Below are 56,531 nucleotides of genomic sequence, written 5' to 3'. Positions count from 1 at the left end.
CCCTCTCAGCGCCACACCGGGACGTCCGCGCCCACCCGGCCGGGTGGGGTCGCCCAGGTGTCGGGCGCGCCGTCGAAGGAGACCGGCGGCACGGCGTGGCGCAGCCGGCCGAGCGGGCCGACGGTCTCCCGGAGGTGGTCCGCCGGGTCGTACCCGCGGTCGCCGGGCGCGGCGGCATCGGACGGCGTAGGCCCGGGCCCGTTCATGAGCCCGTCCTTCCGCTTCCCGTCCGACAGGTCGTGCATCAGCCAGTGGGCGGTGCCGGCCAGGGAGACGGTGGCGAGGAAGGAGCCGCCGGTGCGGGTCTGTTCGGTCAGTGCGCGGAGTACCGCGGCGGCCAGCAGATAGCCGGTGCCGTGGTCGAGGGCCTGGGCGGGGAGCGCGCCGGGGGTCCCGCCCGGGCCCGCCTCGACGGCGGCGATGCCGGTGGCCACCTGTACCAGGCTGTCGAAGCCGCGCCGCTCGGCCCAGGGGCCGTCGTGGCCCCACGCGGAGAGGCGGGCCACCACCAGCCCGGGGCGACGGGCGGCCAGCTCCTCGGGGGCCAGGCCGAAGCGGTCGAGGGCGCCCGGACGGTAGCCGGTGACCACGACGTCGGCGCGGGCGAGCAACTCCTCGAAGGTGGCCCGGCCGGCGGCCGGGCCGAGGTCGAGGGCGGTGGACCGCTTGCCGAATCCGGTGTCGCTGTGCGCGTCCTGGCTCTCCGGCAACTGCGGGGCGTCGATGCGCAGCACGTCCGCGCCGAGCAGGGCGAGGGTGCGGGTGGCGACCGGGCCGGCGATCACCCGGGTCAGATCGAGGACCCGCAGACCGGCGGCGGGCCGCACCGGGTGCCCCGCGAGCGGCGGCAGGACGCGCGGCGGTCCGCCGGAGTCGAGCGGGCCCAGGGTCAGCAGCGGACGGGCGGCCACCGCCGCGCCCTGCGGATGCCGCGCCCACTGCCCGGGCGTACGCGCCGCGACGGCCAGTCCACCGGCCGCGTACACGGTCTCCTCGATCTCCTCGGCCGCGCGCCCGGCCAGCTCGGCCTCCACCTCCGGCACCTCGGCACCGTCCGGCAGACCGAGTGCCCGGAGCAACCGGGCGCGGTGGTGCGGGTAGTTGGCGTGGGTCCGCACCCAGCCGTCGGCGGCCCGCCAGAAGCGGGACAGCGGCGCGAACGCCGATACCGGGCGGCCGTCGATCCGGAGGTGCCGTTCACTGACGAAGGCGGTGGCGACCGCTCCCTCGTCGACGCGTACGGCGGGTACCGGGCCGCCGTGGCGGGTCGCCGCCAGCTCGGCCGCGGCGAGCGCACACACGGCCACCGTGCCCCGCGCCAAGGTGCCCACCGCGAGCCGCGCCGGCAGCAGACCGCCCGGCCCGCGGTACCCGACCCGCTCGATCAGCCCCGGCTCACCCCCGAGCGCCGCCCACGCCGACGCGGTGCCGCGCCCGGCCTGGTCCCCCTGTCGTTGCCCCATACAGGCAGTCTGCCACGGTCCCCGCACCGCGCCGGAACGCGCGGTGGCCGGCTCCGGGCCCCGCCGGCGCCGCCCACCCCCGTGTGGCCGCGCCGCCGGTGCCCCCGCCGTCAACTCCGCGCGCGCACGCCCCCCGTGACGTGCGCGTGCGTGCTCAGGTCCCTCCGTAAGCGACCGGCCTTCACCGGTTCACCACCGATCGGCCGAGGCCCGCCTGGTGTCCGTCGTCGTACCAGGACGCCGGCGAGAGGTCGGTGGGCTCCGGTGGTTCGGTGGCCCCACCAAGGTCGGCTGCCGCCGCGAGGGCCCCGTAGCGCAGGTCCCAGTCGTGCGCGGTGCGGGTGTCCGGTGGCACGAGGCGGTCCCCCTCTCGGAGATAGGTCAGCAGCCTCTCGTGCGGAGAGGACTGACGTTCACTCATGGATGCTCCCCATTTCGATGTGAAGACCGGGGCGGGATAGGTCCCACCCTGAAGCCGCGTTTGCCGCACGGCCTCGGGGCGGGATCCAGCCCGGCAGGCGGCGGCCGCCAGAGGCTGCGGCCGCCGGGAGCCCGGGGCCTACGCCGGTTCCAGGTCCTCGTCCTGCCGCCAGAACTTCGCCTTCGCCTCGGCCGCGGCCAGCTGCCGGCTCACCGTCGCCGAGGAGATCTCCAGCAGCTCCGCGATCTCGGTGCCCTTCAGGCCCCAGACGTGGGTGAGCTCCCAGACCGCCGCCTGCCGCTCGTCGGCGATCGCCGCCTTCACCGACTCCAGCAGCTCCAGGTATTCGAGGCCGGCGGCCGGGTCCGGGCCGAACCGCCGCCCGTGCTCGGGCGGTTCGTCGTACGGCCGCTCGCCCGAGGAGCTCTTGCGCCAGTGGTCGCGGAGCTTGTTGCGGGCCACCACGGTCGCGAAGACCAGGACCGGCTTCTCGAACCTCGTGCCCTTGCGGAACTCCTGGAAGATGGCGATGCACACCTCCTGGGTGATGTCCTGGGCCAGGTGGTAGTCGTGGGTGACCCGCGTGACCGAGGCGATCAGCCGCGGCTCGACGGTACGCAGCGCCTCCATCAGCTCGGCCTCGCGCTCCTTGGACAGCCGGCGGGGTGACTCCGCGGAGTCGCTTCCGCCCCCTGAGAGCTGCCTCATGTGTCGTCCCTCTCCGCTGACCGGGTACCGCTCGGGGGTCCCGGGCTCCCTGGAAGGACGGGATGGGGGCCGGAAGTTTTTCATCGGGCCGGGACGAAAATTCCGGCCGCCCCGGCGGGACTTGAGGGTATGGACACTCGCACCGCACTCGCCCTCGTGCTCGGCGGCCTCGCCGTCTACCTCGCCTACGTCGACCCGGTGCTCGGCGCCGCCCTCGGCATCGGCGTCGTGGTGGTCACCTTCCTGCTCACGCTGCTGGAGAAGTAGCCCGGCCGCTCAGGTCCGCACCGCCGCCTCCCGCTCGGCGGCGGTCGGGGCGGCGAGGGCCAGACGGCGGTGGATGCGGCGGAGCATCGTGCGGGCCATGAAGGGGTGGACGCGGCGGACCACGGCGAAGTAGAGCCGGCCGGCCGTGTTGTGGATGCGGACGACCGTGCCGAGGGTGACGGTGCCGTCCGCGACCAGGAGCGAGGCCCGGAAGTCGAGGTGCCGGGCGTCCTCACCGAGCAGCAGCTCCTGGTCCGTCCGGCCGACGACCGGGAAGGGCGCCCCGCGCAGTACGCCCTGCCACGCCTCCGGGGCCTCCGGCAGGCCGGGCCGGAGGTCCAGCTGCCAGGCGTCCTCGAAGTCGGTGCGCGGGAAGGCCCGGCGCGCGAGCCGTGCGGCGGCGGGCAGTTCGACGGCCCGGGCGCGGTCCCACGCCAGGCGGTTGAGCAGGCGGATCCACGGGGAGCGACGGGGTGGCGGTATCCGCCGTCCCGCGGCGGCCCGTTCGATGTTGTCGAAGAGCTCCTGGACGACGGTGCGGTGCATCGCACGGATCGCGAGGGTCCACAACAGTCGCCGAACGGGCGGGAGTTGTGCCTCCAGGAGGTGTTGTACGCGGCAGCGGTCGGGGCCGTCGGGGTGGACGGTGACCTCGTGCCGACCGCGGCTGCCGTCGGTGAAGTCGAAGCGGATGCGGCGGCCGGGCTCGTAGGCGCCGACGCGGTAGCGGACGAAGCCGTGGCCGCCGTCCGCGCCGACGCCCAGCGGGCGGTCGAAGCGCATCGGGGGCCAGGCCGGCGCGGGGAAGAGCGGGTCGTGGTCGCTGCCGAGCCGGTCGAGCAGGTCGCCGACGGTCTCGGCCGGGGCCTGGACGGTGCGGGAATGGACGTCGCGAACGGTACGCACGGAGCACCTCCATACGGTGGCGTATGTTTCACCGTACGGTAGCGTATGGACATGGCACGACAGCAGCGGACGAAGGAATCCGGCGGCGTCCCCCGGCAGCGGCTGACCGCGCAGGACTGGGCCGATGCCGCCCTCGCGGCCATGGGCGAGGGCGGTCTCGCGGCGGTGGCCGTGGAGCCGCTGGCCGCCCGGCTCGGCACGACGAAGGGCAGCTTCTACTGGCACTTCGCCAACCGGGAGGCGCTGGTCGAGGCCGCCCTGGAGCGCTGGGAGCAGCTCGGCACGGAGGCCGTGATCATCGAGGTCGAGACCGAGCCGGACCCCGGCAAGCGGCTGCGCCGGCTGCTGCTGCACGCCACGAACCGGTCCGCCGAGGACCCCCTGGAGGTCTCCCTGCTCGCGACCGCGGCGCAGCCCAGGGTCGCGGCCGCACTGGCCCGGGTCACCGAACGGCGGATCGGCTATGTCGCCTCGCTCTTCGCGGAGCTGGGCTTCCCCGAGGAGGAGGCGCGCCGGCGCGGACTGCTGGCGTACACCGCCTACCTCGGGCACACCCAGCTGGCGCACGCCGTCCCGCGGAGCCTGCCGGACGGGGCCGCGCGGGAGCGCTATCTGGACGGCGTGATCGACATGCTGGTGCGTCCGCTGTGACGGCCGGCAGGAGGAGGTGCGGGTGACCGAACTCGACCGCGGATGAACCAAGTTGGCCGGTCTACGCGTAGACGCGCCATGTGTCCGAGGCATGAAGTGGAGATCAGCGCGGCGAATACGGCGCGCATGTGCGTTGACATCTCACACGCGAGTGGTTCGAGTCCACTCCAACCCCCCTCGCCCGGGAGGCATGTCGTGACCGAAGCCATTTCCTACTTCCAGGACCGCACCTGTCCCTACCACCCGCCCAGTGCCTACCAGCCGCTCCGGGCGGCCGGACCGCTGACGCAGGTGACCTTCTACGACGGCCGCAAGGTATGGGCGGTGACCGGCCACGCCGAGGCGCGGGCGCTGCTGAGCGATCCGCGGCTGTCGGCCGACCGGCAGAACCCGGCCTTTCCGATCCCCTTCGAGCGGTTCGCGGCGATCCGCCGGGTCCGCACCCCGCTGATCGGGGTGGACGACCCGGAGCACAACACCCAGCGCCGGATGCTGATCCCCAGCTTCAGCGTCAAGCGGACCGCCGCGCTGCGGCCGGAGATCCAGCGGATCGTCGACGAGCTGATCGACCGGATGCTGGAACAGGGCCCGCCGGCCGAACTGGTCTCCGCGTTCGCGCTGCCGGTCCCGTCGATGGTGATCTGCTCGCTGCTCGGCGTCCCGTACGCCGACCACGAGTTCTTCGAGGAGGAGTCCCGCCGCATCCTGCGCGGCCGCTCGGCCGAGGAGGCGGAGGACGCCCGGGCCAAGCTGGAGGAGTACTTCGCCGGGCTGATCGCCGACAAGGAGAAGCGCCCGGGCGACGGACTGCTCGACGAGCTGATCGAGGACCGGCTGCGGGCCGGCGCCCTGGAACACGACGAGCTGGTCCGGCTCGCCATGATCCTGCTGGTGGCCGGCCACGAGACCACCGCCAACATGATCTCGCTCGGCGTCTTCACCCTGCTCGAACACCCGGAGCAGCTGGCGCAGTTGAAGTCCGAGGAGAGCCTGATGCCGGCCGCGGTGGAGGAGCTGCTGCGGTTCCTGTCCATCGCCGACGGCCTGCTGCGGGTGGCGAAGGAGGACATCGAGGTCGGCGGTCAGCTGATCCGCGCCGACGACGGCGTGCTGTTCCCGGCATCCCTGATCAACCGCGACGAGAACACCTTCCCGGTGCCCGACCGGCTGGACTTCGGGCGGTCCGCCCGGCACCACGTCGCGTTCGGCTTCGGCATCCACCAGTGCCTGGGTCAGAACCTCGCCCGGGCGGAGCTGGAGATCGCGCTCCGTTCGCTGTTCACCCGGATCCCGGATCTGCGACTCGCCGTACCGGCTGCCGAGATTCCGTTCAAACCGGGAGACACTCTCCAAGGCATGATCGAACTGCCGCTGGCCTGGTAGCGGCCATGACGGCGGACGAACGAAAGGGGTCCGGCATGCGGATCACCATCGACCAGGACGTCTGCATCGGCGCCGGCCAGTGCGCCCTGACCGCCCCCGCGGTGTTCGACCAGGACGACGACGGCTTCGGCCTGGTGCGTTCCGGCCGCGAGGACGGCGCCGGCGACCCGCTGGTGCGGGAGGCCGCCCGGGCCTGCCCCGTGCAGGCCATCACGATCACGGACGACTGAGCCGACACCCCCGCGGACGGCACGGCCGACGCGCGCGGCAGCCGGACGGCTTCCGGCGCCCGCGGCGCGCCCGCACCGTACCGCCCCGATTCTTGTTTCCTACGGCAGCCACCTCATCCGCTACCGCAACACCCCCTGGGTGACCGGCAGTTCGAGGACTCCGGTGTCCTCGGGCGTGCTGGTGACCGTCACCGGCTTCACCCCGCGATTGCCCGCATAGGCGGAGTCGCTCGCGGCGAGGGTGAAGCGCAGTCGGTGCCCCGGCTCGTAACGGTGCACGATGCCCGGCAGTTCCACGGTGAACCGCCGGGTCGCATCGGCCACCCGGGCCGGGGCCACCAACCGGTGCACCAACGTCTGCCTGCCGTCCGGCGCGACGTCGTAGAGCTTCGCGAAGAGCACGAGCTTGTCGGCCGCGTCGGCGGAGTTCTGCACCTGCTCGGTCCGCGGCGAGACCACCTTCAGCGTCACCCTGGGCGCGCCCACCACGTCCACCGGGCGGCCGGTGACCGGCGCGGACGTCCAGTCCAGATGCGTTCCGCGGGCGTCGAACGGTGCCGGGTCGGGCAGCTGGAGCATTCCGGCCAGCGAACTCTCCGAATGGCTGGTGGCGGCCCGCAGATTGCGGTACTCGCGGCTGCCGCGCACCACCTCGGCCCGGTGGTCGACGAGCTTGCCGTCGCCGGACAGATACAGCCGCCGGCGGCCGCCCGCCGGGTAGGTGGCGGAGGTGGCGTAGGTGTTCCCGCCGGTCACCCAGTCCCGGTAGTACGCGAAGGCCGGTCCGGTGCCGGTGTGTGGGCGGTGCCGCAGATAGCGGTCGAACCAGGCGAGGATCCGGCGCCCGACGTAGCTGCCCTCCATGTTGCCCTTGGCCAGGGCGAGTTCGCCCGCGGGCGGGTTCTTGATGCCGCCGCTGTGGCCCCAGTACTGCCAGATCATCTTCGCCGGGGTGCCCTGGGCGGTCAGGGCCCGGTACGTGGCGGCCGCCTCGTTGAGGTTGAAGAGCGTGTCGGCCTGGCCCTGGACCAGCAGCGTCGGCGCCGTGACGGACTTCAGGTACGAGACCGGAGAGACGCTGCGCGCATAGCGGAGCATGGCCTCGGTGCGGGCGGCCGGGTACTTCCCGGAGTCCAGCAGCCGCTTGGTCCCGCAGGCCCGCGCGACGAAGTGCAGACAGCCCGCGCCGCCGGCCCGCGACGGGTCGATGCCGGGGTGCAGCAGGCCCTGCGCCTCGCCGATCAGGAAGAACCCGTTGGTCCACTGCCATTTGTAGGCGCCCGGCACCGGTCCGCCGGCGCCCCGACGGCGGCCGGCGTTGTTGGGGTCGAGGGAGTAGGACAGGTCGTTCCAGGTGATCAGCGGGACCAGGGCGTCCACCCGGTGGTCGACGGCGGCCGTCGCGAGCTGGATCGCCCCGCCGTAGGAGCCGCCGATCATGCCGACCCGCGGATCGCCCCGGCCGTCCTTGGCGACGTAGTCGAGGCGGGTGCCGTTGTCGGCGGTCCGCGATCCGGCCAGCAGATCGACGAGTTGGCCGGCCGCCCGGCCGTCGATCCGGGGGTCGTCCAGGGAGATCGGGCAGCCGGTCCGGCCGAAGCCGAGGCCGGAGTAGGCCAGCGCCACATAGCCGCGGGCGGCGAACGCCTTGGCGAGGGCGTCGGTGGAGCCGTCCGCCTTGCTGCCGCCGAAGCCGTTGGTGGTCAGCACGGCGGGCGCGGGGTGGGCCGCGTCCACGCCGGACGGGCGGTAGACGTCGGTGTCGACGGTGCAACTGCGGCCGCCGGCGCGGACGGTGACCTTCAGCGCGGTGACGGTGTACGGCCCGGCAGCCGCGGCCGGGAGGCCGGTCAGGGCCAGGGGCGCGGCGAGGGTGGTGCCGGCCAGCAGGGCGAGGGATGTGCGGAGCGGCGGACGGGACACGGCTCGGGACTCGCGGGGCACCAGGACCTCCAACGGGGACACGGCGTACCAACCAGTCGGTAGCGGCGCGTTCATGTTGTGACACGAGTAATGACGTGTCAACGCTCCGGACCCGGTTTCCGGTAGGGACGTCAGTTCGCCACCGTCCGCCGCAGACGTCCTGGTTGGGCCTGGTGGGGCCCACGTCCGACGCGGCCACCGGTCACTCGCGGAGCTCCAGCGGCGGGACCTCGTCGCGCGCGAAGCCGAACGTCCGGGCGTAGAGGGCGAGTTCCGCCTCCAGGGTGCGGACCAGGGTCTCCGCGCGGCGGAAGCCGTGTCCCTCGCCGGGAAAGGCCAGGTAGGCGTGGGGTACCCCGCGTCCGGCCACCTCGGCGAGGAAGCGCTCGCACTGCGCGGGCGGGCAGATCACGTCGTCCAGCCCCTGGAGCAGCAGGAACGGCGCGGTGATCCGGTCCGCGCGGTGCAGCGGCGAGCGCTCGCGGTAGCGGTCGGGGACCTCGGCGAGCGGGCCGACCAGCCCCTCCAGGTAGCGGGATTCAAAGTCATGGGTCCCGCCGTTCGCCCAGTCGGTGAGGTCCAGGACGGGGTAGCTGATGGTGCCGCAGGCGTAGAGGTCGGTGGAGGTCAGCGAGGCGGCGGTGGTCCAGCCGCCGGCGCTGCCGCCGCGGATGGCGAGCCGGGCGGGGTCCGCGGTGCCCTCCTCGGCCAGCGCCCGGGCGACCGCCGCGCAGTCCTCGACGTCCACCACGCCCCACTGACCGCGCAGCCGCTCGCGGTAGGCGCGGCCGTAGCCGGTCGAGCCGCCGTAGTTGACCTGGGCGACGCCGATGCCCCGGGAGGTGAAGTAGGCGATCTCCAGGTCGAGCACCAGCGGCGCGCGGCTGGTGGGGCCGCCATGCGCCCAGATCACGTAGGGCGGCAACTCGCCGTCCGGGGCGGTGTGTTCGGGGTGGTGCGGCGGATGGATGTGGGCGTGCACGTCCCGGCCGCCGGGACCGGTGAAGGTGCGGTGCCGCGGCCGGGAGTAGTAGGCCGGGTCCACGACGTCGGTGTGCCGGCAGGCGATCGCCCGGGCGCGCCCGGTGCAGGTGTCCAGCTCGACGACCTCGTACGAGCGGTCCGGGCCGGCCGCGATGCCGACGACCCGGCTGCCGTGCGCGGCGAGCGTGGGCGTCCACTCCGTCCAGGGTCCGGCGGCGTCGACGAGGTCGCCGCTGACCGGGTCGAGGATGCCCAGGGTCAGGGCGCCGCGGCCGTGCAGCACCGCGACGGTGCCGTTCTCCAGCGGCAGGAACCAGCGCTCGCCGACGTTCCACAGCGGGCCGCCGAACTCCTCCTGCCGGGCGGGGCACAGGCCGCGGCTCGGCACCGCGCCGTCGCCCTCCGCACCGGGGTGGAGGCGCCGGAGCTCCCACCAGCCGCCGGGGTCCGAGACGAACAGCAGCGAGCCGTCGGCGTCCCATTCGATCTGCACCACGGACTCACCGGTCGCGCCGCCGCCCGGAGCGGTCGGGCCGAGGTCGCCGGCCACCGGCCGGACGGCGGTGAACTCGCCCTTGCCGGTGACCTCGGCGAGCATGACGAGCGTGCCGTCCCAGGGCATCCGGGGGTGGTCCCAGGCGAGCCAGGCGGCCCGGCCGCCGTCCGGGGAGATCCGCGGACCGGTCACGAACCGGTGCCGGTCGTCGCTCAACTCCCGTACGGACTGCCGGTGTCCGGCCGCCGAGCCGTCGAGCGGGACGGCCGCGATCACCCGCCGCACGTCCGTCGGCCCCTCGCCGGTGAACTCCTCCAGGACGCACCACACCTCGCCCAGCTCCGGGCGCAGCACCGGATCGACCCAGCGCAGCCCCTCCCCCACTTCGGACAGCGGGGTGAGCGGGCGGGGCTCCCGGCCGCTGTCCGGTTCGAAGGCGTACAGCCGCTGGTCGGCGAAGTCGCAGAAGACGATCAGCGGTCCGCGCTCGGTGACGGTCCCGGCCCAGGGCAGGCCGCCGTACTCCAGCACCCGGCTGCGGACGTTCCACGGCGCGGGCAGCACCGTCTGCTCGGTGCCGTCCGGCCGCCGGCGGACCAGCGCCCGGCGGCCGCCCTCGGCGGGGCGCGGCTCGGTCCACCACACCTCGTCGCCGACCACGCCGACGAAGGCCGGCCGGCCGTCGTGCGCGGCGACCGTCCGGGCATCTACCGGGGACGTCCAGCTGCCGTAAGGGGCCGTGGTCACCATGGTGCGGATCCTCTCCTCCACCGGTCGGGCGGGGCGCGGGCCGGTCAGGCCGCGCGCAGGAAGTGGTCGAGGACCCGGACACCGAAGTGCAGTCCCCCGACCGGTACGCGCTCGTCCACGCCGTGGAAGAGCGCCTGGTAGTCGAAGCCCTCGGGGAGCTTCAGCGGCGAGAAACCGTAACCGGTGATGCCCAGCCGGGAGAACTGCTTGGCGTCCGTGCCGCCGGACATGCAGTACGGGACGACGTGGCCGTCCGGGTCGAAGCGCTCGACCGCGGCCCGCATCGCGGCGTACGTCGGCGTGTCCACCGGGGCCTGCAGGGCGACCTCGCGGTGGTGGTACTCCCAGTCCACCTCGGGGCCGGTCAGCTCGTCCAGGGTGGTGCGGAACTCCGCCTCGCCACCGGGGACGACCCGGCCGTCCACATGGGCCACGGCGGAGCCGGGGATCACATTGACCTTGTAACCGGCGGACAGCATCGTGGGGTTGGCGCTGTTGCGGACGGTCGGTTCGACGAGCTTGGCGGACGGGCCGAGCTTGCCGAGGAGTGCGTCGACATCGCAGTCCGGCGCGTCCACGTCGACGTCCAGGCCGTGCAGGGCGGCCAGTTCGCGCAGTGCGGCCCGGACGGTCGGGGTGAGCCGGACCGGCCATTCGTGCTCGCCGATCCGGGCCACCGCGCCGGCCAGCCGGCTGACCGCGTTGTCGTGGTTGACCTTCGAGCCGTGCCCGGCCCGGCCCCGGGCGGTCAGCTTGAGCCAGGCGGTGCCGCGCTCCCCCGCCGCGATCGGGTACAGCTGCATCCCGCCGCCGGCGTGGAAGGTGAACGCCCCGGATTCGCTGATGCCTTCGGTGCAGCCGGCGAACAGCGGGGCGTGCCGGTCGGCGAGGAAGCCCGAGCCGTCCTCGGCGCTGGCCTCCTCGTCGGCGGTGAAGGCCAGCACGATGTCGCGGCGCGGCCGGGCGCCGGTGCGCGCCCAGTGCCGTACGGCGGCGAGCACCATCGCGTCCATGTTCTTCATGTCGATGGCGCCGCGGCCCCAGACCACGTCGTCGACGACCTCGCCGGAGAACGGGTGCACGGTCCAGTCGGCGGGTTCGGCGGGGACCACGTCGAGATGGCCGTGGACCAGCAGGGCGTCGGCCGCGGGGTCGGTGCCCTCGATGCGGGCGATGACGTTGGTGCGGCCCCGGGTGCGTTCCAGCAGGGTCGGTTCGATGCCGGCGTCGGCCAGTCGTTCGGCGACGTACTCGGCGGCCGGGCGCTCGCGGCAGGTGCCGTCACCGGTGTTGGTGGTGTCGATCCGGATCAGGTCGGAGGTGAACCGCACCACCTCGTCCAGCGCCTGCCGGTCCACCCCGGCCCCGTGGCCGGCGGCGCCCTCTTGCCCGTTCTTCTCAGCCATATTCTTCCTCCACGGCGGACGACACGACGGTGGTGACCGCCTTGAAGCACCGGATGGCTTCGTACATGTTCCGACTGGTATACGCGACCCGGCGCTCTGCGCTGCGCTCCACGCCGGGCACACAGGTGGCGGCACCCACCAGATGCTCCGCGTCGAACTCCAACTCGACGTGGAACGGGCCCCGGCGCGCCGCTTCGTGACGGACCGCCAGCGCCGTGCCCTTGGCGGCCGCGGCCCGGATGTCGGCGGCCGTACGGGCCGGTGGCCGGCAGACCGCGGCGTAGCGCGAGACGTAGTCCTTGACCGCCACGGCGGGCGCCTCGGGGGCGTATCCCTGGGCGTCCTGGCAGGTGCGGTCGTCGCCGGTGACCAGGACGACGGGCACGCCGTACTCGGCGACAACGAGGGAGTTGAGGTAGCCCTCGCTGGCGCGGGTGCCGTCGACCCAGACGCCGGTGAGGGAGTTGGCGAGGTAGGTGTGGGCGAGGACGCCCTCGGTGCCCGCGCCGGTGTGGTAGCCGACGAAGGCGATGCCGTCGACGTCGCCGTGCTGCACGCCCTCGACCATGCTGAGCGACTTGTGCCGGCCGGTGAGCATCTGCGCGCGTTCGTCGAGCTTCTCCAGCAGGAGGTTGCGCATCGACCAGTGGGCCTCGTTGACGAGCACCTCGTCGGCCCCGCCGTCGAAGAATCCGGCGATCGCCGCGTTGACGTCGGAGGTGAACAGGTGGCGGCAGCGTTCCCACTGCGGCTTGCCCGGCAGCACGTCCGCCGGCCAGGTCACGCCGGTGGCGCCCTCCATGTCGGCGGAGATGAGGATCTTCACGGTCACCAGTCCTATCGCAGGCGGCAGGCGGTATGCACGATTGTGGACATCACTCGTTCACAACGTTTTCGAGGCGCCGAACGCGCCCGACAGGGCATGACACCTCGTCCGGAACCCTCCAGGACCACCGAGTTGGCCGCAACACCGTGAGCTCTCGCAGCGCCGGCAGGTGACGCGGACACGCTCGTGTGGCACCGTATTCCACACAGTTTCTGTCGCAAAGCGGAAGGGCATCCGCCAGAATTCCGATGGAGTTTCGACGGACTTCTGTCAGCCGCCGACGCCCCCAGCCCGGTGGGATAGAACGTCCCGGACCGGCCTCCCACATGAGGAGACAGAGGCAGAATCATGAGCACAGCACGCAACGCCAGCCCGTTAGCACAACCCGGCGACCCGCAGGACGACGGCGGTGACGAGCAACTGGCCGTCCTCACCGAACTGGTCGTCCGCTCCCTTTGCGAGCGCAATCCAGGCTTCCGGGAACTCCTGGAGCGGAACGACGGGGCGCAGGTCACCCGGCTGATCGCGGACGTCCTGCGGGCCGGCCGGCCGCTGCCGGCCACCGTGCGGGCGGTCCGGCTGGCGACCGCCACCGACCTCCACCTCGTCGCCGCGGCGCTCGGCGACTGCCTGGTCAGCCTGCCGGACGAGGCGCCGGGGCTGCTGATCCCCGGCGCGCTCGCCGAGGGCGACGAGGGACGGGCCCGACTGAAGGGCATCCTGCGGCACCGCGCCGCCGCGGTCGGCCATGCGGTGCCGCCGCAGGACGCCGCCGCCTCGGTCCGTGCCGCCTCCCGCCTGCTGGACCTGGCCGCCCGGTGCGACGGGCCCGCCGCGGGCGTGGCGTTCGTCGACGACCACCTCTCCAGCCTGCTGCTCCTCCAGGACGAGTCGCTCACCCGCACCCTCATCGCCCGCCGGCTCCGGCCGCTCGCTGGCCTGTCACCGGAGCGGTGCGCGCGCCTGGAGGCGACGCTGCTGGCCTGGCTGGGCGGGATGGGCGCGCCGGAGGTGGCCAAGGCGCTCAGCATCCACCCGCAGACCGTGCGGTACCGGATGCGCCAGCTGGAGAAGCTCTTCGGCGCCCGGCTGCGCGATCCGCGGACCCGCTTCGAGATCGAGCTGGCCCTGCGCGGCCGCCGGCTGATGGCGGGCGCCCACCGCCGACGGACCGCCGCGGCCCGCCGGCCACGCCCCAGCCGCCTCCGCCAACCGGTGCCGCGCCCCTAGGGGCACGCCCCGGGGCGCCGCACCACCCGCCCCGCGCGCCGCATCCCTTCCCTCCACCCTTCCCCTCATCCGATCTGCCCGGCCCGCCCCGTCCGTCCCCATTTGGCGAATCTCACACCCGAGCCACACTTCCCAAATCCGGACATAGCACCTCACATTCCCGGGGTGCCCTCCGACCTGCCCCGTATCGTCACCGTGACCCATGAAGGGCGCACCGCCGCCGCACGCGGCTGCGCCGGCCCGACCGCCTCCGGTCACCCCAGGGCCGACCCGCCACCGGCGGGGCCCCGATACAGCGGGACAGGAACCACCCCATGCACGGATCACGCCTCCACGGACGACGCCTCGCAACCGGCACTCGCCGCGGACTGGCCGCGCTGGTGGCCGCCGGATCACTGCTCACGGTGCTCAGCTCGGCGACCCCGGCCGCGGCCGGCACCGCCAGCGCCCCGGTGGCCGGCGCCAAGGTCGTCTGCAGCTCCAAGAAGCCCGGCCTGGCCCCGGCCCTGTCCCACGACATCGCCGACGCCCTGCACGGCCGGCGGAGCGCCTCGGCGCTGGCCTTCTACGACCGCCGCACCGGCACCCGGTGTGCCTTCAAGTCCGGCACCCACTTCGACTCGGCGAGTGTGGTGAAGGTCACCGTGCTCGGTGCACTGCTGCGGCAGGCCGAGGAGGCGCACCGGAAGCTGACCAAGCACGAGGTCAAGCTGACGACCGCCATGATCACCAAGTCGGACAACGACGCGACCAACGCCCTGTGGCACCAGATCGGCCCGGCCGGCGTCCAGCGCTTCCTGGACCTCGCCGGGATGCAGGACACCGTGCCGGGCCACGGCGCGTCCTGGGGCCTCACCCAGGTCACCGCCGCCGACCAGCTCACCCTGATGCAGCTGCTCACCACGGACGGGGCGGTGCTCGGCCCGGCCTCCCGCGGCTACGCACTCGACCTGATGCACCGGGTCGCGGCCGACCAGCGCTGGGGCGTACCGGCCGGCGCCCCGGCCACCGCGACAGTCCACGTCAAGAACGGCTGGCTGCCGCGGGACACCGGCGGCTGGCGGATCAACAGCGTCGGCACCTTCACCGGCCGCGGCCACGACTACGGCATGGCCGTCCTCTCCACCGGCAACGCGACCATGGACTACGGGGTCGCCACGGTCGAGGGCGCCGCCCGCGCCATCCACCGCGACCTGCAGCGCTGAGCCGGCCGCCCACGGGCGGCTACGGCACCTGCCTAGGCGAGCTCGATGGGCCGGCCGTCCCGGCGGCTGATCTCCAGCACCGGACAGCCCAGCTCCCGCACCTGCGCGACGATCCGGGCGCTCAGGCCGGGACTCAGGTCCGGCAGGAACCCGCGGATCCGGCGGGCCAGTTCGGCGGCGCCGGAGAGGGCGGCGTCGGGGAAATCGGTGGCGGGGAGGTCGGTGGCAGGGAGGTCGGCGCCGGGGAGACCAATGGCGAGGAGATCGGTGTCGGTCGAGTCGGTGTCGGTCGGTTCGGTGTCGGTCGAGTCGGTGTCGGGGTGCCGGGCGAAGCCGGGCATCCAGCGCTCCTCTCCGGCGCCCGGCCCGCCCGGCCCGCCTGGCCCGTCGGGCAACAGGGCGGTGTCCGCGGCGAGGACGAGAGTCGCACCGGGGCCGGGGGCGGCGAGCGGGTACGCCCACCACAGCAGGTCCACGGGCCCCGCCCCGCCGGTCGCCATCCGGGCCCGGCCCGCGGTGGGGTAGGACGTCGGACCTCCCGACGAGGCGGGCAGACCGCCCGGCCCGTCGCACCCCTCCGCACCGCTGTCGCCGAGGGCACCCGTGACCGGCATCAGGTCGAGCGCGGGGGTGCCCACCGCCTCCGCACGGCCGGGCCCGAAGAGCCGGCGGGCGCCGCCGCTCCAGTGGGAGATCCGGCCGTCCGCGGCCACCAGCACGACCGCAAGCGGAATCCGTCCCGGCAGTGCGCGACGCGGCTCGGCCACCCGGGCCGCCGCCGTACCGGGCCGGCCGGCGGCGTCCGACGGACCGCGCTCCATGGGCGGTTGCTTTCTCGTACCCCGATCATGCCTCACCGCCACCACGCTACGGCCGCGGGTTGATGCGGCGGGCGGCATTTCCCCAAGAGGCCGAACAGGTGGTATGCCCGCACAACCGGCCCCCGGCCCCCGCCCCTTGGCGCGTGGTCAGTCCTCGTGTCCGAGCTGGAGGTCACGTTCGGTGCGGCCGCCGCCGGCCACCTGGAGGACGGTGGCCACCGGCGGGTATCCGGCGGCGACCACGGTGTACTCGCCGGCCGCGAGGTCCACGAAGCGGAACAGCCCGTCGGGCCCGGTGACGGCGGTGTCGACGACATTGCCCGCGACGTCCAGCAGGGTGACCCGGGCGTCCTCGACGGGGCGCCCGCCACCGGCCCGTACGGTCCCACGCAGCACTGCACCACCCGCGAGTTCGATGTCCTGGCGGGTCTCCCGCGACGCCTGGACGGTGACCGGCAGCGCGGCCGGCCGGTACGCCGGTGCGCTGGAGGCGAGGGTGTACTCGCCGGCCACCAACTCCCCGATGACGTAAGCGCCTTCGCGTCCGCTGCGGGTGGTCGCGACGACCTCGCCGCGCACATCGGTGAGGGTGACCATGGCATCGCGTACGGGCGTGCCGTCGGCGGTGGTGACGGTGCCGGCCAGCCGCCCGGCGCCGCCGAGGACCACGTCGAGTTCGACCGGCCGTTCGCCGACGGTCACGGTCACGGCCTGCGGCTGGTGGCCGCCGGCGGCCGCGATCAGCACGTAGGAGCCGGGGCCGGGGGTGCTCAGGGCGTACCGCCCGTCCTCGCCGGAGGCGCCGCGGCCGATCTGCCGCCCGGTGACGTCGATGAGGGTGAGCGCGGCCCGCGGCACGATGGAGCCGTCGTGGTGCCGTACCGCCCCGCACACCGGGATGCCCGGATGCCCGCCACCGGAGAAACGGGAACCACGGCGGTAACCACTCCCGGGGAACGTCGAGTTGAGAGCCTCCGGGTCCACTGCGGAACGGGCCTGCGGCACGGCGGTCGGCCCGGTCTGTCCGGTCGGTTCGGCAGGTACGGAAGGCCCGGCAGGTCCCGCGGGTTCGGTCGGCTCGCCGTAGGAGGTGGGCCGGTCCGGGGTCGGGGAGGTCTGCGGGGCGTGAGAGGCGTGGGACACCAGTGTTTTCTCTTTCAGGAAGAAGGCGAGCACGAGGCCCAGGACGAGCACCGGCACGAGGAAGAAGAAGACCCTCGGCATGGCGTGGGCGTAGGCGGCGACGGAGCCGTCGCGCAGGGAGGCGGGCAGCGCGCGCAGCAGTTGCGGGGGGATCGACTCCGGGTCGGGCAGCCGCCGCGCCACCGGCAGCCGGCCGGCGAGCCGGCGGGCCGGCCGGGTGGCGAGGAGGATGCCGAAGAGGGACACGCCGACGCTGCCGCCGAGGTGCCGGAAACCGTGGTGGGCGCTGGTCGCGGTGGCGAGGTCGCGGGCGCGTACGGAGTTCCGGGCGGCGAGCACCAGCACCGGCAGCACGAGGCCGAGGCCCAGGCCCAGGACGGCCGCCAAGAGGCTGTTGGTCTCCCTGGCGGTGCCCGGCGCCGTCCGCGTCAGCAGCCACATCCCCCCGGCGGCCAGCGCACAGCCCAGCACGGGGAAGACCTTGTGGTGGCCGGTGCGGCCGATGAGGCGGCCGGAGACGACGTACGCGAGGACGATGCCGCCCATCAGCGGCAGCATCAGCAGGCCGGACCTGGTGGCCGAGGCGCCGTCGGCCCCCTGCAGGAAGGTCGGCACATAGCCGGCGGCGCCGAAGAGGGCGATGCCTACGGCGGCGCCGATCAGGCCGGTGCGGGTGAAGAGCGAGTCGCGGAACAGCCGCAGCGGGACGATCGGTTCGGCGGCGAAGTGCTCGACGGCGAGGAAGAGCAGCGCGCTGCCGAGCGCCCCGGCCGCCAGCCCGAGGACGACCCGCGAGGTCCAGGCGTACTCCGTGCCGCCCCAACTCATCAGCAGCGCAAGGCAGGTGGAGAACGCGGCGAGCAGCAGGGCGCCGGCGAGGTCGGGCCTGGACCGGCGGGGCGGCCGGGGCAGCTTCAGGGCGAAGGCGATGACGAGGAACGTCAGCGCACCGAACGGGACGTTGAGATAGAAGCACCAGCGCCAGGAGGCGTGGTCGGCGCAGAGGCCGCCGATCAGCGGTCCGGCCGCGACCGCGAGGCCGAAGGCGGCGCCGATCAGTCCCCGGGAACGGCCACCGGCCCGGGGCGGTACGACGTCGGCGACGAGGGCATGGACGCCGATCAGCAGCCCGCCGCCGCCGACGCCCTGGACGGCCCGGAAGGCGACCAGTTCGTCCATGGTGTGCGACCAGCCGGCCAGCGCCGAGCCGGCGGTGAAGACCAGGAGGGCGAAGAGGAGGACCGGTTTGCGGCCGAAGAGGTCGCCGAGTCTGCCGTGGAGGGGCAGACCGAGGGCGGAGGCGAGGAGGTAGGACGTCACCACCCAGGACATCGCGCCCCGGCCGTGCAGCTCACCGACGATCTTCGGGAGTGCGGTGGCGACGATGGTCTGGCCGAGGGCCGCGAGCAGCAGGGCCAACAGCAGGCCGGCGAAGACCGGACGGGCCCGGCGGGGGCCGAGCGGCACCGGCGCGGCGCCGTCCGGTGCACCGGGCCGGTCCCCGGCGGGCGGTGCCGTGGCCGTGCCCGGTGCCGGTGGGCCGGTCCGCCCGGCCGGGTCGCTCAGGGTGGTCCCGCCCACGTGCTGCTCCCCTCGTCACGCCTGTTGCCGCCCAATTTCTCGCATTGGGCGACAACAGCGTTCAAGCGCGACGAAAGGGGTCGGGCGCGGCCGGAAGGGACGTCAAGTGCCTTGTCGGACAGGCTCCTTGGGCTCCCATCAGGGCTTTCCGCGCGGAACGGGTCCGACGGCCGGGGCACCTGGGCGCGGCCGAAACCACCCGAACCGGTGAGCGTGACGCAACGTGCCCAGGGTGACGCATGTGACGTCCGCGCTCAGCACAGGAAGCACCCGACGCCGGCAGCGAGCTGCGCGCGCATGACACACAGGGGAGCTACGACGCAGGGACGCGCGACACACAGGGGACGTATGACGTCCGCTCACTTCTCCAGGCGCGCAGCGAGGTTGGCGAGGATGGTGTCGTAGATCCGGCCGAGACCCTTGGGGGCGAAGGTCCGCTCGAAGAAGCCGCCGATACCGCCCGCGCCCTGCCAGGTGGTCGTGACGACGACCCTGGCGCGCTTCTCACCGGCCGGCGTGACGACCCAGGTGGTCACCATGGAGGAGTTGCGGTCCTTCTCCACGAGCTGGCCGTCGGTGGGCTCGTCGACCTCCAGCAGACAGTCGCGCACCCGCTTGCTCGTGGCCTGGAGCTTCCAGTGGACGAGGGTGCCCTTGCCGTCACCGCCCTCGCGGACCTCGTACTCCGAGAAGTGCTCGGGCAGCAGCTGCCGGCGCGTGCCGCTGTAGTCGGCGAGCGCGTCGAACACGTCCTCCGGGTCCGCCGCGATCTCGCGCTGCGTGGTGGCCTCGACCTGACCCATGTGTGTCTTCCTCCAGTAGTCGGCTGCCGGTCCTGCGATGCGCCGCCAAGCCAACCACCACTGGGGTGCGCGCCCAAAATCCGCCGCGGGCCCGCCCCGTCGGACGAGAAGAGAACGCGATGGGAACATGTGTTCTATTATGGCGCCGGGGGGCTCGACGGCATGCAGCATGCAGAAGGAGGCCCGATGCGCTGGGACAACCTGGGTGACGGTCCGGCCGCACTGTTCGGTGCGGACGTGGTCAGCCGGACGTTCGACACCCCCGAATTCCGCGGGATCACGTTCCACGAGGTGCGCGCCCGTTCCCTCGTCAACCGCGTCCCGGGCGCCTCCCGGATGCCGTTCGAATGGACGGTCAACCCCTACCGCGGCTGCAGCCACGCCTGCGTCTACTGTTTCGCGCGCAAGACCCACAGCTATCTGGACCTGGACACCGGCCTCGGCTTCGACTCCCAGATCGTGGTGAAGATCAACGCCCCGGAACTACTGCGCCGCGAACTGGCCGGGCGCCGCTGGCGCGGCGACCACATCGCGATGGGCACCAACGTCGACTGCTACCAGCGCGCGGAGGGCCGCTACCGCCTCATGCCCGGCATCCTCACGGCCCTGCGCGATCACGCCAACCCGTTCTCGATCCTCACCAAGGGCACGCTCATCCTGCGCGACCTGGAACTGCTGCGGCAGGCCGCCGAGATCACCGACGTCGGCATCTCGGTCTCGGTCGGCTTCCTGGACCACGAGCTGTGGCGCACGGTCGAGCCCGGCACGCCCTCCCCCGAACGCCGGCTGGACGTGGTGCGCACCCTCACCGCGCACGGCATTCCCTGCAGCGTGCTGATGGCACCCGTCATCCCGTTCCTCGGCGACGCGCCGGAGCAGCTGCGCGGCACGGTCCGCGCCATCGCGGAGGCCGGCGCGGGATCGGTCACGCCGCTGGTGCTGCACCTGCGCCCCGGCGCCCGCGAGTGGTTCCTGTCCTGGCTGGACCGCCACCATCCGCATCTCGTACGGCGCTACGCGACGATGTACGCGGACGGCGCCTATGCGCCCACGTGGTACCAGCGCCGGATCACCCGACAGGTCCACGAACTCGCCGCCGAATACGGCATCGGCCCCGCCCGCTCCGGGGAGGCCCGCCGCATCCGCCCGCCGTCCGGGGACGCCGGGGATTCCACCCCTGCGGCCGATTCCACGTCTGCCCCCGCACCCGCACCTACGCCCACGCCCACGACGCCGGGGCCGACCCAGCTGACCCTCATCTGAACCAGCCGGACCGGCCGCTCACGCAGAGGCGGCCGGGACGGCCTCCAGGGCCCGCGCCAGGCGGTCGCGGGCCTCGGTCTGGGCGGCGATCCGCTCGTCGATGACGGCGAGCCGCTCACGGGCGATCCGCAGCCCTTCCGCGGACGGCGGAGCGGTGGTCATGTCGCCGTCCAGGCAGGAGGTGAAACAGCGGACGTCGGCGAGCGTGAGCCCGGCCCCCAGCAAGTGACGTATGTTGCGCACCCGTACGACCGAGCGGGCGTCGTAGACCCGGTAGCCGTTCGCCTCCCGGACGGAGGCGATCAGCCCCTCCCGCTCGTAGTTCCGCAACGCCCGCGGCGTCGCCCCCGTGGCCTCTGCCAACTCCCCGATCCGCACGGGTCGCCCCTCCCTCGACTCCGACCTCGACTCCCACTTCGCAGCCGATTCCAGCACGGACACGAGTGCGGTGGTGGCGCGGCCGCGGATCCGGGGCGGGCCGGGCCGGCGGCGGCAAAGCCGGGCGGGGCCGGTCTCATGACGGCAGGGGGCGAGGTGGGCTCAGCCGACCACCGCTCCGCCGTCGACCGGGAGGACCACCCCGGTGACGAACGAGGCGGACGGGGCGGCCAGGTGGGTGATGGCCCAGGCCACCTCCTCGGGGCGGCCGATCCGTCCCATCGGGGTGTGCGCGATCTGCCAGGCGCGGTGCGCCGCCCGCTGCTCCTCGGACAGGCCCTGGTGGAGCGCGATCGGGGTCTCGATCGCGCCCGGGGCGACCGCCACCACCCGCACCCCGCGCGGTGCGAGCTCCACCGCCCAGCTGCGGGTGAGCAGTTCGAGCCCCGTCTTGGTCGCGGCGTAGACCGCGTTGCCGGGCCAGCCGCGCTGGCCGATCGAGGTGCTGATGTTGACCACCACCCCGCCGGTCCGCTCCAGATGGGGCACCGCTTCCTGCGTCAGCAATACGGGCGCGACGAGGTTCGTCGCCAGTTGCGCCGCCATTCCCTCCTTGGTGAAGCTGCCGAGTGCCCCGGTGCCCACTATGGCGGCGTTGTTGACCAGTACGTCCAGCCGGCCGTAGGTCTCGATCGCGTGGCGGACGAGGTGCGCGGGGGCGTCGTCCGCGGTGATGTCGGCGAGGTACGGGACGATCTCGCCGTCCCCCTCGGCGTCCGCCGCCGTCTCCGCCAGCGGCTCGGCCCGGCGGCCCACCGCCAGCACTCGCGCGCCCTCCGCCGCGAAGGCCCGGGCGGCGGCCCGCCCGATCCCGGTACCGGCGCCGGTGATGATCACCACCCGGCCCGGCGGGGTTTCCGTGGTGTTGGTGGTGTGCGTGGTGTGCGTGGTCGCGCTGTGTGCCATGCCGGGAGTCTCGAACCCTGCCCCCAGGGGCAAGGTCAAGCGCACGCCTGCGGAAGCTCCGAAAGCCCCCTTGACCGGGCCCCTACCGTCTCCCTCATGGACACGGACACGGGAAGGCACAGGGACAGGAACAGGCACAGGGGCACGGACAGGGTCAGGGACAAGAAGCCGGCAGGACCGCTGCGGATACGGGAAATGGGCGAGGCCGACATCGAGGCGGTCTCAGCCGTGCGGGTCCGCGGGTGGCAGGCGGCCTACCGCGGGCTGATGCCGCAGACGTATCTGGACGGGATGAGCGTGGCGGCGGACGCCGAGCGGCGGCGGTCGTGGTTCGGGCGGCGCTCGCCGGACGTGGTCGACCTGGTGGCGGAGTCGGCCGGTGAGGTGGTCGGCTGGGCCTCGGTCGGCCCGGCCCGGGACCCCGATGTGGCCCCGGGCGCCGAGGAGTTGCCCGACCCGCGCCCGACCGCGGGTGAGCTGTTCGCGCTGTACGTCGCGCCCGAGCGGATCGGCACCGGCGTCGGGCGCGCCCTGATGGCCGCGGGCACGGAGCGGGCACGGCGGAGCGGATACCGCGCGCTGTATTTGTGGGTGGTGCGCGGCAACACCCGCGCCCAGCGGTTCTACGAGCGCGCCGGCTTCGTACCGGACGGCGCGGAGGAGACGTACAAGGTGGGCGGCAGCAGCGTCCCCGAGCTGCGCTACTGGCGTCCGCTCACCCCGTTCACCCCGTGTTCTCCGGGCGACGAGTCGTCTTCCCCGGGCCCCACGCCGGGTTCTCAGGACACGACGTCGGACATCCCATGACCTCCGGCTGACCGCTTCAGCCCCCTAGGCCCTCCTTCGCGGCTGCTGGGCCCTCCTTCGCCGGGTCCCCGGCCCCACCCCCGTCGGCCCGCCCTTGGCCCTCCGGAAGCTCATGGACCCCCAGCCGGGCCAGTGAGGCCGCTGCGGCGGCGGCCAGGCGGGGGTGGGCGGTGGCGGCGGTGAGGGCGGGTACGGCGCGGCGGTCGCCCAGGGCGCCCAGGCCCTCGACGCAGGCGAGTGCCACCCGCCAGTAGGGGTTGTGCGGGGTCAGCAGCCGCTCCAGGGTGGCGATCAGCGCCGGTACGGACTGCGGTGCGCGCAGCTCGGCGAGGAGCCGGACCGGGTGCAGGGCGTACGCGGTGCGCAGCGGGTTGGTGGCGAGGGCGGCCGCGGCGCGGGCGGTGCGCGGGTCGCCGAGCCGGCTCAGGGCGTGGGCCGCGGTGGCGCAGCGCACCGGATCGCGGTAGTTCAGCAGCAGTACGAGCGTCTCGAAGGCGCGTTTGTCGCCGGCGCAGCCGAGGATGAAGGCGGCGATCTCGCGGGCCCACAGGGGGCGTTCGACGGCGACCAGCATCCGGGCGAGTTCTTCCCGCCCGGCGGGGGTGTTCTTGCGGGCGAGCCCCAGCAGGCGCTCGTAGGCGACCAGGTCCTGTGGGGAGCGGAGTTCGGCCCGCACCCGGTCCGTCAACTCGTGGAATTCGTCTTCCATTTGCCGCTTCCCTCCCGCCGGGGCGCCCCGGTTGCCGAGACGTGGCCTGCACCACAGACTAATGACCCGCCCTACCCCTGGCGCTGCGGTTACCCACCGGTTAACCTGCTGGAACGAGCAGCACCCCTGTTCGGGCGGCCTGGTGACGCAGCCGCCACAGAGTGAAGTCGGTTCGGCACCGCAACAGCACGACCTCGATTCAGAGCACGGCACGGCCCCGGGACAGGGCCCCGCCGCAGCTCCCCCACCGCCGGCGCTACCAGCAGCGCTGCGGCCGCCGCGGCCCCGCCGCGCTCCGGCCGCCGCGTATCCGCTGCCCCTCGCGTCCGCGCGGCCACCCCTTCAGTCGTCACTTCTCCCCTGCCCTTCAGGGGAACACCCTCAGGAGTTCGCGATGGGCCCTTCGTCCACCCCTGATCTCGCCCCCGGCATTTCCCCACTGTCCCTCTCCACCGTGGCCGTCGTCGGCCTGGGCACGATGGGCACCGGCATCGCCGAGGTGCTCGCCCGGGCCGGCCGCGAGGTCATCGGCATCGACACCGACGAGGCCGCGGCCCGGCATGCCGTCGCCGCGCTGGAGGCGGCCACGGCGCGTGCGGTGCGCCGCGAGCGGATCACCGAGCGCGAGCGGCAGGACGTCCTGGCCCGTTTCCGCACCTTCACCGATCTGCAGGCCGCCGCGGACGCCGACCTGGTCATCGAGGTGGTCCCCGAGGACTACGAGCTCAAGCGGCAGGTCTTCGCCGAACTGGACGCCGTGGTGCGGCCGGACGCCGTGCTGGCCACCGGCACCAACGCCCTGTCGGTGACCCGGCTCGCCGCCGATTCGCAGCGTCCCGAGCGGGTGCTCGGGCTGCACTTCTTCAACCCCGCACCGGCCATGAAGCTGGTCGAGGTGGTCTCCTCGGTGCTGACCGCGCCGACCGCGGTCGCCGCGGTCACCGAGCTCGCCCGCGACCTGGGCAAGGACCCGATCGCGGTGGGTGACCGGCCCGGTTTCGTCGCCGACGGCCTCCTTTTCGGCTATCTGAACCAGGCCGCCGCGATGTACGAGTCGCGGTACGCCACCCGTGAGGACATCGACGCCGCGATGCGGCTCGGCTGCGGCCTTCCCATGGGCCCGCTGGCGCTGCTCGACCTGATCGGCGTGGACACCGCCCGGACCGTCCTGGAGGCGATGTACGCCGAGTCCCAGGACCGGCTGCACGCCCCGGCGCCGATCCTGGGCCAGCTGGCCGAGGCCGGGCTGACCGGCCGCAAGGCGGGCCGCGGCTTCTACACGTACGAGGCGCCGGGCTCGGCCACGGTGGTGCCGGACGCGGAGAGCCCGGCGGCCGGCGGCGAGGCCGCGGCCGGCCGTACGGTCACCCGGGTCGGCGTGGCCGGTTCCGGAACGATGGCCAGCGGGATCGCCGAGGTCTTCGCCAAGGCGGGCTACCAGGTCGTGCTGGCCGCCCGCAGCGCGGAGAAGGCGGAGAAGGCGAAGGCCCGGATCGCCAAGTCGCTGGGCCGGTCCGTGGACAAGGGCCGGCTGACCGCCGAGGCCCGGGACGCGGCGCTGGCGGCGATCACGCCGGCCGGGACGCTGGACGCGTTCGCGGACGTGGACCTGGCCGTCGAGGCGGTGGCCGAGGACCTGGCCGTCAAGCAGGAGCTGTTCCGGACGCTGGACAAGGTCTGCAAGCCGGGCGCGGTCCTGGCCACCACGACCTCGTCGCTGCCGGTCGTGGCCTGCGCCCGGGCCACCTCGCGCCCGCAGGACGTCATCGGGATGCACTTCTTCAACCCGGCGCCGGCGATGAAGCTGGTCGAGGTGGTGCGGACGGTCCTGACCTCCGACGACGTGCACGCGACCGTGCGGGAGGTGTGCACCAAGGTCCGCAAGCACCCGGTGGACTGCGGCGACCGGGCCGGCTTCATCGTGAACGCGCTGCTGTTCCCGTACCTCAACAACGCGATCAAGATGGTCCAGGAGCACTACGCGTCGCTGGACGACATCGACGCGGCGATGAAGCTCGGCGGCGGCTACCCGATGGGCCCGTTCGAGCTCCTCGACGTGGTCGGCCTGGATGTCTCGCTGGCCATCGAGAAGGTCCTGCACGCCGAATTCCGCGACCCGGGACTGGCCCCCGCGCCGCTGCTGGAGCACCTCGTCGCGGCGGGGTGCCTCGGACGCAAGACGGGCCGCGGCTTCCGTGAGTACGCCCGGCGCTGACCCGTGGGGGCGTCCCCGCCCGGACGGGACGGGCTGGGGTGGACTGCTGGAGCCGGACGGCGGTCCACCCCCGCTCACAAGGGCGGAGCTGGGACCTCATGCCGCAGGCCGGGTAAATATGCAGTACCGTCCCCACATGTCCCAGCCCGCTCGTACGCAGCCTTCCGACGCCCCCGACAGCAGCACTCCCGGCACCCGCCGCGCGGCCGCGCAACGGCTCAAAATGCGCCGCGAATTGTCGGCGGCGGCCATGGAGCTGTTCGCGACCAAGGGCTACGAGGCGACGACGGTCGATGAGATCGCGGCCGCCGCGGGCGTCGCCCGGCGGACGTTCTTCCGCCACTTCCGCTCCAAGGAAGAGGCGATCTTCCCCGACCACGACGACACCCTGGTGCGGGCCGAGGCGGTCCTGGACGCCGCGCCGCCGCACGAGAACCCGCTCGACACGGTCTGCCGCGGCATCAAGGAGGTCATGCGGATGTACGCGGCCTCGCCGGCCGTGTCGGTGGCCCGCTACCGCCTGACCCGCGAGGTGCCCACCCTCCGCGAGGCCGAGATCGCCTCGGTGGCCCGTTACGAGCGGCTGTTCACCCGCTATCTGCTGGGCCACTTCGACGAGGGCGCGCACCGCGAGGGCGATGACGACCCGCTGCTGGCGGAGGTCGCCGCGTCCGCCGTGGTCACCGCGCACAACCACGTGCTGCGCCGCTGGCTGCGGGCCGGCGCGGAGGGTGACGTGGAGGCCCAGCTGGACCATGCCTTCGAGATCGTCCGGGAGACCTTCGGCGCCGGGATCGGCGCGGGCCGCGGCACGACGGGCGAGCAGCCGTCGGCGTCCGTCTCCCGGGAGGGCGAGGTGCTGGTCGCGGTGGCGCGTACGGACGCCCCTCTGGAGGAGGTCATGCGCACCATCCGCAAGGCGATCAAGGACCGGAGATGATCCCGTAACGGCCTGACGGGCCCGGCTCGCTCGTGCTATCCACTACGGCGTGGCGGACGCGAGCGAGGCGGGGCCGGCTCCGGCCACCCACAACACGATCAGCGGCGGGCAGGCCCGCGACGTGATCCAGGGTGGCGTCGTCCAGATCTACCCGGCGCCCGCCCCGGTCCGCTCCCTGAACGCGCTGCCGCCCCGGCCGGCCGCCCTGCTCGGCCGCTCCGGCCCGCTCGCCACGCTCCTGGCCCTGCTGGCGCCCGGCGACCGCGCCGGGGCTCCCACCGCGATAGCGCTCACCGGCGAGGGCGGGGTGGGCAAGTCGGCGCTGATGGCGGCCGCCGCGCACGAGGCGCACAAGTGGTTCCCCGGCGGGGTGCTCCACGCGGACGCCCGGGCGCACGGCGGCGGGGAGCCGATGAGCCTGGAGGAGCTGCTGGGCACCTGGCTGCGGGCGTTCGGCATCCCCGGCGACCAGCTCCAGCCGCACCGCGCCGGGCTGCTCGGCCAGTTCAAGAGCCGGCTGTGGGAGGCGGAGGAGGCGCTGCTGATCCTGCTCGACGACGCCGCACCGGACGAGCACCTGGTGCCGCTGATACCCCCCGACGGCCGCCACCGCCTGCTGGTCACCGTCCGGACCGCCCCGGAGCACGCCTCCTTCACCGTACTGCGGCTGGACACGCTCAGCCCCAAGGATTCCCTGGCACTGCTGGCGGCCGCGGCCACCGAGCCGGTCCCGCCGTCGCAGCTGGACGAGATCGCCGCGCTCTGCGGCCATCTGCCGCTGGCGCTGGACGTGGTGGCCGGCCGGCTGCGGGACGGCGACGACAGCGCGCAGCGCATCCTCTCCGCGTTACGCCCGCCCGGTGAGCGGCTGGCCGAACTCGACCCGGTACGGCAGGCGTTCGAGGCCTCGTACCAGGCGCTCGGCGACCCGGACGCGCGGATGCTGCGCCGTCTGGGGCTGCACCCGGGCAACGAGATCGACGCCGGGTCGGCCGCCGCGCTGGCCGGGGTCTCACCGGCGGAGGCCGACCGCACGCTGCGCCGCCTGGTCAGGGCCCAGCTGCTGCGCCCCACCGGCCCCGAGGGCCGGGTCCGCTTCCACGACCTGCTGCGGCTCTACGTCGGTGAACTCGCCTCGCAGGAGGCGGAGTCGGCGCGTGCCGCGGCGCTGGAGCGGCTGATGGCCCACTACGGCGAGCGGGCCGCCACCGCCGACGAGGCGTGGTTCGACCGGGAGCGCGGGGCGCTGGCGGCGGCCCTGGCGGCGGCGGTGGACCAGGGCCGGTACGAGCGGGTCGGGCCGGTGGTGGACCACCTGGTGGCGTATCTCCTGCGGCGCACCCGCACCGTGGACGCGCTGTTCGTGCTGCGGCAGGGCGTCCTGGCGGCCCGGCACCGCGCCGACCACCTCCGGGAGGCGGAGCTGCTGCGGATGATGCGTCGCCACTACCGCGCGCTGGAACGCTGGCCGGAGGCCCGGTCCTGCGCGGAGGCGGGCCATCTGGCGCGTATCCGGGCCGGTGTGCGCTCGCCGGAGCTGGACGACGACCTCGGTGAGCAGGCGGCCGAGCGCGGTGACCCGGGGGCGGCGGCGCACCACTACGGGCGGGCGGTGCGCGGCTGGGCCCTGCGGGGCGACCGGCACCGGCTGGCGGCCTCGCTGCTGGCGCGGGGTGACGCGGAGGAGGAGCTGGGGCGTGCCCGGGACGCGGCGCTCTCGTACCGCCGGGCGGTGGCGACGGCGCCCGACGGTGACCTCACGGTCGTGGCGCACGCCTGGCTGAAGCTGGCCGGCTGCGCGGCGCACCGCCATGACCGCCGGCAGGTCCTGGAGCTGCTGCGCCGCGGGCTGGAGGTGGCGCGCAGGTCGGGGGACGTCCGGGTGACGGTCGAGGCGCTGGCGCTGCTGATGGAGGCGGAGAAGGAGGCGGGGCGGCTGGGGGCGGCCGAGCAACTGCTCCGGGAGGCGCTCAGCGAGGCCGGGGCGCACCACCTGCCGCTGCTGCGGGAGCAGCTGCTGGCGATCAAGCCGCCGTGGTTGAAGCTGGCCGCGGAGCCGGAGCCCGCCGCCGCGCCCCGGACGGGGGCGTCCCCCGCCAAGGAGCCGCCGCCCGCCGTGCCGGACCCGCCGGTGGAGCGGGCGGCCGGCCATGTGCGGCCGGTGCTGCTGCGGCTGCTCGCCCTGCCGTGCTGCGGGGTGCTCTGGGCGCTGGGCTGCCTGACCGTGGCGCTGGTGGAGGGCGGGCCGGTGGCCCCGTGGCCGGCGCAGCTGGCGCTGGCCGGTGGCACGGCCTGGGCGGCCCGGCGGGTCTGGCAGCGCAGCCGCGGCAGCCGGTTCGGCGATCTGGCCGCGGTCGGCCTGCACCGCTTCCACGCGGTGGGTGCGGCCGGGCTGCTGGCGGCGGGGGTCTGGGCCGGGGCGCCGGGCGGCAGCGCCGTCGCCGCCGGGCTGCTGGTCCTGCACACCGCCGCGCAGCTGTGGCCGGCCGTCCGTGGGCGCCTGAGGTCCCGGGCCTGACCGGGACACGACCCACCCGAACGGTCTAACCGCCTCCCCCTTCACCTGCCGTGATGCCGGTGCTGCGGTGCGTCACCACGATGCCCTCCATCGGCCCATCTATCGCTCATACGTGCCGGCCAAATGACATCTGAGAGAAATTCTTGGCACTCAGTGTCTTGTCGACTGGCACGCGGTGTCATACGTTGAGGGTGTCCGGGCGACCGGCGGACGAGGCGATCCTCGTGCGCCGGCTGTCCCAACAGCCCTCCCCGGCTGCCGCCCGGATGCCTGCGTCACAGGCACACCGCCCGGCACCCGCCGGGCACCGCGCTCACCAAGGCGCTGCCAGGCACCACGGCCGACGCCTCCGCGACACCGGCGGAGACGGCGGCGGTAGCGCCACCCCGGCCGAACCGACGGCACCACCTCCCGCACCACCCCCGACGTTCCCTCAAGCCGTTCCTTGACGAATCCCCCGAGCTCTCGACTCGCTCGACCAGGGGCGGCCCCACCCGCCGGAGGCACACCGTGAACGAGATCCTGGACGCAATCCTTGCGCCTGACACCACCAGCGCCGACTTCGCCGCGCTGACCATCCCCGAGTCCTACCGCGCGGTGACCGTGCACAAGGACGAGGCCGAGATGTTCGCCGGCCTGCCCACCAAGGAGAAGGACCCGCGCAAGTCGCTGCACGTCGATGACGTCCCGGTCCCCGAGCTCGGCCCCGGTGAGGCGCTGGTGGCCGTGATGGCCTCCTCCGTGAACTACAACTCCGTCTGGACCTCGATCTTCGAGCCGCTGTCGACCTTCGGCTTCCTGGAGCGCTACGGCAAGGTCTCCGACCTGGCCAAGCGCCACGACCTGCCGTACCACGTCATCGGCTCCGACCTGGCCGGCGTCGTGCTGCGCACCGGCCCGGGCGTCAACTCCTGGCGGCCCGGCGACGAGGTCGTGGCGCACTGCCTGTCCGTCGAGCTGGAGTCGAGCGACGGCCACAACGACACGATGCTCGACCCCGAGCAGCGCATCTGGGGCTTCGAGACCAACTTCGGCGGCCTGGCCGAGATCGCGCTGGTCAAGTCCAACCAGCTGATGCCCAAGCCCGACCACCTGAGCTGGGAGGAGGCGGCGGCCCCGGGCCTGGTCAACTCGACCGCGTACCGCCAGCTGGTGTCCCGCAACGGCGCCGGGATGAAGCAGGGCGACAACGTCCTGATCTGGGGCGCCAGCGGCGGCCTCGGCAGCTACGCCACGCAGTTCGCGCTGGCCGGCGGCGCCAACCCGATCTGTGTCGTCAGCAGCGACCAGAAGGCGGAGATCTGCCGGAAGATGGGCGCCGAGGCGATCATCGACCGCAACGCCGAGGGCTACAAGTTCTGGAAGGACGAGCAGACCCAGGACCCGAAGGAGTGGAAGCGCTTCGGCAAGCGCATCCGCGAGCTCACCGGCGGCGAGGACATCGACATCGTCTTCGAGCACCCCGGCCGCGAGACCTTCGGCGCGAGCGTCTTCGTCACGCGCAAGGGCGGCACCATCACCACCTGCGCCTCGACCTCGGGCTACATGCACGAGTACGACAACCGCTACCTGTGGATGTCGCTGAAGCGGATCATCGGCTCGCACTTCGCCAACTACCGCGAGGCGTGGGAGGCCAACCGTCTGATCGCCAAGGGCAAGATCCACCCGACCCTGTCGAAGACCTACACCCTGGAGGAGACCGGGCAGGCGGCGTACGACGTGCACCGCAACCTGCACCAGGGCAAGGTCGGCGTGCTGGCGCTGGCGCCCGAGGAGGGCATGGGCGTGCGCGACGAGGAGATGCGCGCCAAGCACCTCGACGCCATCAACCGCTTCCGGAACGTCTGAGGCCGGGAGGCACCCATGACAGAACGTCACCCTCAGTCCCAGGGGCGAAGGGAACGGGACCGGCCGTGGCTGATGCGCACGTACGCCGGTCACTCCACGGCGGAGGCGTCGAACGAGCTGTACCGGCGCAATCTCGCCAAGGGCCAGACCGGTCTGTCGGTGGCGTTCGACCTGCCGACGCAGACCGGCTACGACCCCGACCACGTCCTCGCCCGCGGCGAGGTCGGCCGGGTCGGGGTCCCGGTGTCCCACCTCGGTGACATGCGGCGGCTGTTCCAGGACATCCCCCTGGACCAGATGAACACCTCGATGACCATCAACGCCACCGCCATGTGGCTGCTGGCGCTCTACCAGGTCGTCGCGGAGGAGCAGGGCGCGGACATCACCAAGCTCCAGGGGACGACCCAGAACGACATCGTCAAGGAGTACCTGTCGCGCGGGACGCACGTCTTCCCGCCGGGGCCGAGCCTGCGGCTCACCACCGACATGATCACGTACACGGTGGCCCACATCCCCAAGTGGAACCCCATCAACATCTGCTCGTACCACCTCCAGGAGGCCGGCGCGACGCCGGTCCAGGAGATCGCGTACGCGATGAGCACCGCGATCGCCGTGCTCGACGCCGTGCGGGACTCCGGGCAGGTGCCGCCGGAGAAGTTCGGCGACGTGGTCGCCCGCATCTCCTTCTTCGTGAACGCCGGCGTCCGGTTCATCGAGGAGATGTGCAAGATGCGCGCCTTCGGCCGCATCTGGGACCACATCACCCGCGAGCGGTACGGCATCGAGAACCCCAAGCAGCGGCGCTTCCGCTACGGCGTCCAGGTCAACTCGCTCGGCCTGACCGAGGCCCAGCCGGAGAACAACGTCCAGCGGATCGTGCTGGAGATGCTGGCCGTGACGCTGTCCAAGGACGCCCGCGCCCGGGCCGTCCAACTCCCGGCCTGGAACGAGGCGTTGGGCCTCCCCCGGCCCTGGGACCAGCAGTGGTCGCTGCGCATCCAGCAGGTCCTCGCGCACGAGAGCGACCTGCTGGAGTACGAGGACATCTTCGCCGGCTCGCACGTCATCGAGGCCAAGGTGGACGCGCTGGTCACCGACTGCCTGGCCGAGATCGAGCGGATCCAGGAGATGGGCGGCGCGATGGCCGCGGTGGAGTCCGGCTACCTCAAGTCGCAGCTGGTGTCCGCGCACGCCGAGCGGCGGGGCCGGATCGAGGCCGGCGAGGAGAAGATCGTCGGTGTGAACTGCTTCGAGTCCACCGAGCCCAACCCGCTCACCGCGGACCTCGACACCGCCATCATGACCGTCGACCCGGCCAACGAGGCGCGGGTGGTGCGGGGGCTGCACGACTGGCGGGACAACCGTGAGGAGGGCCGCGCCCAGGAGGCGCTGTCGGCGCTGAAGAAGGCGGCGGCCGGCGACACCAACCTCTTCGCGGCGACCCTGGAGTGCGCCCGTGCCGGTGTGACGACCGGCGAGTGGGCCTGGGCCCTGCGGGACGTCTTCGGCGAGTTCCGGGCGCCCACGGGCGTCTCCAGCGCCCCGCTGGCGGTTCCGGCCGAGGAGGGCAGCCCGCTGGCCGCGGTCCGCGAGAAGGTCGCCAAGACGGCGGCCGAGCTCGGCAGCGGCAAGCTGCGGCTGCTGGTCGGCAAGCCCGGACTGGACGGGCACAGCAACGGCGCCGAGCAGATCGCGGTACGCGCCCGGGACGCCGGCTTCGAGGTGATCTACCAGGGCATCCGGCTGACGCCGGAGCAGATCGTCTCGGCGGCGGTCGCCGAGGACGTGCACTGCGTGGGCCTGTCCATCCTCTCCGGCTCGCACACCGAGCTGGTGCCGGACGTGCTGGCCCGGCTGCGGCGGGCCGGCGTGGACGACATCCCGGTCATCGTCGGCGGCATCATTCCCTCGGCCGATGCGACCGCGCTCCGGGAGGCCGGAGTGGCGGCCGTCTTCACACCGAAGGACTTCGGTATTACGGAGATCATCGGCCGTATCGTCGACGAGATCCGGACGGCGAACCAGCTCGACCCCTTGGAGGTCCCCGCATGAAGGCGGTGAACCGGCAGCGCCCGAGGCGCTCCTGCCTCGCGGTACCCGGCAGCAATCCGCGCTTCCTGGAGAAGGCCCAGGGCCTGCCCGCGGACCAGGTGTTCCTGGACCTGGAGGACGCCTGCGCGCCGCTCGCCAAGGAGGGCGCCCGGCACACGATCGTCGAGGCGCTGAACGAGGGCGACTGGACCGGCAAGACCCGGGTCGTGCGGGTCAACGACTGGACGACGCACTGGACGTACCGGGACGTCATCACGGTCGTCGAGGGCGCGGGACCGAACCTGGACTGCATCATGCTGCCCAAGGTCCAGGACGCCCAGCAGATCGTGGCGCTGGACCTGCTGCTGACGCAGATCGAGAAGACCATGGGCTTCGAGGTCGGCCGGATCGGCATCGAGGCGCAGATCGAGAACGCCAAGGGCCTGGTGAACGTCGACGCGATCGCCGGCGCCTCGCCGCGGCTGGAGACCATCATCTTCGGCCCGGCCGACTTCATGGCGTCGATCAACATGAAGTCCCTGGTGGTCGGCGAGCAGCCGCCCGGCTATGGCGCGGACGCGTATCACTACATTCTGATGCGCATTCTGATGGCCGCGCGGACCTACGATTTGCAGGCCATCGACGGTCCCTACCTTCAGATCAAGAACGTGGAGGGGTACCGGGAGGTCGCCGGCCGCGCCGCGGCACTCGGCTTCGACGGCAAGTGGGTGCTGCACCCGGGCCAGGTCGAGGCCGCCAACGAGGTGTTCTCACCGTCCCAGGAGGACTACGACCACGCCGAGCTGATCCTGGACGCCTACGAGTGGCACACCTCGGAGGCGGGCGGCAAGAAGGGATCCGCGATGCTCGGTGACGAGATGATCGACGAGGCGAGCCGGAAGATGGCGCTGGTCGTCGCCGGCAAGGGCCGGGCCGCCGGCATGATCCGTACATCCAAGTTCGAAGCCCCGGAGGCATGAGCGCGATGCAGTTCGGCCGCACCTATGAAGAGTTCACCGTCGGCGATGTGTACAAGCACTGGCCGGGGAAAACGGTCACCGAATACGACGACCACCTCTTCTGTCTGCTCACGATGAACCATCACCCGCTGCACATGGACAGCAACTACGCGGAGCAGACCACCGACTTCGGCAAGAACGTCGTGGTCGGCAATTACATCTATTCGCTGCTGCTGGGCATGTCGGTGCCGGACGTCTCCGGAAAGGCCATCGCCAATCTCGAGATCGAGTCGCTGAAGCACGTCGCGCCGACCTTCCACGGCGACACGATCTACGGCGAGACCACGGTCCTCGACAAGACGCCCTCGAAGTCGAAGTCGGACCGCGGGATCGTGTACGTGGAGACCAAGGGCTACAAGCAGGACGGCACCCTGGTCTGCATCTTCCGCCGCAAGGTCATGGTCCCCACGGCCACGTACATCAAGGAGCGCGGCGGCGAGCAGCCCGGCCGCCCCGAGCCGGCGGCCCCCGCGGCCAAGAAGGAGAAGTGACCGCCATGACCCGTCTTGCGCAGACCGAGGGCCTGACCGACATCCAGCGGGAAATCCTCTCCACCGTCCGCGACTTCGTGGACAAGGAGATCCTGCCGGTCGCCACGGAGCTGGAACACCGCGACGAATACCCGACGCAGATCGTCGAGGGCCTGAAGGAACTCGGCGTGTTCGGCCTGATGATTCCCGAGGAGTACGGCGGGCTGGGTGAGTCCCTGCTCACGTACGCGCTGACCGTCGAGGAGATCGCCCGCGGCTGGATGAGCGTCTCGGGCATCATCAACACCCACTTCATCGTGGCGTACATGCTCAAGCAGCACGGCACGCAGGAGCAGAAGGACTATTTCCTGCCGAAGATGGCGGCCGGCGAAATCCGGGGCGCCTTCTCGATGTCGGAGCCGGCGCTCGGCTCGGACGTCTCGGCCATTTCCTCCAAGGGTGTGCGGGACGGCGACGATTACGTCCTCAACGGCCAGAAGATGTGGCTCACCAACGGTGGTTCGTCCACGCTCGTGGCGGTGCTGTGCCGTACGGACGAGGGGCACCCGGAGGGCACCGCTCCGCACAAGTCGATGACCACCTTCCTCGTGGAGAAGGAGGCCGGCTTCGGTGAGGTGCGGCCCGGCCTGACCATCCCGGGCAAGATCGACAAAATGGGTTACAAGGGCGTCGACACCACCGAGCTGATCATGGACGGGCTGCGCATCCCGGCCGATCGGGTGCTCGGCGGCCAGAGCGGACGTGGCTTCTATCACATGATGGACGGCGTCGAGGTCGGCCGGGTCAATGTCGCCGCGCGCGGCTGCGGCGTCGCCCAGCGCGCCTTCGAGCTGGGCGTTTCCTACGCGCAGCAGCGGCACACCTTCGGGAAGCCGATCGCCCAGCACCAGGCGATCCAGTTCAAACTGGCCGAAATGGCGACAAAGGTCGAAGCGGCCCATGCCATGATGGTTAATGCCGCTCGCAAAAAGGACTCCGGTCAGCGAAACGACCTGGAGGCGGGCATGGCGAAGTACCTCGCCTCCGAGTACTGCAAGGAGGTCGTGGAGGACGCGTTCCGCATCCATGGCGGGTACGGCTTCTCCAAGGAATACGAGATCGAGCGCCTCTACCGGGAGGCCCCGATGCTCCTGATCGGTGAAGGTACCGCCGAGATCCAGAAAATGATCATTGGTCGCCGGCTACTGGAGGAGTACCGAATCCAGGCGTGAATGTCCGGTTTAGGTCGTTTTGGCCTAGACGAAGATCACACCCCGTCATTGTTCTTCGGCCACGGATTGGCTCTGGCTCTTGGCCAGTTGCCGCTCGCAACCGATAGCATCCGGGAAAGCCGCCGTCCCCCGTATCCCTACGCGGCATCCTCCGCTACGAAGGTCATCCATGCCCCACAGCCAATCCTCTGCACAACGCGGTCGCGTCCGCCTCGCGCGCGGAGCGTCGCCGTGGCTCCTGCCGACCGTTGCCACGGCGGCGGTCAGCCTCGCCCGGTCCCGCCGGTCGGGCCGCTGGGCCGCTGTTGCCGTGCCCACCACCGCACTGGCGGCGGGCATGCTGTGGTTCTTCCGCGACCCGGAGCGGGAGATTGCCCAGGGCCGCGTCATTTCCCCGGCCGACGGCGTGGTGCAGAGCATCATGCCGTGGAAGGACGGGCGCACCCGCGTCGCGATCTTCATGAGCCCGCTGAACGTCCACGTCAACCGCGCGCCGCTGGCCGGCACGGTGACGTCCGTGGAGCACATCCCCGGCGGGTTCGTTCCGGCGTTCAACAAGGAGAGCGAGAACAACGAGCGGGTCGTCTGGCACTTCGACACCGAGCTCGGCGACATCGAGATGGTGCAGATCGCCGGCGCGGTGGCCCGCCGCATCGTCCCCTACGTGCCCCAGGGCACCAAGGTGGAGCAGGGCGAGCGGATCGGGCTGATCCGCTTCGGCTCGCGCGTCGACGTCTACCTCCCGGCGGGCGTCGAGGTCGCGGTCGAGGTCGGCCAGGCCACCACCGCGGGGGTGACACGTCTTGACCGTGATTGATCCTGAGACGCAGGCGGGCTGGGCGCCCGAGACGGACGAGGACGAGGACGACATGCCGCTGTCGACGCGGCTGTCAATAGCGGACACCCTCACCCTCGGCAACGCCATCTGCGGCTTCATGGCGGTGTACTTCACCACCACCGGCGTCCTCATCCCGCACCTCACGGGGACCGAGGACGGCGGAATGGCCCGGCACAGCGCGGCCATGGCCGTGATCCTGATGCTGTTCGCGTCGGTCTTCGACCTCTTCGACGGGCTGGTGGCGCGCAAGCTGCGGGCCTCGGCGATGGGGGCCGAGCTGGACAACCTCTCCGACCTGATCAGCTTCGGACTGGCGCCCGCGTACTTCGTCGTGACCTGGGGCATGGTCGCCCAGGACGCGCACCAGCGGGTGTCGGTCGTCGCGGCGGTGGTGGTGCTGCTGGCGGTGGTGCTGCGGCTCGCGCGCTTCTCCTGCGTCACCCTGCGTGACGGCATCTTCCAGGGCATGCCGAGCCCGTTCGGCGCGCTGACCGTCGTCGCCATCGTGCTGCTGGAGCTGCCGTTCCTGCCGACGCTGCTGGCGATCATCGGGGTGGCCTGGCTGATGGTGAGCCGGGTCGAGTACCCCAAGCCGCGGGGCCGGCTCGCGGTGGCGATGCTCAGCTGGATCGTGCTCAGCATGGGCATGCTCGCGGCCTGGGCGCTGGACGCGCCCGGCGGCCAGCTGCTGCTGCAGACCGGCTGCTCGCTGCAGATCGTGCTGGGCGCCATGATCCCGGTGTTCGCCACGGCCCGCCGGGTCAACACCTTCCGCGACAACCGCCGTGAGTCCCGCGCCGAGTCGCGGGCCGCGCAGCTCCCCTAGCGGGGGCGGCACCTTCGCACAGAACGCCGGGAGCCCCGGGCGAATCATTCGCCCGGGGCTCCCGGCGTTCTTCCGCTCCGCGGTCAGACCAGGAAGTCGCGGGCGAGGTTCTCCGCCGCCCGCTCCAGCAGCGGGCCCGCCTCGGCCATGCAGCGGGCCGGGTCGGACTCCAGGTCGGTCAGCGCGTACGCACGCTGGATACCGGCCCGGGTGAGGGCCTCCGGCGGCAGCCGGAGCCGGCCGCAGACCGCGACCACGTCCAGGCCCGCCGCCCGGGCCGCGGCGGCGACACCGGCCGGGGCCTTGCCGTGCAGGGTCTGCTCGTCCAGCGAGCCCTCGCCGGTGATCACGAACGTGGCGCGGGCCAGCGCCGGCGCGAAGCCGAGCACCTCCAGCATCACGTCGATACCGGCCCGGAACGTCGCGTCCAGACCGACCAGCGCGCCGTAGCCGATCCCGCCGGCCGCGCCCGCGCCGGGCGCCAGCGCGTACTCGGCGGCCTTCGGGCCGACCGCCCGCTCCAGCACCTGGGCGTAGTGCGCCAGCGCCGCGTCCAGCGTGGCGACGTCCTGCTCGCTCGCGCCCTTCTGCGGGCCGTAGACCGCCGGGGCGCCCTTGGGGCCGGTGAGCGGATTGTCCACGTCGCTGGCGAGCACGACCTCCGTCGCGGCCAGCCGGGGGTCCAGGCCCGACAGGTCGGCCGTGGCCAGCTCGCGCAGCGGCCCGCCACCGGGGGCCACCGGATTGCCGTCCGCGTCCAGGAACCGGGCGCCCAGCGCCGCGAGCATGCCCGCGCCGCCGTCGGTCGTGGCGCTGCCGCCGACGCCGAAGACGATCGTGGTCGCGCCCGCGTCCAGCGCCGCGAGCAGTAGTTCACCGGTGCCGTACGTGGTCGCCGTCAGGGGCGCGAAGACGCCCTCGGGGAGGTGCTGGAGGCCGGACGCCTCCGCCATCTCCACCACTGCGGTGCCGTCCTCGCGCAGCGCGAAGGTGGCCGTCACCGGGGTGCCGGTGGGGCCGGTGACCCGCGCTTCGTGGCGGGTGAAGCCGGCCGCGAGCGCCGCGGCGACGGTCCCGTCACCGCCGTCCGCGACCGGAACGGCCGCCACGTCCAGACCGGGGACCACGCGCCGCAGACCGGCCGTGACGTGCTCGGCGACCTCGACGGCCGTGAGCGAACCCTTGAACTTGTCCGCGGCGATCAGCACATGTGCTGTGTGTGTCCTTGCTGCGTCCGCCACCGTGTTTCCCCTTGCTTTCGAACTGGCAGTCGCGCCGCTGTGACCTTATCCGGCGCGCGGCGCCGCGAACAGGGCACTCCGGTACGCGGACGCTTCGAGCGCCCCGGAATGCGCCTCGAAGATCCCCCGGGCAGGCTCTAGGCTCGCGCCCGTGACGACCTTGGACTACGCCACCTACATCGCCGGCCTGCCCCGCGTGCTCGCGGGCGCCGGCGCCCTCCTCCGTGACGCGCAGGGCCGCATCCTGCTCGTGGAGCCCAACTACCGCGACACCTGGATCCTGCCGGGCGGCACCGTCGAGTCGGACGACGGCGAGTCGCCGCGCCAGGCCGCCCGCCGCGAGACCGCCGAGGAGATCGGTCTGGACGTCGAGCTGGGCCCGCTTTTGGCGGTCGACTGGGTCCGCGGGCAGGGGCGGCCGCCGCTGGTGTCGTACCTCTTCGACGGCGGGGTGCTGGACGCGGACCGGTTCGCGGCGATCCGGCTCCAGGAGGAGGAGCTGCTGTCCTGGCGCCTGGTCGACTGGGAGGAGGCCCGGACCCTGGTCAGCCAGGAGATGGCCCTGCGCATCGGCGCCGCTCTGAAGGCCCTCGCGGACGGCGGCGGCCCGGCGGAACTGGAGGACGGCGTCCCGCCCGCGGGAGCGTTCGCCGCCCGAAAATGACGTGATCGCCGGCCACCAGGGAACCTAGGGTGGCCGGCATGGAAGAGATCGCCGCCAGGATCGCGCAGGTGCCGGGAGTCGTCGGGGTGATGCTCGGCGGGAGCCGGGCGCGGGGGACGCACCGGGCGGACTCCGACTGGGACCTGGGGGTGTATTACCGGGGCGAGCCGGATCTGAAGGCGCTGGAGGCGCTGGCCGCCGAGGTGACCGGCGGGCCGGTCGAGGTCTTCGGGCCGGGGGCCTGGGGGCCGTGGGTGAACGGCGGGGCATGGCTCGTACTGCCCGACGGCCGCCATGTGGACTGGATCCTGCGCGACCTCGACCGGGTGCGGCGGGTCTGGGAGGACTGCCGGGCGGGCCGCTTCGAGACCGGGATGCAGGCCGGTCATCCGCTCGGGTTCTGGTCGCCCGCGTACCCGGGCGAAGTGGCACTGGGCCGGGTGCTCGCCGACACCGACGGGGAGCTGTCCGGCCTCAAGGAGGAGACCCGCGCCTATCCTCCCGCGATGCGTACGTCCCTGACCGGCACGGCGGTCTGGGACGCCGGCTTCTCGGTGGCGATGGCGGGCAAGTCGTCCGCGGCGCAGGACGTGCTGCACGCGGCCCTGTGTCTGTCCCGGGCCGTCGGCCAGCTCGTCCAGGCCCTGTACGCCCACCACGGCGCCTGGTGCCTCAACGAAAAGGGCGCCCTCGCCGCCGCCACGGCCCTGCCCGACACCCCACCCGATTTCGCCCCCCGTGCCACCGCCCTGCTCGCCCGCCTCGGCCATACGGGAGACGAGCTGCGGGGCTCGCTGGCGGAGGCGGAGCGACTGGTGAACGAGGTCCGGGACGTGGTCGGGGCGGCGTCTTTGGGGGACGGGTGAGCGGGGCGCGGGTGAGGCGCTGGGCGCGGTTGAGCCGCGGGCTGGTCGGGGCGGCGTTTTCGGGGGGCGCGTGAGCGGGGCGGGGGTGAGGCGCGGCGTTTTCGAGGCGGGGGTGTGCCGTGCGCCTGGGGCGTGGGTGAGCTGGGCGTCGTGATCGCCGTACCGTCTTCGTGTGTGGTCGCCGCACCGTCTTCGGGGGTGACGGTCCGCCGTAGCGGGTCCGCGGTCAGCGGCTGACGCCGACCGCGTGGCCGTAGGTGCGGGGGTCGGTGACGAAGTCGAGCATGGCTCGGGCCACGTCGGCGCGGGCGATGACGGAACCGGCCGGTCCGGCCTCGACGGCATGGCGGTAGCGGCCCTCGCCGGGGCGGTCGAGCAGGCGGGGCGGGCGAACCGCGGTCCAGTCGAGGCCACTGTCACGCAGTACCGCCTCCATCCGGGTCAGGTCGGTGTAGACCTCCTTGAGGGCCGCCCACAGCAGCGGCCCGAACACCCGGTGGCTGAGGAACGGCTGGCCGGCGCCGGTGCGGTTGAGCGGGCCCGCGCTGACCACCAGGAGCCGCCGTACGCCGGTGGCGGTCATCGCCTCGACCACGGCCCGGGCCGAGGTGGACGCCGGGCGCAGCGGATCGTGCCGGCCGGCCTGGCCCATGCCGGAGAGCACCGCGTCGGCGCCGTCGACCACGGTCTTGACGGAGGCGGGGTCCAACGGGTCGGTGCGGACGACCGTCAGCCGCTCATGGCGCTCGGTCAGCTTCTCCGGGCTGCGCAGCGCGGCGGTCACCTCGTGGCCGTCGGCCAGGGCGTGGGTGACGAGCTGCCGGCCGACGCCACCGGACGCGCCGAGGATGGTGAGTTTCATGGTCCCTCCCGGGACGAGCTGGGCCGCGGAACGAGCGGAGAACCGGAACGAGCAGGACGAACGCCCACTTCGCCCGGCCAGGATGGAGCGGGTTGAGCAAGGTGAGTGAGCACTCACCAACCAGGGTGAGTGAGTATTCACCCACCTGTCAAGGTAGGCTCTGCCCATGACCTCCGACGCCGCCGCTCCCCTGACCGGAGGCGCGCTGACGCGCTCCCGCATCCTCGACGCCGCCGCCGCGCTGATGACGAGCGTGGGCCTGACCCGTACGACGACGAAGCAGATCGCCCGGGAGGCCGGCTGCTCCGAGGCGGCGCTCTACAAGCACTTCCGCAACAAGGAAGAGATCTTCGTGCGGGTGCTGCACGAGCGCGCACCGCGGTTCTCGGACGCGCTGCGCCGGCTGCCGGACGCCGTCGGTGACGAGGGCGGGCCGGCCCGGCATCTGGAGGAGGTGGCGCTGACGGCCCTGCGCTTCTACCGGCGCTCGTTCCCGATCGCCGGCTCGCTCTTCGCCAGCCCCGAGCTGCTGGACACCCACCGGCGCAAGCTGGACGAACTGGGCACCGACGGGCCGCAGAACGCCGTCCAGCACCTGGCCGCCTACCTGACGGCCGAGCAGAAGCTCGGCCGGATCGCCCCCGGCATCGACCCGCACGCGGCCGCCACGCTGCTCATCGGCGCCTGCTTCCACCGCGCCTTCCTCGACCTGTTCTTCGACGCCAAGGCACCCGCCGGCGCCCTGCTCCCCGAAGACGAGCAGGACTTCGCCACCGAAACCGTCCGCGCCCTGCTCAACGGACTCCGCCCACCGGGCACGCCGTAGGCGCCGCCGGAGCACCGTGGCCACACCAGGGCGGCACCGGAACACCGTCGAACCATTGGTGTGGCACCGGGCCACCGTGCACACACCGGTGCGGCGCCGGGGGCGGGAGAGGCGGGGGGTGCGGCAGGGTCCTCGCCCTCAACTCGCGCCCGTGCCACGGGCATTCGCCGCAGCCCTCTTCACCCCACCGGTGCGGCATCGGAACACCACCGACCCACCGGTGCGGCACCAGACCACCGGAGACCCACGGCTGGGGCAGCGTCCTCGCCCTCAACTCGCGCCTGCGCCATGGGAATTCTCCGCACGCCCCGTCCCCCCGGTGCGGTACCGGAACACCGCCAACCCCGGTGCAGCACCGGGGCGCCGTGGACACACCAGTGCTGCACCGGAACACCGCCGACACACCTCTGCGGCACCAGGGCACCGGAGACCCACGGATGCGGCAGCGTCCTCGCGCTCAACTCGCTGCCCCGCCACGGGAATTCGCCGCACCCCCACCGCGTTGTGGCCCGCAAGGGGCGTCCGCGTCCCCTACGGGATCTGTTCGACCGCCCCTAGGGCCCCGAGCCCCGCCCTCCCCCTCCCCAGCCCGCCGCCGCCCCGTCAGCCGCGCTCCTGCGCCGGGAAGAGTCCCTCCTCCGGGAAGAGGCCCTCCGCTGCCGGGAAGAGGCCCTCCTTGGCCCGTTCGAAGGTCAGCAGTCGTCGTTTGCGGTCGAGGCCGCCGCCGTAGCCGGTCAGGCTGCCGTCGGCGCCGACCACGCGGTGGCAGGGGACGATGATGCCGACCGGGTTGCGGCCGTTGGCCAGGCCGACCGCGCGGGCCGCGCCGGGCGTGCCGAGCAGTGCGGCGAGTTGCCCGTACGTCCGGGTTTCCCCGTAGGGGATCGTGCACAGCGCCGCCCAGACGCGCCGCTGGAAGGGCGTGCCGCGCAGCGACAGCGGCAGGTCGAAGGTGGTCAACTCACCGCGGAAGTACGCGCGGAGCTGGATGGCGGCCGCGGAGAACGGCGGGTCGTCGGGGTCCGCCGGCACGCCGAAGGTCTCCTGGGGCGGGCGGTGGCGCTGGTCGGTCATGTAGAGGCCGGTGAGGGCGTCGCCGGCGGCGACGAGGGTGAGCGGGCCCACCGGGGTGTCGTCGAGGACGGTGTGGGTGAGGGGCGCGTCGGGCGCGGGGGCGTGCACGGTCATGGCAGTCATGGCAGCGGGCTCAGTTCGTGGGGAGGTGGTTGATGGGGTGGTCGTCGGTGGCCCAGAGGTACTGGACGGCGTAGGCGCGCCAGGGCCGCCAGATCGCGGAGTGCCGGATGAGGGCGGCCGGGGTGTGCGGCAGGCCCAGACCGGCGGCCGCGCGGCGCAGGCCGAGGTCGGTGGGGGTGAAGGCGTCCGGATCGCCGAGCGCGCGCATGGCGATGCACTCGACGGTCCAGGGGCCGACGCCGGGCAGCGCGGCGAGCCGGGTACGGGCCTCCTCGCGGTCGCTGCCGACCCCGAGTTGCAGCTCCCCGGAGGCGAGCGCGCCGATGACGCCGAGGAGGGTGGCCCGTCGGGTCCGCGGCATGGCCAGCGCCTCCGGGTCCAGTCCGGCGAGCGCGGTGGCGGGCGGGAAGAGGTGGGTCAGCCCGCCGCCCGGGTCCTCGACCGGGGTGCCGTGCGCGCGGACCAGCCGTCCGGCGTGCGTACGGGCGGCCGCGGTCGAGACCTGCTGGCCGAGGACCGCGCGGACGGCGAACTCATCGGCGTCGACGGTCCGCGGGACCCGGCGGCCGGGCGCCTTGTCGACCAACGGGGCCAGCCCCGGGTCCTCGCGCAGCAGCCCGTCGACGGCCTCCGGGTCCGCGTCGAGGTCGAGCAGCCGGCGGCAGCGGGCGATGGCGCCGGCCAGGTCGCGCAGGTCGGTGAGGGCGAGCCGGCAGTCGATGTGGTCGGGGCGGGGGGCGAGGGCGACGATGCCGTGCCCGTAGGGGAGGCGCAGGGTGCGGCGGTAGGCGCCGTCGCGCCACTCCTCGACTCCCGGTACGGCGGTGGCGGCGAGGTGCCCGAAGAGGTTGTCGGGGTTGAGCGGCCGGCGGAACGGCAGCCGCAGCGCGAGCGTGCCCGGGACGACTGTCCGGCGGTCCGGCCGGGCGCGCTGCCGCAGTTCGGTCGGTGCGAGCGCGAAGACCTCCCGGACCGTCTCGTTGAAGCTGCGGATGCTGGCGAACCCCGCGGCGAAGGCGACCTCGGCCATCGGCAGCTGCGTCGTCTCCACCAGCAGCCGGGCGGTCTGCGCCCGCTGGGCCCGGGCCAGGGCGAGGGGCCCGGCCCCGAGTTCGGCGAGCAGCTGGCGTTCGATCTGCCGGGTGCTGTACCCGAGCCGGGACGCGAGGCCGGGGACGCCCTCGCGGTCGACGATGCCGTCGGCGATCAGCCGCATGGCGCGGGCGACGAGGTCGGCCCGCTCGTCCCACTGCGGCGACCCCGGGCTGGCGTCCGGCCGGCACCGTTTGCAGGCCCGGAAACCGGCCTGCTGCGCCGCGGCCGCGCTCGGGTAGAAGCGCATGTTCCGGGGCTTGGGCGGCACCACGGGACAGCTGGGCCGGCAGTAGATGCGGGTCGTGAGCACGGCCGTGTAGAACCACCCGTCGAAGCGGGCGTCCTTGGACTGCACGGCGCGCACACAGCGCTCGGTGTCGGTGTGCATGCCTCCAGGATTCCGCACCGAGGGCGGCCGGGGCTGGCGGAAATCCGACATCAACGTCGGGCTACCAGGTCCGGCGCAGATCGCATCGCTTCGTCTCGGCGGACGGGGCGCCGGTACGCGGGACTCGTGCCGGCGGCTCCTCCGGCTCATCCTGCTCCTCCGGCTCGTCCGGCTCCTCCTGCTTACCGCCCGGGGTGATCGCACCTCACCTCGCGCGGCGATCGCAGCTCACCTCACGAAGCGACCGCACCTCACCGCGCGAACCGGTCCAGCGCCGCGATCACCTCGGCGCGGGTCCGACCGCTCCCCTTGTGCCCGGCGTCGTCGATCACGATCAGCCGGGCGTCGGACCAGGTACGGGACAGCTCCCAGGCGGTGGCGAGCGGACTGCTCAGGTCCTGGCGGCCGTGGATGAGCACCCCGGGGATGCCCATGAGTCGCCCGGCCCCGCGCAGCAGGACGCCCTCCTCCAACCACGCACCGTGCGAGAAGTAGTGCGCGCAGATCCGGACCAGCGCCAGTCGCGCCGTCGACGGCCGGTCCCCGTAGGGGTGGGCGGAGCCGTGCGGCTCCATGGAGAGCACCGCGTCCTCCCAGGCACACCAGTCCGCGGCGGCCCGCTGCCGTACGGCGGGATCGGGATCGTCCATCAGCCGCGCATACGCCGCGACCAGGTCCCCGTCCCCAGCCCCAGCCCCAGCCCCAGCCCCAGCAGCATGCGCACCATCCGTCCCGTCCGCGCGCTGCGCACCCCGCGCCGCCCCGTCCCGGAAGCGTTCCCACGCCTCGGGGAAGAAGCGGCCGACCCCCCGGTACAACCAGTCGATCTCCGAGCGCCGGGTCGTGGTGACGCCCGGGATGACGATCTCCGAAACGCGCTCGGGGTGCTGTTGCGCGTACGCCAGGATCAGCGTGGAGCCCCATGACCCGCCGAACATCAGCCAGCGCTCGATGCCCAGGTGCCGGCGGAGCCGTTCCATGTCGGCGAGCAGATGCGGGGTGGTGTTGTGCCGCAGGTCCGTCGCGGGGTCGCCGGCGTGTGGGGTGGAACGCCCGCATCCGCGCTGGTCGAAGAGCACCACCCGATAGCGGTCCGGGTCGAAGTACCGGCGCGCCCGGGCCGTACACCCCGAACCCGGCCCGCCGTGGACGACCAGTGCGGGCTTCCCCCGTGGGTTGCCGCACACCTCCCAGTACACGCGGTTGCCGTCACCGACGTCGAGCATCCCGGCGTCGTACGGCTCGATGGGCGGATAACTGTCGCTCAAAGGGCGCATGGCGTCACGCTATCGGACCCTGCGGAACGGCCTCGGCTTAGCGGCACCCTGCATGGGTGGCCTACCCAATTGCGTTCACGGCGAGGGGAGTTGGCCTCATACCCCGTCCCAGTGCGACGGATCACGCCGCGGTGGCCACCTCCGCACGGGCAAGGACGGTATGCGAGCCCCAGTTCGTGATCGACCGCCTTGCTGGTGCGGGTGGCGGCCGTGACGGCCGCGGCCATGGCCGCCCGCCGGAGCAGCCGGGCGACAAGAGAATGCTGTGACACGGCGGCATGTCTTGGCCGCACGGGCCTCGATTACGCACGGAGCACGGGATTGACATGCCCTCTACCTACCGACAAGTAGCGCTTGCTATCGGCCAGTTGAGGCCAAGGAGGAGGACCGGCTGCGCCGGATGCGGCAGGAGAGCCCGTCAGACAGCGGCAGCAAAGCCCGCCACACAGCAGAATATGACGTGTCGTCAGTTCCAGAGACGGGCGGTGACAACGCGTGGTGTGTCCGCCGGCCGGTCGGCGGGGTAGGTCAGGGTGATCCGGGTGTAGTGCCACTGGCCGGGGTGGCCGGGGCGGTGCTGCGGTGCGTCGAGGCGCACCCGGACGCGGTAGCTGTGGAAGTGGCCCGCCGCGCAGTAGGGCCGGCAGTCGTTGACCATGTCCCGGCCCTCGGCCACCGCCGACTGCGGCTGCCAGCGCGACCAGCGAAGCGACGTAAGGACGTTGTTGCCGTCGCCGCACGCGAGCATGAAGGTGCCCGGGCGGACCTGTGGATTCTCGGCGCAGTCGACGACCGCCGCACCGGGCCGCGTTCGTGGTGCCGACGAGGCGGAGACCGGCGCCGATACGCCGGCCACCGCGAGTGCCGCCCCGGCACAGACCAGAGATGCTGTTTTCGCGCGCTGAGCTCGCATACCCGCTCCTCAACCGCTTCGTATGCGTACGCACCGGCTGCGACGCGGGGCCCGGCACTCGGTCGGGGGCCGGCGTTCCCGCGGGGCGGTCGTGCTCTTTCCCCGCCACGCTACGACCGCGACGCGGGACGACGCCACCCCAGAAGGTCACAAACGTGCAACACGGAAAATACCGGCAATGCGGTGCATGTGAGGCACTCTTGCTGCCGTGCAAGGCACCCGTCGGAGGCCGCCGTTCCGGCCCTCTCCCCCCGGTCAGCGCATCTGCGCCGCGAACGCCGCATACGCCCGTTCGTCGAAGAGGACGAACCGGACCTCTTCGACGGCCGTTTCCGCTGCCCGCACCGCCTCCACCGCGATCCGCGCGGCGTCCTCCATCGGCCAGCCGTAGACGCCGGTGGAAATGGCCGGGAAGGCGACCGTGCGGGCGCCGAGTTCGTCGGCCACCCGGAGCGCTTCGCGGTGGCAGGAGGCCAGCAGGTCGCTGCGGTCCTCGGACGTGGAGTGGACCGGGCCGACGGTGTGGATGACCCAGCGGGCGGGCAGTCGGCCGGCGGTGGTGGCGACGGCCCGGCCGGTGGGCAGGCCGCGGCCGTAGTGGGAGGCGCGCAGGGCGCGGCACTCGGCCAGGATGTCCGGGCCGCCGCGCCGGTGGATGGCGCCGTCCACTCCCCCGCCGCCCAGCAGTGAGGAGTTGGCGGCGTTCACCACGGCGTCGACGGCCTGTTCGGTGAGGTCGCCCTGGACGAGGGTGACGCGGGGAGCGCGGGCTGCGGCGCGGTCGGAACTCATGGGACGAGCGTAGGACGCGGGGCCGCTCGGGTCAGCGACGGTTCGCGCGCAGGCGACGCCAGACCGCCTTGGCGGCGTAGTGGCCCGACATGCCGTGGACGCCCGGGCCGGGCGGGGTTGCCTGGGAGCAGAGGAAGACCGCGGGGTGGGCGGTCTCGTAGGGGACGCGGGTGAGCTTGGGGCGGATGAGCAGGCGCAGGCCGGCCGCGGAGCCGGTGGCCGTGTCGCCGCCGACGTAATTGGCGTTGCGGGCGGCGATCTCCGGGGGGCCGGCGACCGCGCGGGCGAGCACGAGGTCGCGGAAGCCGGGGGCGAAACGTTCGATCTGCCGCTCGACGAGCTCCGTGGCGTCGCCCTCCCAGCCGTTGGGGACGTGGCCGTACGCCCAGAAGACGTGCTTGCCCTCGGGGGCGCGGGTGTCGTCGATCAGGCTGGGCTGCGCGGTGATCAGGAACGGGACGGAGGGGTCCTGGCCGTGCACGGCGGCGCTGAGCGCGGCGCCGATCTCGCTGCTGGTGGGGCCGATGTGGACGGTGCCGGCCCGGCGGGCGGCCGGGGCCGTCCACGGCACCGGCTCCGCCATGGCGTAATCGACCTTGAAGACGGCGGGGCCGTAGGTGACGTCGCGGTAGGCGTTGCCCAGGCCGGCGATCCGGGCCAGCGCGGTCGGCGAGGTGTCGAAGACGTACGCACGGGCCGGCGGCAGGTCGTCCAGCCGCTTGACCTCGAAGTCGGTGTGCACCGCCCCGCCGTGCGCCCGCAGCAGCCCGGCCAGCGCATCGGAGATGGCCTGCGAGCCGCCGCGCGCCACCGGCCAGCCGTTGGCGTGCGCGGCGAGCGCGAACATCAGGGCGATGCCGGACGTCCCGAGCCCGCCGAGCGGCGAGATGGCGTGCGCCGCGAGGCCGGCCATCAGGGCGCGGGCCTTCTCGCCCTGGAAGCGGCGGTTGAGGAGGGTGACCGGCTGCGCGGCGACCAGGCCGAAGCGGGCGTAGGTCAGCGGGTCGGAGGGGACCCCGAGCCACTGCGTCCGCAGGAAGTCCTGCGCCATGGCGTCCCACCTGCCGATGAACGGCGCCACCAGCCGGCGGTACGCGCCGGCGTCACGCGGGCCGAACGACATCGCGGTCTCGCCGACGGAGTGCGCGAGCACCGCGGCCGTACCGTCCGGGAACGGGTGCGCCATCGGCAGCTCGGGGTGCACCCATTCCAGGCCGTAGCGGTCCAGCGGCATCTTCATGAAGGCCGGCGAGCCGGCGCCGGTCGGGTGCACCGCCGAGCAGGGGTCGTGGCGGAAACCGGGGAGCGTCAGCTCCTCCGTACGGGCGCCGCCGCCGATGGTGTCGCGGGCCTCGAAGACCTCGACGGACATTCCCCGCCGGGCCAGTTCGACGGCCGCCGTCAGGCCGTTGGGTCCTGCCCCGATCACGACGGCATCGAGCATCCTCGGCACCTGCGCCACTCCCCTCACGTCCGACCCTCGTCGGTGAGGATCAGTTGGCGGCTGCCAGCAGTCCGAGGATACGCCGCGCGGTTTCGGCGTCCCGGGCGGCGGTGAAGGGCAGCGCATTGCCGCCGGTTATCCGGAACGGCCGGCCGGTGACCGTACCGCTGGCGCCGCCCGCCTCGTGGACCAGCAGCAGGCCGGCGGCGTGGTCCCAGGGGTTCTCCCAGCTGAAGGCCGTGGCGTCGAGGTCACCGCGGGCTATGTGCAGATACTCCAGGCCGGCCGAACCGCAGGGCCGGGGGGCGATCCCGCCGGTGTCGAGGGCGGCCAGCACCCGCTTCTGGTCGTTGTCGGTGAAGTCGTGGTGGGACGTCGCCACGTCCAGGATCGCGTCGGGGGCGGGGCTGCCGGTGCGCAGCGGCACGCCGTTCAGCTCGGCGCCGGCGCCGCGGCGGGCGACGGCCATCAGGCCGAGCGCGGGGGCGTACGTCCAGGAGGCGAGCACCTCTCCGCGGTGGGCGAGCGCGACGAGGGTGGCGAAGCCGGGGTCACCGTGGACGAACTGGCGGGTGCCGTCGACCGGGTCGACGATCCAGACGGGTGCGTCGCCGTGCAGCGCGTCGAGCACGACGGGGTCGGCGTGCACCGCTTCCTCGCCGACCACCAGGGAGCCGGGCAGCAGGGCGGTCAGGGCGACGGCCAGGTGCTCCTCGGCGCGCCGGTCGGCGATGGTGACGAGGTCGTGCGGGCCGTTCTTCTCGACGATGTCCTCGACGGCGAGCTGCCGGAAGCGGGGCATGATCTCGTCGGCCGCGGCACGGCGGATGGCGGCGTCGACGGCCGCCAGGTCCAGCCCGGACAGGTCCGGCGAGAGGGCCATGGGGGCGCCTGCCGCATCGGCGACACCGGTGACCTCGGGCTCGGTCACCTCGGTATCGGTGACATCGGTGACGTTCGTGACGGCAGCGGCATCGGTGATGTTCGTGGTGTCTCCCGGTTCTTGGGTACGAAGTGCTTCGATCATGTGTCCATCGAACCATGAGCCACTGACACAGCAGCCGGCCGCAAGATGAACTCCGGGTGCCGCCGGGTGTACGGCCAGGTGCCGGGCTCAACGCCCGACCGCGTACCCCTGCATCCCGCGCGGATTCGCCGCCGCGGACAGCACCCCGGTCTCCGGGTCCCGCGCCACCGCGCACAGCCGCCCCTCGGACCATGCGTCGCCCACCGTGACCAGATGGCCACGCCGGCGCAGCGCCTCGATGGTCGCCGTGCCGATCCGGGATTCCACGGTCACGCTGCCCGGCCGCATCCCGCGCGGGAAGAAGGACCCCGGGAAGGAGTCGTTGTGCCAGTTCGGGGCGTCGATGGCGCCCTGCAGGTCGAGGCCCCCGCGGACCTTTGGGCGCAGTGCCACCGCCAGGAAGAAATGCAGCTGCCACTGGTCCTGCTGGTCGCCGCCCGGTGTGCCGAAGGCCAGCACCGGCACACCGTCACGCAGCGCCAGGGACGGGGTGAGGGTGGTGCGGGGGCGGCGCCCCGGGGTGAGCGAGTTCGGCAGGCCCTCCTCCAGCCAGGCCATCTGCAACCGGGTGCCGAGCGGGAAGCCGAGGGCGGGGACGACGGGGTTGGACTGCAGCCAGCCGCCGGACGGGGTGGCCGAGACGAGGTTGCCCCAGCGGTCGGCGACGTCGAGATGGCAGGTGTCGCCCCGGGTGGCGCCGGTGCGGTCCACCTCGGGCGCGACGTCCGCGGGCGCCCCGCCTCCTACGGTCGGCTCGCCCGTGCCGCTCACGGAGAGGCCGCTCTCGGTCCCGGGAGCCGCCGGGCCGCCGTACCGGTCGTCACCGGCCGCCACCGCCGTCGCGTGCTCGCCGATCCGCGGGGTACGGCCGTCCGGGCTGCCGGGCCGCAGCTCGTACGAGGCGTGCTCGCCGATGAGCGCCCGGCGGGCGGCGTTGTAATCGTCGCCGAGCAGGGCGCGAAGCGGCACCTCGTCCGCGTCGCCGTACCAGGCTTCCCGGTCCGCCATCGCCAGCTTGCAGCCCTCGATGAGCAGATGGACGTACTCGGGGCTGCCGTAGGCGGGCAACTCCTCGGGCAGCAGGGCGAGTTGCTGCAGGAAGGCGGGCCCCTGCGACCAGCCGCCCGCCTTGGCCACGGTCCAGCCGTTCCAGTCATGGGTGACCGGCGCCTCGTACGTGGCGGAGAAGGCGGCCAGGTCGTCACCGGTGAGGGTGCCGGCGTGCCGTTCGCCGGTGGTGTCCATGGCCGGGCGGGCCGCGAAGTCGGCGAGCGCCGCGCCGATGAAGCCCTCGCGCCAGATACGGCGGGCCGCCTCGATCTGCGCCTCGCGCCCGGCCGAGGCGGCCTCGGCCTCCGCGAGGAGCCGCCGCCAGGTGGCGGCCAGCGGGCGGTTCCTCAGCAGTCCGCCCGGGGCGGGCGCCGTCCCGCCGGGCAGGTAGATCTCGGCGGACGACGTCCACTCCGTCTCGAAGAGTTCCCGGACGGTCTCGACGGTCCGGCCGATCCGCTCGACGGCGGGGTGCCCGTGCTCGGCGTAGCCGATGGCGTACCGCAGGACCTCGGCGAGCGACTTGGTGCCGTGGTCGCGGAGCAGCAGCATCCAGGCGTCGAAGGCCCCGGGGACGGCGGCGGCGAGCGGCCCGGTGCCCGGAACGAGCGCCAGCCCCAGCGAGGTGTAGTGCGCCACGCTCGCGCCGGCCGGTGCCGGTCCCTGCCCGCACAGCACGCGCACCGGCCCGCCGGCGGGCGCCAGCAGGATCGGCACCTCGCCCGCGGGCCCGTTCAGATGCGGCTCGACCACCTGGAGCACGAACCCGGCCGCCACCGCCGCGTCGAAGGCGTTGCCCCCGTCCTCCAGCACCGCCATCGCCGACTGCGAGGCCAGCCAGTGCGTACTGGAGACCATCCCGAAGGTGCCCTGAAGGGTGGGCCGGGTGCTGAACACGTCGCCGCAACTCCTCATCTCTCCCACGCCCCGCGGCCCCGCTCCGCCCCACTCCCGCCCAGAGCCCACCCACGCCGACGCCCTCGATCCGTACCCGCCCACTCTCTCCCCATGTCGGCACCCGGAACACCCCCGCCCCAGGCCCAATTCCCTCGCCGACGGCCACCCCCGCTGCGTACCCTCGGCCCCATGAGCAGTAGTGGTGCAGGGGGCGGGGGCCGGACGCGGCGGGTGCTCGTGGGGATCCTGAGCGGGGCGGGGATTTCCACGGACTCGGGGATTCCTGATTACCGGGGGCCGAACGGGCTGTGGCGGCGGGATCCGGAGGCCGAGAAGCTCGTGACGTATGACGCGTACATGAGCGACCCGGAGGTCCGGCGGCGGTCGTGGCAGATGCGGCGGGAGAGCCCGGCGTTCCGGGCGAAGCCGAACGCGGCGCACGAGGCGGTGGCACTGCTGGAGCGGTCCGGGACGCCGGTGCGGGTGATCACACAGAACGTGGACGGCCTGCACCAGCTCGCCGGGGTGCCTGAGCGCAAGGTGCTGGAACTGCACGGGACGGTGCGGGCGGTGACGTGTACGCGGTGCCATGCGCGGTCCTCGATGGCGGACGCGCTGGCGCGGGTGGCGGCCGGTGAGCCCGATCCGGACTGCCTGGTGTGCGGCGGGATCCTGAAGTCGGCGACGGTGATGTTCGGCGAGCGGCTGGATCCGCAGGTGCTGGGGACGGCGCTGGGCGTGGCCAAGGCCGCCGAGGTCTTCATCGCCGTCGGGACCACACTCCAGGTCCAGCCGGCGGCCTCGCTCGCCGGCGTCGCGGCGGAGCACGGCGCGCGACTGATCATCGTCAACGCCGAACCGACACCGTACGACCCGCTCGCCGACGAGGTCGTCCGCGAGCCGATCGGAACGGCCCTGCCCAGGTTGCTGGCGGGGCTGGCGGAGGGGGTGGAGTAGGGCCGGGGGGCGGGACGGCAAGGTGGCCGCCCCGGGTGCCCTGCCGCCTCCCATCCCCCGCTACCCCTCGGTGAATGCCGGGATGATGTCCGTGCCGTAGGCGTCGAGGGTGGCTTCCTTGGCGTCGTGCATGGCGTAGACGGCGAACTGGTCGACGCCCAGGGCCTGGAGTGCGCGGAGCTTGTCGCGGTGGGCGGCGGGTGGGCCGAGGAGGCAGAAGCGGTCGACGATGGCGTCGGGGACGAAGGCGGTGTCGGGGTTGTCGGCGCGGCCGTGGTGGGCGTAGTCGTAGCCCGTGCGGGACTTGATGTAGTCGGTCAGCTCGTCGGGGACCATGCCGGAGTGCTCGCCGTAGCGGGCGACGAGGTCGGCGACGTGGTTGCCGACCATGCCGCCGAACCAGCGGCACTGCTCGCGGGCGTGGTCGAGGTCCTCGCCCACGTAGGCGGGGGCGGCGACGCAGATCGTGACGGCGGCCGGGTCGCGGCCGGCGTCCATCGCGGCCTGGCGTACCGCCTTGATCATCCACTCGGTGAGGAAGGGATCGGCAAGCTGGAGGATGAAGCCGTCGGCCAGCCGGCCCGCCATGGCCAGGGCCTTCGGGCCGTACGCGGCCATCCAGACCGGGAGGCGGCCGCCCCGGATCCACGGGATGCGGACGCGGTGGCCGCCGCCGAGGTCGGCCTCGCGGCCCTCGGCCAGGTCGCGGATGGTGCCGATCGCCTCGCCCAGCCGGGCCAGGGTGTTGGGCCGCCGGCCGGCCACCCGCATCGCGGAGTCGCCGCGGCCGATGCCGCAGACGGTGCGGTTGCCGTACATCTCGTTGAGGGTGGCGAAGGTGGAGGCGGTGACCTCGGGGGCACGGGTGGACGGGTTGGTGACCATCGGGCCGACGATCAGCCGGTCGGTGTGTTCCAGGATGCGGCTGTAGAGGACGAACGGTTCCTGCCACAGGACGACCGAGTCGAAGGTCCAGCCGTAGCGGAAGCCGTTGCGCTCGGCGCGCCGCATCAGGGACACGACGGCGGAGGAGGGCGGGTCGGCCTGCAGGACAACTCCGAAGTCCACGGCGGCGCTCCTTAGATGAGGTACTGGCAGGTGCCACGCGGGATGTACTGGCCGTGGCCCGCGTGTCCGGTGAACTCCCGGCGGTCGATGACGAGTTCGCCGCGCGAGAGGACCGTCTCGACCCGGCCGGTGAGCTGCTTGCCCTCGTAGGCCGAGTAGTCGACGTTCATGTGGTGGGTCCGGGCGGAGACCGTCTGCTCGGCCGCGGGGTCGTAGATGACGAGGTCGGCGTCGGCACCGGGGGCGATGGTGCCCTTCTTCGGGTAGAGGCCGAACATCCGGGCCGGGGTGGCGCAGGCGATCTCGATCCAGCGGCGGCGGCTGATCCGGCCCTCGACGACGCCCTGGTGGAGGAGGTCCATCCGGTTCTCGATGCCCGGCATCCCGTTGGGGATCTTGGTGAAGTCGCCGCGGCCGAGCTCCTTCTGGCCCTTGAAGCAGAACGGGCAGTGGTCGGTGGAGACCACTTGGAGGTCGTTGGTGCGCAAGCCCCGCCAGAGCGCCGCCTGGTGCTCGCGCGGCCGCAGCGGCGTGGAACAGACGTACTTGGCGCCCTCGAAATCCGGCTCGGCGAGGTTGTCGGTGGACAGGAACAGGTACTGCGGGCAGGTCTCGCCGAAGACGTTCAGCCCCTTGTCGCGGGCCTGGGTGATCTCGGCGACGGCCTCCTCGGCGGAGACGTGGACGACGTAGAGCGGGGCGCCGGCGACCCGGGCGAGCTGGATGGTGCGGTGGGTGGCCTCGGCCTCCAGCAGGACGTGCCGGACCTCGCCGTGGTAGCGCGGGTCGGTGCGGCCGGCGGCCAGCGCCTGTTCGGCCAGCACGTCGATGGCGATGCCGTTCTCGGCGTGCATCATCACCAGCCCACCGTTGTCGGCGCAGCGCTGCATGGCGCGCAGGATCTGCCCGTCGTCGCTGTAGAAGACGCCCGGGTAGGCGGTGAAGAGCTTGAACGAGGTGACGCCCTCGGCCACCAGGAGGTCCATCTCCTTGAGGGTGTGCTCGTTGACGTCGGAGAGGATCATGTGGAACGCGTAGTCGATCGCGCACTGGGCGTCGGACTTGGCGTGCCAGGTGTCCAGACCGGCGCGCAGCGAGGCGCCGCGGGACTGGACGGCGAAGTCGACGATGGTGGTGGTGCCGCCCCAGGCCGCCGCGCGGGTACCGGTCTCGAAGGTGTCGGAGGAAGCCGTCCCGCCGAACGGGAAGTCAAGGTGGGTGTGGGCATCGACACCGCCCGGGATGACGTACTTGCCGGTGGCGTCCAGGGTGCGGTCGGCGGCGGCCGCCCAGCTGTCGGCGGTCGGACTGCCATGGGCTGCTAGGGCGGCGATCCGCCCGTCCTCCACCAGGACATCGGCGTGGATCTCATCGGCGGCGGTGATCACCAGTCCGCCCCGGACGACCGTACGGCTCACCATGTCAGCTCCCTGCCTGTCCACCCGTGCCTGCCTGACGCCATGTCATGCCCGGTCTACACCCGTAGATTCCGCTCGAGAAGGAGACACCGTAGAAGCATGTCACCATCCGTGGCAATACCGTGACGCTCGATCAGCGTGCCGGGTTCGTGTTGCGCCGGCGATCAGCCGGTCGGTTCACGACGGGCCGCAGCGGGCGCGGAGGGGTGCGGAAGTGGCGCGATGGGCAGGTATCCGCCGACGCCGGCGGGCAATCCTCGCGAGCGGCGCACCTCATGGCGGACGACACTGAAAAGGCGGCAGGTCATGGAGCAGCGCACACCGTGGGAGTTCTCCGACGACCGGGGGCGCCTGGTGGTGGCCGGACAACGGCCGGCACGGCTGGTGACGTACATACAGGCCGGGGCGACCCTGTGGGACCACGGCATACGCCCGGTGGGCCTGTTCGGGTCGCAGCACGACGGCGCCGTCCCCGACCCCGCCAAGGGCGGTGAGCTGCCGCTGGCGGAGATCCCCTATCTGGGCGCGGGCGCCGCGCTGCACCCCGACGCGCTGCTGGAGGCCGAGCCGGACCTCGTGGTGGCGGTGACGTACGACGGCGAGCAGCTCTACGGCCTGGAGCAGAAGACCGCGCTGGAACTGGAGGCACACGTACCGGTCGCCACCGTCGCGGTGGGCCCGGGCCGCAGCCTGGCCGAGGTCCGCGAACGCTTCGCGGCACTGGCCGGCTCCCTCGGTCTGGGCGAACCACTGGGCATGGCACGGGAGTTGGACGCCGCGGAGGACGCCCTGCGGCAGGCGGCCGGCGGCCCGGTCCGCCCCCGGGTCCTGGCCCTGTCACCCGCCGGCCCCGAACGGGTCCATCTGGCCCGCCCCAGTTCCTGGCCGGACCTGCGCGCACTCGCCGAGCACGGCGTGAACCTGGTGGAACCGCCCGCCGGCGCGGGCATCAACTGGTCCACGGTCGGCTGGGCGGAGGCGGCCGGACTGGCCCCCGACATCATCCTCATCGACGCCCGTTCCAACGCGGCGCGCCCCGAGACCCTGCGCGCCGACGCCCACTGGCGCGCACTGGAGGCGCACGTACGCCTCCTGCCCTGGAACCCGGAAGCGCCGTGCAGCCGCCTCGCCCACAGCCGCTTCTTCTCCGGCCTGGCGAGGGCACTGCGGGCTGCTTGATTCCCACGTACCTGGCCGTCCCGCCGCGGGGCTTGCCGTTGTGCGCTTGCGGCGCCCCGCACGTACCTGTCTGCTGCGCCGCGGGTCGTCTCGCCGTTGCGCGCTCTGCGGCG

At 73.0% G+C, this 56,531-nt stretch carries 49 protein-coding genes; 23 read left to right on the top strand and 26 right to left on the bottom strand.

Features of this window, described 5'->3' with window-relative positions; genetic code table 11:
- Positions 1 to 5 precede the first annotated feature (5 nt).
- From AB0E02_RS27160 to AB0E02_RS27150, 3 genes are all read right to left on the bottom strand, one after another.
- Positions 6 to 1,463, bottom strand: a complete 1,458-nt coding sequence (locus AB0E02_RS27160) for a CoA transferase (protein ID WP_362143441.1) — start codon at positions 1,461 to 1,463, stop codon at positions 6 to 8.
- A 181-nt stretch (positions 1,464 to 1,644) separates the two neighbouring features.
- Entirely contained in the window at positions 1,645 to 1,884 is a 240-nt protein-coding gene (locus tag AB0E02_RS27155; RefSeq protein ID WP_362143438.1) for a hypothetical protein, read from the bottom strand.
- 138 nt (positions 1,885 to 2,022) lie between these two features.
- Entirely contained in the window at positions 2,023 to 2,592 is a 570-nt protein-coding gene (locus AB0E02_RS27150; protein ID WP_362143435.1) for a sigma-70 family RNA polymerase sigma factor, read from the bottom strand.
- Positions 2,593 to 2,721: 129 nt separating this feature from the next.
- On the opposite strand from AB0E02_RS27150, the gene AB0E02_RS27145 reads away from it, so the two are divergent.
- Entirely contained in the window at positions 2,722 to 2,859 is a 138-nt protein-coding gene (locus AB0E02_RS27145) for a hypothetical protein (protein ID WP_199816352.1), read from the top strand.
- A 9-nt stretch (positions 2,860 to 2,868) separates the two neighbouring features.
- On the opposite strand, the gene AB0E02_RS27140 is transcribed toward AB0E02_RS27145, so the two are convergent.
- Complete coding sequence (locus AB0E02_RS27140; protein ID WP_362143431.1) at positions 2,869 to 3,765, bottom strand: DUF2867 domain-containing protein; 897 nt, start codon at positions 3,763 to 3,765, stop codon at positions 2,869 to 2,871.
- Between the two features lie 45 nt (positions 3,766 to 3,810).
- Between AB0E02_RS27140 and AB0E02_RS27135 the strand changes: the two genes are divergently transcribed.
- The 3 genes from AB0E02_RS27135 to AB0E02_RS27125 all read left to right on the top strand — a co-directional run bounded on the left by AB0E02_RS27135 (position 3,811) and on the right by AB0E02_RS27125 (position 6,029).
- Complete coding sequence (locus AB0E02_RS27135; protein WP_362143429.1) at positions 3,811 to 4,416, top strand: TetR/AcrR family transcriptional regulator; 606 nt, start codon at positions 3,811 to 3,813, stop codon at positions 4,414 to 4,416.
- Between the two features lie 195 nt (positions 4,417 to 4,611).
- Positions 4,612 to 5,799 (top strand): cytochrome P450, encoded by a 1,188-nt coding sequence (locus AB0E02_RS27130; protein WP_362143426.1) that lies wholly within the window; start codon positions 4,612 to 4,614, stop codon positions 5,797 to 5,799.
- A 35-nt stretch (positions 5,800 to 5,834) separates the two neighbouring features.
- On the top strand, positions 5,835 to 6,029 hold the full coding sequence (locus AB0E02_RS27125) for a ferredoxin (RefSeq protein WP_030412947.1): 195 nt from the start codon (positions 5,835 to 5,837) through the stop codon (positions 6,027 to 6,029).
- A gap of 120 nt (positions 6,030 to 6,149) precedes the next feature.
- Here the strand turns inward: AB0E02_RS27125 and AB0E02_RS27120 are convergent, their stop codons facing one another.
- From AB0E02_RS27120 to AB0E02_RS27105, 4 genes are all read right to left on the bottom strand, one after another.
- A complete protein-coding gene (locus AB0E02_RS27120; RefSeq protein WP_362143541.1) occupies positions 6,150 to 7,985 on the bottom strand; it encodes a CocE/NonD family hydrolase in 1,836 nt (611 codons plus the stop codon).
- A 169-nt stretch (positions 7,986 to 8,154) separates the two neighbouring features.
- Entirely contained in the window at positions 8,155 to 10,182 is a 2,028-nt protein-coding gene (locus AB0E02_RS27115; protein ID WP_362143422.1) for a prolyl oligopeptidase family serine peptidase, read from the bottom strand.
- A 44-nt stretch (positions 10,183 to 10,226) separates the two neighbouring features.
- Positions 10,227 to 11,588: a M20/M25/M40 family metallo-hydrolase gene (locus AB0E02_RS27110; protein WP_362143420.1), complete on the bottom strand. Its 1,362-nt coding sequence runs from the start codon at positions 11,586 to 11,588 to the stop codon at positions 10,227 to 10,229.
- The gene (locus AB0E02_RS27105) at positions 11,581 to 12,414 is read right to left on the bottom strand and encodes a M55 family metallopeptidase (RefSeq protein WP_362143537.1); all 834 of its coding nucleotides are present in this window, start codon (positions 12,412 to 12,414) and stop codon (positions 11,581 to 11,583) included. The genes AB0E02_RS27110 and AB0E02_RS27105 overlap by 8 nt, the downstream gene beginning before the upstream one ends.
- A gap of 348 nt (positions 12,415 to 12,762) precedes the next feature.
- On the opposite strand from AB0E02_RS27105, the gene AB0E02_RS27100 reads away from it, so the two are divergent.
- Complete coding sequence (locus tag AB0E02_RS27100; protein WP_362143417.1) at positions 12,763 to 13,644, top strand: helix-turn-helix domain-containing protein; 882 nt, start codon at positions 12,763 to 12,765, stop codon at positions 13,642 to 13,644.
- A 314-nt stretch (positions 13,645 to 13,958) separates the two neighbouring features.
- Complete coding sequence (locus tag AB0E02_RS27095) at positions 13,959 to 14,849, top strand: serine hydrolase (RefSeq protein WP_362143415.1); 891 nt, start codon at positions 13,959 to 13,961, stop codon at positions 14,847 to 14,849.
- Positions 14,850 to 14,881: 32 nt separating this feature from the next.
- Here AB0E02_RS27095 and AB0E02_RS27090 read toward each other — a convergent pair whose 3' ends face one another.
- The 3 genes from AB0E02_RS27090 to AB0E02_RS27080 form a co-directional block, all read right to left on the bottom strand.
- The gene (locus AB0E02_RS27090; protein WP_362143412.1) at positions 14,882 to 15,670 is read right to left on the bottom strand and encodes a hypothetical protein; all 789 of its coding nucleotides are present in this window, start codon (positions 15,668 to 15,670) and stop codon (positions 14,882 to 14,884) included.
- Between the two features lie 147 nt (positions 15,671 to 15,817).
- Complete coding sequence (locus tag AB0E02_RS27085) at positions 15,818 to 18,280, bottom strand: MFS transporter (RefSeq protein WP_362143533.1); 2,463 nt, start codon at positions 18,278 to 18,280, stop codon at positions 15,818 to 15,820.
- A 473-nt stretch (positions 18,281 to 18,753) separates the two neighbouring features.
- Positions 18,754 to 19,197, bottom strand: a complete 444-nt coding sequence (locus AB0E02_RS27080) for an SRPBCC family protein (protein ID WP_362143409.1) — start codon at positions 19,195 to 19,197, stop codon at positions 18,754 to 18,756.
- Between the two features lie 186 nt (positions 19,198 to 19,383).
- On the opposite strand from AB0E02_RS27080, the gene AB0E02_RS27075 reads away from it, so the two are divergent.
- Positions 19,384 to 20,460, top strand: coding sequence for an Rv2578c family radical SAM protein (locus AB0E02_RS27075; protein WP_362143406.1), 1,077 nt, complete (start codon positions 19,384 to 19,386; stop codon positions 20,458 to 20,460).
- 18 nt (positions 20,461 to 20,478) lie between these two features.
- On the opposite strand, the gene AB0E02_RS27070 is transcribed toward AB0E02_RS27075, so the two are convergent.
- Together AB0E02_RS27070 and AB0E02_RS27065 are read right to left on the bottom strand one after the other, a co-directional pair.
- Positions 20,479 to 20,838 carry a MerR family transcriptional regulator gene (locus AB0E02_RS27070; protein WP_362143403.1) on the bottom strand — a complete coding sequence of 120 codons (360 nt, stop codon included), beginning with the start codon at positions 20,836 to 20,838 and terminating at the stop codon, positions 20,479 to 20,481.
- A gap of 162 nt (positions 20,839 to 21,000) precedes the next feature.
- Positions 21,001 to 21,804, bottom strand: a complete 804-nt coding sequence (locus tag AB0E02_RS27065) for an SDR family oxidoreductase (protein WP_362143400.1) — start codon at positions 21,802 to 21,804, stop codon at positions 21,001 to 21,003.
- Positions 21,805 to 21,999: 195 nt separating this feature from the next.
- Between AB0E02_RS27065 and AB0E02_RS27060 the strand changes: the two genes are divergently transcribed.
- Positions 22,000 to 22,611, top strand: coding sequence for a GNAT family N-acetyltransferase (locus AB0E02_RS27060; RefSeq protein ID WP_362143397.1), 612 nt, complete (start codon positions 22,000 to 22,002; stop codon positions 22,609 to 22,611).
- Positions 22,612 to 22,627: 16 nt separating this feature from the next.
- On the opposite strand, the gene AB0E02_RS27055 is transcribed toward AB0E02_RS27060, so the two are convergent.
- Positions 22,628 to 23,320, bottom strand: a complete 693-nt coding sequence (locus AB0E02_RS27055; protein ID WP_362143394.1) for a HEAT repeat domain-containing protein — start codon at positions 23,318 to 23,320, stop codon at positions 22,628 to 22,630.
- A 394-nt stretch (positions 23,321 to 23,714) separates the two neighbouring features.
- On the opposite strand from AB0E02_RS27055, the gene AB0E02_RS27050 reads away from it, so the two are divergent.
- From AB0E02_RS27050 to pssA, 10 genes are all read left to right on the top strand, one after another.
- Positions 23,715 to 25,535, top strand: coding sequence for a 3-hydroxybutyryl-CoA dehydrogenase (locus tag AB0E02_RS27050; RefSeq protein ID WP_362143391.1), 1,821 nt, complete (start codon positions 23,715 to 23,717; stop codon positions 25,533 to 25,535).
- 136 nt (positions 25,536 to 25,671) lie between these two features.
- Positions 25,672 to 26,475, top strand: a complete 804-nt coding sequence (locus AB0E02_RS27045) for a TetR family transcriptional regulator (protein WP_201805004.1) — start codon at positions 25,672 to 25,674, stop codon at positions 26,473 to 26,475.
- 49 nt (positions 26,476 to 26,524) lie between these two features.
- Positions 26,525 to 28,993 (top strand): hypothetical protein, encoded by a 2,469-nt coding sequence (locus AB0E02_RS27040; protein ID WP_362143387.1) that lies wholly within the window; start codon positions 26,525 to 26,527, stop codon positions 28,991 to 28,993.
- Positions 28,994 to 29,503: 510 nt separating this feature from the next.
- On the top strand, positions 29,504 to 30,841 hold the full coding sequence (gene ccrA / locus AB0E02_RS27035; RefSeq protein WP_362143384.1) for a crotonyl-CoA carboxylase/reductase: 1,338 nt from the start codon (positions 29,504 to 29,506) through the stop codon (positions 30,839 to 30,841).
- A 15-nt stretch (positions 30,842 to 30,856) separates the two neighbouring features.
- Positions 30,857 to 32,893 carry a protein meaA gene (locus AB0E02_RS27030; RefSeq protein WP_261954843.1) on the top strand — a complete coding sequence of 679 codons (2,037 nt, stop codon included), beginning with the start codon at positions 30,857 to 30,859 and terminating at the stop codon, positions 32,891 to 32,893.
- Positions 32,890 to 33,852: a CoA ester lyase gene (locus AB0E02_RS27025; protein ID WP_362143380.1), complete on the top strand. Its 963-nt coding sequence runs from the start codon at positions 32,890 to 32,892 to the stop codon at positions 33,850 to 33,852. The genes AB0E02_RS27030 and AB0E02_RS27025 overlap by 4 nt, the downstream gene beginning before the upstream one ends.
- 5 nt (positions 33,853 to 33,857) lie before the next feature.
- Positions 33,858 to 34,382 (top strand): MaoC family dehydratase, encoded by a 525-nt coding sequence (locus AB0E02_RS27020; protein WP_362143531.1) that lies wholly within the window; start codon positions 33,858 to 33,860, stop codon positions 34,380 to 34,382.
- Between the two features lie 5 nt (positions 34,383 to 34,387).
- Entirely contained in the window at positions 34,388 to 35,593 is a 1,206-nt protein-coding gene (locus AB0E02_RS27015; RefSeq protein WP_362143377.1) for an acyl-CoA dehydrogenase family protein, read from the top strand.
- Between the two features lie 169 nt (positions 35,594 to 35,762).
- Complete coding sequence (locus AB0E02_RS27010) at positions 35,763 to 36,410, top strand: phosphatidylserine decarboxylase (RefSeq protein WP_030412970.1); 648 nt, start codon at positions 35,763 to 35,765, stop codon at positions 36,408 to 36,410.
- Entirely contained in the window at positions 36,397 to 37,257 is an 861-nt protein-coding gene (pssA, locus tag AB0E02_RS27005) for a CDP-diacylglycerol--serine O-phosphatidyltransferase (RefSeq protein WP_030412971.1), read from the top strand. Before AB0E02_RS27010 ends, pssA begins: the two co-directional genes overlap by 14 nt.
- Positions 37,258 to 37,340: 83 nt before the next feature.
- Here pssA and AB0E02_RS27000 read toward each other — a convergent pair whose 3' ends face one another.
- On the bottom strand, positions 37,341 to 38,465 hold the full coding sequence (locus AB0E02_RS27000) for a glycerate kinase (protein ID WP_362143528.1): 1,125 nt from the start codon (positions 38,463 to 38,465) through the stop codon (positions 37,341 to 37,343).
- A gap of 184 nt (positions 38,466 to 38,649) precedes the next feature.
- Here AB0E02_RS27000 and AB0E02_RS26995 point away from each other — a divergent pair, with 184 nt between their 5' ends.
- Positions 38,650 to 39,162, top strand: a complete 513-nt coding sequence (locus tag AB0E02_RS26995; protein WP_362143372.1) for an NUDIX hydrolase — start codon at positions 38,650 to 38,652, stop codon at positions 39,160 to 39,162.
- Positions 39,163 to 39,200: 38 nt separating this feature from the next.
- Positions 39,201 to 40,028 (top strand): nucleotidyltransferase domain-containing protein, encoded by an 828-nt coding sequence (locus tag AB0E02_RS26990; protein WP_362143370.1) that lies wholly within the window; start codon positions 39,201 to 39,203, stop codon positions 40,026 to 40,028.
- Between the two features lie 226 nt (positions 40,029 to 40,254).
- On the opposite strand, the gene AB0E02_RS26985 is transcribed toward AB0E02_RS26990, so the two are convergent.
- The gene (locus AB0E02_RS26985) at positions 40,255 to 40,890 is read right to left on the bottom strand and encodes an SDR family oxidoreductase (RefSeq protein ID WP_362143369.1); all 636 of its coding nucleotides are present in this window, start codon (positions 40,888 to 40,890) and stop codon (positions 40,255 to 40,257) included.
- 166 nt (positions 40,891 to 41,056) lie between these two features.
- Here AB0E02_RS26985 and AB0E02_RS26980 point away from each other — a divergent pair, with 166 nt between their 5' ends.
- Entirely contained in the window at positions 41,057 to 41,716 is a 660-nt protein-coding gene (locus tag AB0E02_RS26980) for a TetR/AcrR family transcriptional regulator (protein WP_362143367.1), read from the top strand.
- Between the two features lie 603 nt (positions 41,717 to 42,319).
- Here the strand turns inward: AB0E02_RS26980 and AB0E02_RS26975 are convergent.
- From AB0E02_RS26975 to AB0E02_RS26940, 8 genes are all read right to left on the bottom strand, one after another.
- On the bottom strand, positions 42,320 to 42,904 hold the full coding sequence (locus AB0E02_RS26975) for a methylated-DNA--[protein]-cysteine S-methyltransferase (RefSeq protein ID WP_362143365.1): 585 nt from the start codon (positions 42,902 to 42,904) through the stop codon (positions 42,320 to 42,322).
- Positions 42,905 to 42,923: 19 nt separating this feature from the next.
- Complete coding sequence (locus AB0E02_RS26970) at positions 42,924 to 44,396, bottom strand: AlkA N-terminal domain-containing protein (protein WP_362143363.1); 1,473 nt, start codon at positions 44,394 to 44,396, stop codon at positions 42,924 to 42,926.
- 251 nt (positions 44,397 to 44,647) lie between these two features.
- Positions 44,648 to 45,673, bottom strand: a complete 1,026-nt coding sequence (locus tag AB0E02_RS26965) for an alpha/beta fold hydrolase (protein ID WP_362143361.1) — start codon at positions 45,671 to 45,673, stop codon at positions 44,648 to 44,650.
- Positions 45,674 to 46,139: 466 nt separating this feature from the next.
- Positions 46,140 to 46,586 (bottom strand): hypothetical protein, encoded by a 447-nt coding sequence (locus AB0E02_RS26960; RefSeq protein ID WP_362143360.1) that lies wholly within the window; start codon positions 46,584 to 46,586, stop codon positions 46,140 to 46,142.
- A gap of 255 nt (positions 46,587 to 46,841) precedes the next feature.
- Positions 46,842 to 47,378, bottom strand: coding sequence for an O-acetyl-ADP-ribose deacetylase (locus AB0E02_RS26955; protein ID WP_362143358.1), 537 nt, complete (start codon positions 47,376 to 47,378; stop codon positions 46,842 to 46,844).
- Between the two features lie 31 nt (positions 47,379 to 47,409).
- Complete coding sequence (locus tag AB0E02_RS26950) at positions 47,410 to 48,831, bottom strand: NAD(P)/FAD-dependent oxidoreductase (RefSeq protein ID WP_362143357.1); 1,422 nt, start codon at positions 48,829 to 48,831, stop codon at positions 47,410 to 47,412.
- A gap of 40 nt (positions 48,832 to 48,871) precedes the next feature.
- Positions 48,872 to 49,705: an inositol monophosphatase family protein gene (locus AB0E02_RS26945; RefSeq protein ID WP_362143525.1), complete on the bottom strand. Its 834-nt coding sequence runs from the start codon at positions 49,703 to 49,705 to the stop codon at positions 48,872 to 48,874.
- Between the two features lie 231 nt (positions 49,706 to 49,936).
- On the bottom strand, positions 49,937 to 51,796 hold the full coding sequence (locus AB0E02_RS26940) for a gamma-glutamyltransferase (RefSeq protein WP_362143355.1): 1,860 nt from the start codon (positions 51,794 to 51,796) through the stop codon (positions 49,937 to 49,939).
- Positions 51,797 to 51,985: 189 nt separating this feature from the next.
- On the opposite strand from AB0E02_RS26940, the gene AB0E02_RS26935 reads away from it, so the two are divergent.
- Positions 51,986 to 52,753, top strand: coding sequence for a Sir2 family NAD-dependent protein deacetylase (locus AB0E02_RS26935; RefSeq protein WP_362143354.1), 768 nt, complete (start codon positions 51,986 to 51,988; stop codon positions 52,751 to 52,753).
- A 60-nt stretch (positions 52,754 to 52,813) separates the two neighbouring features.
- On the opposite strand, the gene AB0E02_RS26930 is transcribed toward AB0E02_RS26935, so the two are convergent.
- Positions 52,814 to 53,821: a TIGR03842 family LLM class F420-dependent oxidoreductase gene (locus AB0E02_RS26930; protein ID WP_362143353.1), complete on the bottom strand. Its 1,008-nt coding sequence runs from the start codon at positions 53,819 to 53,821 to the stop codon at positions 52,814 to 52,816.
- An 11-nt stretch (positions 53,822 to 53,832) separates the two neighbouring features.
- Positions 53,833 to 55,242, bottom strand: coding sequence for a dihydropyrimidinase (hydA, locus tag AB0E02_RS26925; RefSeq protein WP_201805038.1), 1,410 nt, complete (start codon positions 55,240 to 55,242; stop codon positions 53,833 to 53,835).
- A gap of 303 nt (positions 55,243 to 55,545) precedes the next feature.
- On the opposite strand from hydA, the gene AB0E02_RS26920 reads away from it, so the two are divergent.
- Positions 55,546 to 56,418, top strand: coding sequence for an ABC transporter substrate-binding protein (locus tag AB0E02_RS26920; RefSeq protein ID WP_362143350.1), 873 nt, complete (start codon positions 55,546 to 55,548; stop codon positions 56,416 to 56,418).
- The last annotated feature ends 113 nt before the right edge of the window (positions 56,419 to 56,531 follow it).

Source organism: Streptomyces sp. NPDC048196 (assembly GCF_040652715.1).
GTDB classification, from domain to species: domain Bacteria; phylum Actinomycetota; class Actinomycetes; order Streptomycetales; family Streptomycetaceae; genus Streptomyces; species Streptomyces siderophoricus.
This window is presented reverse-complemented; position numbering and strand designations above follow the sequence as displayed.

What these genes read in the sequence shown, in the direction of transcription:
- AB0E02_RS27030 (WP_261954843.1), top strand. Translation starts at nt 30,857, where the DNA reads ATGACAGAACGTCACCCTCAGTCCCAGGGGCGAAGGGAACGGGACCGG.
- AB0E02_RS26980 (WP_362143367.1), top strand. Translation starts at nt 41,057, where the DNA reads ATGACCTCCGACGCCGCCGCTCCCCTGACCGGAGGCGCGCTGACGCGC.
- AB0E02_RS26920 (WP_362143350.1), top strand. Translation starts at nt 55,546, where the DNA reads ATGGAGCAGCGCACACCGTGGGAGTTCTCCGACGACCGGGGGCGCCTG.
- AB0E02_RS27060 (WP_362143397.1), top strand. Translation starts at nt 22,000, where the DNA reads ATGGGCGAGGCCGACATCGAGGCGGTCTCAGCCGTGCGGGTCCGCGGG.
- AB0E02_RS27135 (WP_362143429.1), top strand. Translation starts at nt 3,811, where the DNA reads ATGGACATGGCACGACAGCAGCGGACGAAGGAATCCGGCGGCGTCCCC.
- AB0E02_RS27075 (WP_362143406.1), top strand. Translation starts at nt 19,384, where the DNA reads ATGCGCTGGGACAACCTGGGTGACGGTCCGGCCGCACTGTTCGGTGCG.
- AB0E02_RS26975 (WP_362143365.1), bottom strand. Translation starts at nt 42,904, where the DNA reads ATGACCGTGCACGCCCCCGCGCCCGACGCGCCCCTCACCCACACCGTC.
- AB0E02_RS26935 (WP_362143354.1), top strand. Translation starts at nt 51,986, where the DNA reads ATGAGCAGTAGTGGTGCAGGGGGCGGGGGCCGGACGCGGCGGGTGCTC.
- AB0E02_RS27050 (WP_362143391.1), top strand. Translation starts at nt 23,715, where the DNA reads ATGGGCCCTTCGTCCACCCCTGATCTCGCCCCCGGCATTTCCCCACTG.
- AB0E02_RS27015 (WP_362143377.1), top strand. Translation starts at nt 34,388, where the DNA reads ATGACCCGTCTTGCGCAGACCGAGGGCCTGACCGACATCCAGCGGGAA.
- AB0E02_RS26990 (WP_362143370.1), top strand. Translation starts at nt 39,201, where the DNA reads ATGGAAGAGATCGCCGCCAGGATCGCGCAGGTGCCGGGAGTCGTCGGG.
- AB0E02_RS27110 (WP_362143420.1), bottom strand. Translation starts at nt 11,588, where the DNA reads ATGGCTGAGAAGAACGGGCAAGAGGGCGCCGCCGGCCACGGGGCCGGG.
- AB0E02_RS27090 (WP_362143412.1), bottom strand. Translation starts at nt 15,670, where the DNA reads ATGGAGCGCGGTCCGTCGGACGCCGCCGGCCGGCCCGGTACGGCGGCG.
- AB0E02_RS27115 (WP_362143422.1), bottom strand. Translation starts at nt 10,182, where the DNA reads ATGGTGACCACGGCCCCTTACGGCAGCTGGACGTCCCCGGTAGATGCC.
- AB0E02_RS26970 (WP_362143363.1), bottom strand. Translation starts at nt 44,396, where the DNA reads ATGCACACCGACACCGAGCGCTGTGTGCGCGCCGTGCAGTCCAAGGAC.
- AB0E02_RS26965 (WP_362143361.1), bottom strand. Translation starts at nt 45,673, where the DNA reads ATGCGCCCTTTGAGCGACAGTTATCCGCCCATCGAGCCGTACGACGCC.
- AB0E02_RS27045 (WP_201805004.1), top strand. Translation starts at nt 25,672, where the DNA reads ATGTCCCAGCCCGCTCGTACGCAGCCTTCCGACGCCCCCGACAGCAGC.
- AB0E02_RS26985 (WP_362143369.1), bottom strand. Translation starts at nt 40,890, where the DNA reads ATGAAACTCACCATCCTCGGCGCGTCCGGTGGCGTCGGCCGGCAGCTC.
- AB0E02_RS27010 (WP_030412970.1), top strand. Translation starts at nt 35,763, where the DNA reads ATGCCCCACAGCCAATCCTCTGCACAACGCGGTCGCGTCCGCCTCGCG.
- AB0E02_RS26955 (WP_362143358.1), bottom strand. Translation starts at nt 47,378, where the DNA reads ATGAGTTCCGACCGCGCCGCAGCCCGCGCTCCCCGCGTCACCCTCGTC.
- AB0E02_RS27055 (WP_362143394.1), bottom strand. Translation starts at nt 23,320, where the DNA reads ATGGAAGACGAATTCCACGAGTTGACGGACCGGGTGCGGGCCGAACTC.
- AB0E02_RS27080 (WP_362143409.1), bottom strand. Translation starts at nt 19,197, where the DNA reads ATGGGTCAGGTCGAGGCCACCACGCAGCGCGAGATCGCGGCGGACCCG.
- AB0E02_RS27100 (WP_362143417.1), top strand. Translation starts at nt 12,763, where the DNA reads ATGAGCACAGCACGCAACGCCAGCCCGTTAGCACAACCCGGCGACCCG.
- AB0E02_RS27095 (WP_362143415.1), top strand. Translation starts at nt 13,959, where the DNA reads ATGCACGGATCACGCCTCCACGGACGACGCCTCGCAACCGGCACTCGC.
- AB0E02_RS27020 (WP_362143531.1), top strand. Translation starts at nt 33,858, where the DNA reads ATGCAGTTCGGCCGCACCTATGAAGAGTTCACCGTCGGCGATGTGTAC.
- hydA (WP_201805038.1), bottom strand. Translation starts at nt 55,242, where the DNA reads ATGGTGAGCCGTACGGTCGTCCGGGGCGGACTGGTGATCACCGCCGCC.
- AB0E02_RS27065 (WP_362143400.1), bottom strand. Translation starts at nt 21,804, where the DNA reads ATGGCACACAGCGCGACCACGCACACCACGCACACCACCAACACCACG.
- AB0E02_RS27150 (WP_362143435.1), bottom strand. Translation starts at nt 2,592, where the DNA reads ATGAGGCAGCTCTCAGGGGGCGGAAGCGACTCCGCGGAGTCACCCCGC.
- AB0E02_RS27145 (WP_199816352.1), top strand. Translation starts at nt 2,722, where the DNA reads ATGGACACTCGCACCGCACTCGCCCTCGTGCTCGGCGGCCTCGCCGTC.
- AB0E02_RS26945 (WP_362143525.1), bottom strand. Translation starts at nt 49,705, where the DNA reads ATGGCCCTCTCGCCGGACCTGTCCGGGCTGGACCTGGCGGCCGTCGAC.
- AB0E02_RS27125 (WP_030412947.1), top strand. Translation starts at nt 5,835, where the DNA reads ATGCGGATCACCATCGACCAGGACGTCTGCATCGGCGCCGGCCAGTGC.
- AB0E02_RS27160 (WP_362143441.1), bottom strand. Translation starts at nt 1,463, where the DNA reads ATGGGGCAACGACAGGGGGACCAGGCCGGGCGCGGCACCGCGTCGGCG.
- AB0E02_RS26960 (WP_362143360.1), bottom strand. Translation starts at nt 46,586, where the DNA reads ATGCGAGCTCAGCGCGCGAAAACAGCATCTCTGGTCTGTGCCGGGGCG.
- AB0E02_RS27155 (WP_362143438.1), bottom strand. Translation starts at nt 1,884, where the DNA reads ATGAGTGAACGTCAGTCCTCTCCGCACGAGAGGCTGCTGACCTATCTC.
- AB0E02_RS27025 (WP_362143380.1), top strand. Translation starts at nt 32,890, where the DNA reads ATGAAGGCGGTGAACCGGCAGCGCCCGAGGCGCTCCTGCCTCGCGGTA.